Origin of the sequence: Nostoc sp. (genome assembly GCF_036916975.1) — a bacterium.
Classification (GTDB): domain Bacteria; phylum Cyanobacteriota; class Cyanobacteriia; order Cyanobacteriales; family Nostocaceae; genus Nostoc.
Genome location: NZ_JBALFF010000121.1, coordinates 1 through 57,671, shown reverse-complemented (window position 1 = coordinate 57,671; position 57,671 = coordinate 1). Strand labels below are relative to the sequence as shown.

The window sequence follows — 57,671 nt, the reverse complement described above, 5'->3', positions numbered from 1 at the left end:
TTGAAATATTCCAACCAACGGGGTAGCAGTCAACCAGAAGGCACAGAAAAATTATTCCACTACAATCTGCTGATGATAGCAGCCTCTAGAGGACGGGCAACAGCCGGAACCATCGGCGCAAATTATGAACATTATGTTGATTGGAAAACTGATCTAACCCCCCTAACTCCCTTTCCCGACAACGGAATGGGGGAAAATGACTCCCCTCCCCTGGCTGGGGAGGGGTTGGGGGAGAGGTCAAATTCTCGCCAAACTCTGATTGTCGGAATGTTGAAACCAGCTAATTTGATCGACATTCTACATAATTTCACTCTATTTAAAACCAGTGGCGATCGCACTATCAAAATTGTCCCCCGTTACCAGCAATATCGGGCAGTTTATAAAGCACTGCACCGACTGCAACATAATCAAACCCGCGCCCAACATGGCACAGATGATCAACGCGGTGGGATTATCTGGCATACTCAAGGCTCAGGTAAAAGCCTGACAATGGTTTACCTAATTCGGAAAATTCGCACTATCCCAGAATTACGCAGTTTCAAAATTGTGGTTGTCACCGATCGCCGCGACTTAGAAAAACAACTCGCAGATACCGCCTTCCTCACCGGGGAACCATTACAAAAGGCTAAAAACGTCAAAAAGCTAGAAAAATACTTGCAACAACCAGGCGCTGGCTTAGTCTTCGGAATGATTCAGAAATTTAAAGGCGGCGAAGATTCTGATGAAGAAGCAGAAATTGAACCGATTCCGAAAAACCTCAAACCTTCCGAAAATATCTTAGTGCTAATTGATGAAGCACACCGTTCTCACGCCAAAACCCTGCACACCAATTTATTAGAAGCCTTACCTAACTGTGTCCGTATCGGCTTTACTGGTACACCGATTGTTAAAGCTGCGAAAAAAACCACGCTGCAAATTTTTGGTTCATTTATCGACGAATACAATATCCGCCAATGCCAAGAGGATAAAGTCACTTTGCCGATTGTTTACGAAGGATTAGAAGCTAGAGGTACTGTAACTCAAGGTGATGACCTCGACAAACTTTTTGAAATTATCTTTGCTGATAAAACCCCAGAAGAACGGGCGCAAATTAAAGCTAAATACGCGACTAAAACTCAAGTTGGCGAAGCACGGGAATTAATTAAAGCCAAAGCTAAAAGTATGCTGCATCATTATATTGAGCGCATTTTAGCAGGAGGCTTTAAAGCGCAAGTTGTCGCCTCTACTCGTCTCGCCGCCGTCCGTTATCAAGAAGCATTTGTGGAAGCGCAACGAGAAATAGTACAGCAGCTAGAACAACGCGCACCCCTTCTGCAAAGTCTCAATATGGAGGCTTTAGAATCGCTTGATGCGGAAACTCGTTTTTTTGCTCAAGCACTCCCACATCTTGAAACCATACGCAAACTAGAATTTGCTACAATCATCTCTGGTGATAAAGGAGATGACGGTAGTTGGAAAAAATGGACAGATAAAAGTCAACAAGAAATTAATATTGAGAAATTTAAAAAGTCTTTAGACCAAGATAGTTTAGGGATTTTAATTGTAAAAAATATGCTGCTAACGGGTTTTGATGCTCCGTTAGAACAAGTTTTATATTTAGACAGGTCACTAAAAGAATACGAATTATTGCAAGCGATCGCTCGTGTTAACCGAGTGTATAATGATAAAAAAACAGAAGGCTTAGTGGTCGATTATTACGGCGTTGATATCGCTGCTGCCCTCTCGGTTTACGAGAATCTTGATACAGAATCTGCCTGGTTTGATATTCGTGCAGAATTGCCAAAGTTGTGCGAAAAACACCAGCAAGTTATTACTCTATTTAGTAAAAATGGCTGCACAATTGATGATGTAGATGCTTGTGTAGACTTGCTCAGAGATGAACGCCTCAGAGTTGAATTTAACGACTATTTCCAAGACTTTCTCAACACTCTCGATACAATACTACCGCGTTCAGAAGCACGTCAGCCCTATAATTTTGTTCGAGATGCCAAAAAACTAGGTTTGATTAAAAAAGCTGTTGCTGACCTCTACAGAGATGAAAAACTTAATCTAGTTAGTGCCAAAGAGAAAGTTAGGGCATTAATAGATCAATATATTCAATCCCAAGGTATTGACCCAAAAGTGCCACCGATTGATATCATGTCACTGGATTTTAAAACCCATGTCCAGCGCCATCGCTCGATTAAAGCCCAAGCCGCAGAAATGGAATTTGCTGCTCGTCACCATATCAGCGTAAATTATGAAGAAGACCCAGTTTACTACAAAAATTTAAGTGAAAAACTAACAGAAATTCTGGAATCTTTAGCTGATAACTGGGAACAAAAAATTGAGGCTTTGCGGAAATATATAGAAATAATCCAAACTGGTCGTACTACAGATGAGACTGGATTAGATCCCAAAACTCAAATGCCATTTCTCAACATTTTAGGTGAATATTCCCAAAAACAACTCCCCGAACTTGCTCAAGCAACTGTGCAAATTGTCGAACATATCCGCCAAGAAGTACGACGGGTAAATTGGGGTAGCCAAATAGTCCAAGAGGATTTAAGAAGGTGGATAGCCGGCTACTTGGATAATCGTGATTTAGTGAGTTACAACCAACTCGAAGAAGTCGCGGATAAATTAGTCCAACTAGCTAGGAGAAATCGTGATAATTTAATGGTATGACAACCATCACCTTTGGCGACTTGAGTTTTGAAATTCGCCACAGTTCCAAACGCCGCACTGTAGGTATTACCGTCGAACGTGACGGTAAATTAGTCTTAGCTTCTCCCCCAGAAGTACCAATAGAAACATTAGAAAAAATTGTCAGCGAGAAACGTTACTGGATTTATAGTAAACTTTTAAAAAAAGAGTCATTGAATCCACCAGTTAGCGTTAAAGAATATGTATCAGGTGAAGGTTTTTATTATCTAGGACGCAGCTATAGGCTTAAAATAGTAGAGCTTGAACAACAGCCATGTTTAAGACTATATCAAAGCCGCTTTGAATTACAACGCCCAGCCCAAGCTCAAGGTAGAGAACACTTTATTAAGTGGTATCGGGAACACCTTCAGCTAATTGTAGAACAACAAATTACTGCACTGATTAAACGAGTTACTACTTCACCTCGTTCAGTACAAGTACGTGAGTTAGGGAATCGTTGGGGTTCTTGCGGACACAAAGGGGATTTATATTTTCACTGGCGAGTAGCAATGCTACCACGAGAGATGATTGAGTATTTGGCAGTTCATGAATTAGTGCATCTAATAGAACCGGATCACAGCACTGCATTTTGGCATAGGGTGGAGCGTATTGTACCAGATTATCTGGAGCGAAAGCAGTGGTTAGCTCAGAATGGGGCAATTTATAACCTTTAGAAAAATAATTAAGAGCGATCGCATTTAGAGGATGTTTGAAAAGTATTTTTCGTAACACCAAAGCCTCGGAAACCTAACACACTGGGACCCCCTTACCTACAAGGCAATGAGGGTTTCAAAGCCTCTCTCGGCTTGTCTAACGACAGGCTGACGCCAACGGGGAGACGAATGGAAGTGAGGTTTTTAGTATACTTTCGGTTAAACTATTCCTAAAGCAATCTAAAGTTTTTTATGACTCAATCACCAGTAAAAACTCTCTATGTAACAGACTTTGCATTATGGATTGAGCAGACTGTCAATAGCTTAAAATCCCAAGATTATAGCAATGTAGACTGGGAAAACTTAATTGAGGAGATAGAAGGATTGGGGAGGAGGGATAGACGAGAATTAGAAAGTCGTTTGACAACTTTATTTGAACACGCCTTAAAACGGAATTATGTAAATTTACCAGAATGTTATGGCGGTTGGGAAGCAACAATAAGCCGTACACAACAGGAATTAAGTCGTATTCTTCGAGATTGCCCTAGTTTACGTAATTATTTTTTAACTATATCTAATGAATGTTATCAGAATGCACAGAAAAACATGAGTAAGGAATATGAAACAAAATTTCCTGACGATTGTCCTTTTGCTAATGATGTAGAAACATTATTGAATGATAGTTTTTGGTGTTGTTAAAAACCTCTAGTCATTAGTTTTCAGTCATACCTGCATATATTTTGGCTGAGAGATTGTCTCACCTAAAGGCACAAAAGCGCAGAGAGGATTTGGTGATTTTATAATATTGGTATAAACTACCGATGTATAACGCTCCAAAAAGGTGCGATCGCTATCGTTTAGTAGTTGTCTTAATTATATTAATTATTATGTCATATATTTTTAGTAACAAGGAACGGGAGAGTTTTATCCAGACTTAGGCACCTTGTTCAAATTCGTCAATGGCTTGAATTTCATCTACAATCTGGATGCATTGTTCTAATAAAGCAATATTTAGTTCCGCCAATAATTCACTTAAGGTAATCTGTTCGTAGCCGTAAGTAGCTAAATCAGATGGTGTTTCTTCTCGTAAGTGATAAGTCTAAAAGTTCTTTCAGGCTGATGACCATTGTTTTCTCTAAAAATTAGGGTTTAAGTAAACACTAAGCAGCGTTCACCATAGAAAAATTTCTCCGTTAAACTGACTCCACTGAGGAAGCTCCGAAACGATAGCCTTTGCCGTAGACTGTGTGAATCAGTGTAGTTTCTCTACCTATCTCAATCTTACGGCGCAGCAAACGAATTAATGCTGCGATTACATTACTACTGGGTTGTTCCTCCTCTTGCCACAAATTTTCCATAATTTGGGCATGAGTCATTAATTGCCCAGTGTGTTCCATAAAATATTGCAGTAACTGGCTTTCTTTTTGCGAAAGTTCAATTATTATTCCTTGGCGATAGGCTACTTGATTTTCATAATCAAGTTCTAAATCAGCGACGGTTAAACGTCCGCTAGTAGTTTCATAGCTTTGGGAACCGGAACGACGCAACAAAGCCCGGACTCTGGCTAGTAACTCCCGCAGTTCAAAAGGTTTAACTAAATAGTCATCCGCACCAGCATCTAAACCTTGTACGCGGTCATCTAGAGTATCTTTAGCTGTGAGAAACAGCACGGGAGTGGTTTTACCTTGTCGCCGCAATTGCTGACAAATTTCTAACCCCGTTTTTCCTGGCAGCATCCAATCTAAAATTAGTAGGTCATAACTACCAGCTTGTGCATATTCGTTGCCACTTGTGCCATCGTAAGCGGCATCCACAATGTAACCCTCACGAGTTAATAAGCGACTCAAGGGTTCAGTTAGTTCAACTTCATCATCAACTAATAAAATTCTCATGCTGCTTGTGGTAAGCATATAGAGATATTCTCAATATTATTAAACTGCCAGAACGCTAAGGATATTAAGAAAAATAATGCTGACTGTTGCATTGCCAAAAGGGGAACTCCTTAAAAATAGCATCCGCCTGCTACAATCTGTGGGATTAGATTTTAGTGCTTTTTTAGATTCAGGAACTCGCCAACTTCAAATTCTTGACACTAAGGGAGTTGCAAAAGCTTTGTTGGTGCGGGCGCAGGATGTGCCTGTTTATGTGGAATATGGTCAGGCACAACTGGGTGTTGTTGGTTATGATGTGCTGCGGGAGAAGCAGCCGCAAGTTGCCCACTTGGTGGATTTGCAGTTTGGGCATTGTCGGATGTCGGTGGCGGTAAAAGCATCCAGTTCTTACCGATCGCCTTTAGATTTACCAGCGCATGGTAGAGTTGCTTCAAAATATGTAAATTGCGCTCGTGAATATTTCCACAGTCTAGATTTACCTGTGGAAATAGTACCGTTGTATGGTTCAGTGGAACTAGGGCCAATTACTGGAATGTCAGAAGCGATCGTGGATTTGGTTTCTACAGGGCGGACTTTGCGCGAAAATGGTTTGATTGAAATTGCGACTCTCTATGAAAGCACGGCGCGGTTGATTGCCCATCCTCTAAGTTACCGTTTGAATACGGGTAATTTAAGTGATGTGATTGCCAAGCTGCGAGAAACCGTTTTGGTAGAGGTTTAATAGTAGTGCTGGCAAGGTGATGCAATTCACGGTTTATCGAATAGCCCAAAGAAACCTCACCCTGCTTTTAGCTTGTGCAAAACCTGTCCCTCTCCTTACTAAGGAGAGGGATGTCCGTCATACCATTTCTTTGTCAGGCTCCGCCAAACCTTTTAACTAGGACTTACGCACTGTACAAAATAACTATCTTGTGTATCAACGTAAATACGTTGTTTCAGGCTTTTATCAATCTCCCTTGATTGGGTGCGATCGCCAAAATATCATTGAAAAATCTCGCTATAAGCCTTGGAAACTATACTTGCTATTTTGGCTTTTCTGTCAATGCGTAAGTCCTATTAACTTCTTTCTTTGTGTCCTTTGCGTCTTTGCGGTTCGTTTTTATTTCTTCTACTCAAAATTTAAACAGACTTCCCTGAATGGCCAGAGGCGGAGAAAAAACTAAGAATTGTTAAAAAGATTAAGCTATTCTTAAGATTAGGACTTACGCATCAAGTACGAAATGTAGGGGCAATTCATGAATTGCCCCTACGAGAAATCAACGCTTTCAGTGCCTTGAAAGCGTAAGTCCTAAAGATATCCGCGCTAATGACTGAATATTACATTGAAATTAATTAAGAAAAGTTAATGAAAGCTGGACAAATTGATACAGAAATGGCAAGGCTAGAAGCTCTCCGCCAGTATCAAATTCTTGACACCGAACCGGAAGAACCTTACGACAATCTTGCTCAGTTAGCGGCATTTATTTGTGGTACGCCCATAGCCTTGGTAAATTTCATTGATGAAAATCGTCAATGGTTTAAGGCAAAAGTAGGTTTAAATGTATCAGAAATGCCCCGGAGTGTTGGCTTATCTTACATTTGCCAAGAACGGCGTAATGTTGTAGTGATTCCTGATGCTCTAGCTGATGAAAAATTCGCAAAGAATCCGGTAGTCACTGGCTATCCATATATGCGATTTTATGCAGGTGTACCCCTAATTACCCCACAGGGAGATATGCTGGGAACTTTGTGTGTAATTGACCAAGTTCCACGGGAATTGAACCAAGAACAAGTAGAGGCGCTTGTGGCTTTGAGCCGCTTGGTAATCGACCAATTAGAACTCAGGCGTCATGTAACTGAAGTATCTCAAGTTACCGAGAAACTAATAGCCCAGAAACAAGCAGCACACGCCGAGTCTGAAGCTGCGAGAATCCGCATTGCTAATTTGCTCGAAAGCATCACTGATGCGTTTTTTGCTTTAGATAAAAAGTGGCGATTCACTTACATTAATGGTCAAGCAGAATTGCTGTTGCAAAAAAACCAAAAAGAATTATTAAATCAAAGCATCTGGGAGGTATTTCCAGAACTTATAGACACAACATTTCATCGTGAGTATCACAGGGCAATGTCAGAACAGGTGAGTGTGGAATTTGAGGAATTTTATCAGCCCCTAAAGTGCTGGTTTCAAGTTCACGCTTATCCTGCAAAAGATGGTTTGTCTGTTTATTTCCAAGACATTACTGAACGACGGCGAACAGCAGAAGCACTACAAGAGAGTGAAGAACGCTGGCAGTTAGCATTACATGGTAATAATGATGGTATTTGGGATTGGAACCTCAAGACTAATGAAGTGTTCTTCTCAACTCGATGGAAAGAAATGCTCGGTTATAAAGACCACGAAGTTTCCAACGGTTGGGATGAATGGACAAAACTAATCCACCCCGATGAGCGAGATTGGGTACTTCAAGCTTGGAAAGACCATTTTGCCCAGAAAACACCGTTTTATGTCTGTGAATATCGAGTCCAGTGCCAAGACGGCAGCTATAAATGGATTCTAGATCGAGGACAGGCACTTTGGGACGCATCGGGTGATATAGTTCGCATGGTGGGTTCTTATACTGATATCACAGATCGCAAGCAGGCTGATGAAGAATTAAAGCGGCAGAATTTGCGATCGCAATTATTTGCCCAAATCACTCTGAAAATTCGAGAATCTTTACAAATAAACGAAATTCTTAAAACCACGGTTACTGAAGTACAAAAACTACTACAAGCTGACCGAGTTTTAATTTTTCAACTAGAGTCTGATGGTTCGGGAACAGTAGTACAAGAGGCGGTGCTACCTGGTTGGCCGGTAATTCTAGGAAGAAATTTGCTCGACTCCTGCTTTAAAGAAGAATACATAGAAAGATATCGCCAAGGAAGAGTCAGTGCGATGGAAGACATCCAAGCTGCTCACATTCAACCATGTCATCGAGAATTTCTTGAGCAGTTTGCTGTCAGGGCTAACCTCGTAGTGCCAATTCTCGTCAGGGAAAGCATTTGGGGCTTGTTGCTGGCTCATCAGTGTGCTGCACCTCGACGGTGGAATAACTTTGAGACGGAGTTGTTAAAGCAACTAGGTAATCAAATTGGCATTGCTTTATCTCAAGCGCAACTATTAGAAAAAGAAACCCAGCAAAGTCAGGAACTGGCTCGTTCTAATGCGGAATTGGAACAGTTTGCTTATGTCGCTTCTCATGACTTGCAAGAGCCATTGCGGATGGTAACAAGTTATTTACAACTATTAGAGCGAAGATACAAAAGTCAACTAGATGCCAATGCCGATCAGTTTATCAACTACGCAGTAGATGGAGCGCGGCGGATGCAGACGCTGATAAATGATTTATTGAATTATTCTCGCGTCAGCAGCCGTGGACAGCCCTTTATACCAGTAAGTTGTAGTGTTGCCTTAGAAGAAGCGATCGCTAATTTAGAAATTGCGATCGCAGATACTAAAGCAATTGTCACTCACGATCCTTTACCGGAAGTAATGGCTGATGCTACCCAATTGATACAAGTATTTCAAAACCTGATTGGCAATGCGATCAAATTTTGTCAGAATCAGCAGCCACGAATTCACATCGGCGTTGCGAAGCCAGATGCAAATCCAGATGGGGAAAGTTTAAATGTTATGCCGTCGGTAGATGAATGGTTGTTCTCAGTATGCGATAATGGCATTGGTTTAGAATCCCAGTATGCAGAACGTATTTTTATAATTTTTCAACGATTGCACGGTAGAGAGAAGTATCCGGGTACTGGAATTGGTCTGGCAATTTGTAAGAAAATTATAGAACGCCACGGCGGCCGGATCTGGGTTGAGTCAAAACTGGGTGAAGGCTCGACTTTCTACTTCACAATTCCAGATAGAGCAGGTAAGCAATTGTGGACACCATAAAAGCGATTATGCCTATTGAGGTTTTGTTAGTAGAGGACAATCCTGGCGATGCCCAACTCACACGCATCGCCCTGGAAGATAGCAAAATCTCCATTCACCTGAATGTGGTAGAAGATGGTGTAGAGGCAATGGCATTCTTGCGAAAGCAGGACAAATACCTTAAAGCAGCCCATCCAGATATTGTCCTGCTCGATTTAAATCTCCCCAGAAAAGATGGACGGGAAGTACTGGCAGAAATTAAAGGAGATGAAAACCTCAGACGAATTCCTGTAGTAATTTTGACGACTTCCCAAGCAGAAGAAGACATCCTCAAAGCCTATAATTTATGTGCAAATTGTTATATAACTAAACCAGTAGATTTCGATCAATTCGTTAAAATTGTCCAATCAATAGAAAATTTTTGGTTTGCGATCGTAAAACTGCCACCGGAGTAATTGAAATGGCAGGTAAAAATATTAAAGTCTTATTAGTAGAAGATAACCCTGGTGATGTATTTTTATTACAAGAGTTTTTAAAAGAAGTTACCACAGTTGTAGTTGATTTGTCGCCCGTTGAGCGGCTTTCCGAAGCACTCAACTACTTAGCTAAGGAACTTTTTGATGTAATTTTGTTAGACCTCTCGCTGCCAGATAGCCAGGGACTAGAAACCTTTCTTATCGCTCACCATCAAGCAAAAGGCACTCCGATAATTGTGCTGACGGGTATAAACGATGAAACCCTAGCAATTAGAGCAATGCAAGAAGGAGCGCAAGATTATTTGGTGAAAGGGCAAGTAACTGGCGACTTGCTGGTGCGCTCAATGCGTTATGCCATCGAACGGCAACGGGCAGACAACGCCCTGCGACAGAGTGAGGAGCGATTTCGGGTAGCCCTGAAAAACTCTCCCATCTTCGTCTACAACCAAGATTGCGATTTACGGTACACCTGGGTTTATAATCCCTCATTTGGATTGACGGTTGAGGGAATATTGGGCAAACAAGACTTGGATATTATTCCAGTTGAAGATGCTCAACATCTCACCACAATTAAACGTGAAGTGTTAACCAGTGGCATAGGAAGGCGAGAGGAAGTATCAATAACAATCAAAGATACAACTCGATATTACGATTTGACAGTTGAGCCATTGCGGAACGAGTCACAAGAAATTGTCGGCGTGACATGCGCCAGTATTGATATTAGCGAACGACAAGCCGCACTACGCGAACGCAAATTGGCAGAAGAAAAAATCCGCGAACAAGCAGCATTACTTGATGTCACCACAGATGCCATTTGTCTGCGAGATTTAAACAATCAAATTATCTTCTGGAACAAAGGCGCAGAAACACTTTACGGCTGGAAAGCGACAGAAGCTTGGGGCAAAAATGCTAGTGAGCTTTTGTATGACGAACCTTCGCCAGAAATCGAAGCCGCTTTATTCCAAGTTATAAGTAAAGGAAAGTGGCAGGGCGAGTTAACTAAACTTACTAAAATGGACAAAGAAATCCTTGTTGCTAGTCGCTGGAGTTTGGTGTGCGATGAACAAGGGAAACCCAAATCAATTCTCAGCGTTGACACAGATATTACCGACAAAAAACACCTAGAAGCCCAATTGTTTCGCGCCCAACGCCTGGAAAGTATAGGCACTTTGGCTAGTGGCATTGCTCACGACCTCAACAATATCCTGACACCGATTTTGGCAGGAGCGCAACTGCTACCGCTCAAATTTCCCGATGTAGATGAGCGAACTCGCCATCTACTAGAAATTTTAGAAATCAACGCTAGACGCGGTGCTGATTTAGTTAAACAGGTGTTGTCTTTTGCGCGGGGTGTAGAAGGGAAGCGCATCACTTTGCAACTCAGACATCTGATTGTGGAACTAGGCAAGATTCTCAAAGAGACATTTCCCAAATACATAGAAATCAGCACTGATGTACTACAAGATTTGTGGATGGTTTCTGGAGATAGCACCCAACTGCATCAAGTGCTGATGAACCTCTGCGTTAACGCCCGTGATGCTATGGCCAATGGCGGTAGTTTGAGTATCTCTGCTGAGAATGTGTTAATTGACGAAAATTATGCCAGGATGAACCTAGAAGCCAAAGAGGGTCCTTACACAGTGATAACTGTCTCCGATACTGGGACTGGAATTCCTAGAGAAATCTTAGATAGAATTTTCGAGCCATTCTTTACCACAAAAGATGTGAGACAAGGCACTGGTTTAGGACTTTCCACCGTGCTGGGGATAGTTAAAAGCCACGGAGGTTTTGTGGATGTGTATAGCGAAGTGGGAAGTGGGACTAGCTTTAAGGTTTACTTACCAGCAGTAGAAGGAATGGAAACACTCACTCCAGAAGAATTGCCACCACAGACAGGACATGGAGAATTGATTTTGGTTGTAGATGATGAAGTTGCAATTCTTGAGATTACCAGAACATCACTAGAAGCTTACAACTATAAAATCTTAATTGCCAGTGATGGCATTGAAGCGATCGCGCTGTACGCTAAAAATAGGGACAAAATTAGTGCTGTACTAATGGATATTATGCTGCCCTTGCTGGATGGTTTAATTGCCATCCGTACCCTGCGAAAAATCAACCCCCAAGTCAGAATTATTGCCAGCAGTGGACTTATATCTGACAATAAGCTCAGTGCATTAGCTGCTATTGGTGTCAATACATTTTTGTCGAAGCCCTATACTGTCAACGAATTATTGCTTTCTTTACAGAAAGTACTATCGTGAGCCAAACAATTTTGGATTTTAGATTTTGGATTTTAGATTTGTTTCCTCTTACTTACGTTTGTATAAATAGTTATGCTAACCATAGTCATATCCAAAATCTAAAATTAGATGAATTAATTGCGTAATTTTACTAATGGCTAAGAGTACAAAAGGCTGCTTTATTGATGTGAGTGCAAATTGCTTTGATTTGATATGATTGAGCATCCGTTAACACACTCCTTTTAGCGATATTCACAGCTTGGCTAAATGAATATGCCTCGGTTTCTTAAGTTAATCATCAATATAGTAGTCTTAGGTGCATTATTACTGATATCCCAGCAAGTTTGGGCGCAAGATTGGCGTCCGGTTCGCGGTGGTATCCCTTTCGGTATCAGTGGTATGGCTTTGATAGAGCAACAAACCAATAAGCTCGATTTTCTGATTGTCCATGACAACAAACAAAAAAACCAAGGTCGTTTAGCAATTATCAGCATTAAGGGTAAAAACCAACCTGAATATTTTCCCTTGAACTGGCCGAGCAACATAGAATTACCCATTGATTTAGAAGCTTTAACATCTGTTCCAGAAAAAACAAAGTTCTCATTTATCGCTTTAAGCAGTTCTGGAAAAGCTTATTACCTCCGTTTAGAGCCTATTAAGAAGACCATCTCTATTATCAAAGAATTCGATTTACCAGGAATTATTCCAGGAAATAATTTTGAAGCATTTGGATTACAAAATATAGACGGTAAATTAGTTGCTATTTGGGGAGATAGAGGCGAAAAAGAAGAACCAGCAACTATTTTTTGGGGAACCTTTGATTTAGCTAAATATCAAATTACTCTTGCAGGTTCTGCCAATCTGAAAGTACCGTTTCCATCTGGCAATGTTCGCCATATTTCAGATATTAAAATAGATCCCGTAGGAATTGTATACATTACCTCAGCAAGTGATGGCGGAGATGATGGCCCATTTGAGTCAGCTGTGTATGTCGCTGGCTACTTGGGATTTCGTGGTAACAAAATTGCATGGCGGCAAAATCCTCAACTTGTTCCTCTTTACCGCTCTAATTACCACAAAATCGAAGGTATAGAACTTGTTCCCGGTGCAGAAGGCGGTGTGATGGTTGGTACAGATGATGAGAACTTGGGTTCTTATGTATACATTGTAGGTGGAAATAGCTGAACGATAGGAGTTCTAAATCATAGCTTGTTGAGGGTGCGATCGCACTTCTAATTTTATTTAAAATTAGTTTTAAAAAATTAATGTTTCGAGCTTTGCCTGTACTTCTTCTATTAAATCTTGTGAAACACTTTCAACAAATTTTACCTTTCTAGCTTTCCAATCGAGTGTTTTAATTTGGTCAGATAACACAACTCCTTTTGTTTGCATTCCCTCAACAAGTGGAACTTCAAAACTAAGCCCTTTTGCCTTGCTAGTTATCGTACACGCTAAAACTAAAGAAGCGATTCGATTGTATTTAATTGGAGATATAACCAGAACAGGGCGGTAGCCCATTTGCTCCCGCCCTTGCTGTTGTAATTCATTGTTCATTGTCCTAGCAATGTCATCAAATGACATTCCTGATGTGTAGAGGGCAAATGCACGCTGAATCGAATCAACCGTAAACTGCTGTGTAGCTCCAAATTCTAATTTGATAATATCTCCTCTTTTGGGAAAGTATGGATTAACTACCAATCTTCATTCCCCACAGCGTTTCCAGTTTCAAATTCCGAATGGAATTTATCAGGAGTCATACCTTCAAGCAACTCATCAAGGGTATACTTTTTTCGTTTTTGTGGTGTAATTATAATATTATTACCTTCCACACTAAGGTCTATAGCTGTCCCTTCGGTTACATGTGCTTGTTCAGCTACCGCTCTTGGAATCCGAATAGCTAAACTATTTCCCCATTTAGCAACAACTGCGGTCATAGCTATCTCCAAAAATTTTCTTAGCGATCTACACGCCCGAATTTTAGATTTTCGGAGTGAAAATTTTTCTAACGTATATACATTGAAGATACATCTTTTATTAGCGGGTGTCAACGTTCTCTTGCAGGTTTATTTGCGATCGCATAGCAACTTCCTTAAAACTAGACGCATACATTGAGCCTTTTGTCAAGGATTACAGTGCGATGCCTACGGGGGGCAAAGCCTACGCAACTTGGTGTAGGTTGACCATTATCTTATCGATAACGGCCACTCATTAATTACATCTACACATTAAATCGGAACAACATTACATCCCCTTCCTGCACAACATACTCTTTACCTTCACTGCGAACCAACCCTTTTTCCTTCGCAGCATTCATCGAACCAGTTGTTACCAAATCTTTATAAGCGACAGTTTCAGCGCGAATAAATCCCCGTTCAAAATCACTGTGAATTACACCAGCAGCTTGAGGTGCAGACATTCCAGCATTAATTGTCCAAGCGTGGGTTTCTTTAGGGCCACAAGTGAAATATGTCCGTAAGCCTAAAAGCATGTAAGTTGCCCGAATCAATGATTTCAAACCGCCTTCTTCCACACCTAAAGAAGCGAGAAAATCAGCTTTATCTGACTCTGGTAATTCCACTAATTCAGCTTCAACTTGAGCCGAAACTATCACAACTTGAGCATTTTCTGTCGCTGCAATTTGCCGCACTGTTTCCACAAAATGATTACCAGTTGCCAACTCATCCTCAGATACATTCGCGGCGTAGATAATCGGCTTATAAGTGAGTAGTTCTAATCCTTTAATAATTTCTGTTTCTTCTTCATTCAAGCTTACCTGACGCACCGATTTACCTTCATTTAAAGCCGCAGCTAATTTTTCTAAAACTGAGACTTCAAACTGTGCATCTTTGCTAGTACGAGCTTGTTTGCGAGTCCGGTCAATTCGCCGCTCAATTTGTGCTAAATCTGATAAACCCAGTTCTATATTAATGATTTCAATATCTCGTGCTGGGTCAACAGAACCAGCAACGTGGATAATATCATCATTTTCAAAACAACGTACCACATGGACGATCGCATCAACTTCCCGGATGTGGGAGAGGAATTGATTCCCCAATCCCTCACCCTGACTTGCACCTTTAACTAAACCAGCGATATCAACAAATTCAACCCGCGCCGGGATAATTTGTACCGAACTGCCAATCTTAGCAAGAACATTTAACCGTTCATCCGGTACTGCGACAACGCCGACATTCGGTTCAATCGTGCAAAAAGGGAAGTTAGCTGCTTCAGCTTTGGCATTAGCAACTACAGCATTAAATAAAGTAGATTTTCCGACGTTGGGAAGTCCGACAATTCCGGCTCTTAGCATTTTGGATTTTAGATTTTGGATTTTGGATTACATTACCAAGTTAATCTAAACAGGTTCCGGTATGGTTTGGGGAATTGGCCCTGGAACCGTCTGAGGAATGGGAGCAGGTACTGGTTCTGGTAAAGGTTGAGGAATCGCTGGCCCCGGTACAGGTTCGGGATTGGGACTAGGTAGCGGATTCGGCCCAGGAGTAGGAATTTGTGGTTCTGGTATAGAAATCGCAGTAGGATTAATCATCGTAAGCCTAAATTAAATTATTCAACCTTCCCACGCTAGATGACAACCTCATGCGTTGACATCTCCCCAAATAGCTATACCCACAAACATTTCCTTTAATAACTTACCCCTCTTCTCATTCTCTGCGTCCCTCTGCGCTTCCCTTTGCGCGACGGCAGTCGCTACAAACTCCTCCACCCCCGCAACGCGCTGCCTCCCCTCTGCGTTTAAATTCCACCCTCAATTCCCCACCATTTCCACAAAACTACTCCCCCTCCACCTTTTCTACCACCTCTGGCACTGGATCGTAACCACCTGGATGAAACGGATGACACCGCAAAATCCGTCGAGTTGCCATCCACCCACCACGCAACACCCCAAATCGTTCAATAGCTTCAATAGCATACATCGAACAAGTTGGTTGAAAGCGACAAGTCGGGAGAAACAACGGCGAGATAAACATTCGGTAGCCCCGAATCAGCCAAATAAATAATAATTTCATTGCAGTTACCCAAATCTTATAAATTAGTAGCAGGGGTAAAAATTTTCATTTTGTCGCATCTTTGTTAATTACATTTTCTGACTTCACCTCAATTCCGCTTTTCTGGCTGCAAATTGCGTCGGCTGCAATTTGGGTGTTACTCATCCTTTTGATTGCATGGGTGGTAAACCGCTTTGCCGACAAGCCAGAAATCGTGCGGAAGATAGTTCATATTGGCACTGGTAATGTAATTTTAATCGCTTGGTGGCTAGATATTCCCGCTAGCGTAGGGATTACAGCTTCTATTTTAGCGAGTGCAATCACCTTATTATCCTACCGATTACCCATTCTTCCTGGTATTAATAGCGTTGGCCGCCAAAGTTTAGGGACATTTTTTTACTCCGTCAGTTTTGGTATTTTAGTTGCTTGGTTCTGGTATTTACAACAACCTCAGTACGCAGCACTCGGAATTTTAGTAATGACTTGGGGAGATGGATTAGCAGCCTTAATTGGGCAACGCTTTGGTAAACACAAGTATAAAGTTTTTGGGACAGAAAAAAGTTGGGAAGGCTCCCTAACTATGATGCTCGTTAGCTATGTCGTCTGTAGTTTGATTTTAGTTGGAACTCAAGGAAACAGTTGGCAAACTTGGGCAGTATCACTGTTAGTTGCATTTATCGCTACTGCTTTAGAGGCTGTTTCTTTTTTGGGTATTGACAATTTGACAGTTCCCTTGGGCAGTGCAGCACTTGCCTTCTTTTTAAGTCAGTTAGTTTTGAATTTGTAATTGCTTTGAGTACTATTCCTAATTGAGCAAACACTTTCAAAATTAAAGGTTTTAAACCATTAAGGAGATGCCAAAAGTTTCATGCCTCAATTCACATTAGACGTAATTCAGTAATCAAATAGAAGCAAAGGTAAGCTCAGTAGTGGTGGTAAAAATCAAGGATAACTGTGCTGGTGGTACTGGGGGATGCCTGCTCAACAGACGAATCACTAACCATCGGGTGTGTTTTTTACGTCTCTACAACGATGGTAGCTTGGGTTAATTCTGCGTAATGAAGGTTAAGGTGAAGAATGATTTTAATCCGAGTACGAGGCATAGCTGTACAGTGATTTTATTTATGCCAAATAATACTATTTATTGCGACTTGGTATCAGGCTGAAATTTTTCACCTTCCTATTCGTGCAATAACGCCATTTTGGGTTTCATTATCAGATTAATTAAACATTAACAAAACCTTAACTTTACTAATAATTTAAAAACCTCGACAGAAAATTACTCTCTAAATTTGAAATTCCATAACTCTGAAAGCCTTATAAAAAGAGAGATTAACAATTATTGATAATCTGAATGATTGCTAAAACTGGGTAAAATCGTTCTGAATTTATTTTTGCTACATCAAAAGTGATTATAAAGATTTGATGAAGCAAGATTCAGTCTACTTGCGTTGCTTACCTTGTTATTGATTTAATCAAATTTGTGCTTCTTAATAAGCAGCAAAATCACGTAAAACCCACTGCAAGCATTTAATACCCACGCATATTTGTAATCAATATCTGTGAATATATTTCGCTTCTGTATCTTGAATGCTCTCACTGGGTTGATTCTTGGAGTCTTTGATAAATGCTAGGCGAGAGCCATTGCCAAAAGAAGTAGCCCTTGAATTCAGAATTTTTGCAGATTGTTGAAATTATAAGCCATTTTTCCAATTTAGTTACACACAATGAAGAAAACACTTCTTGGGGTATTGACGACGGCGATTGTGAGCAACACCCTGATTCCTGGTGTCCAAGCAATCGGTTTCGGAAATACAACTGCCCGCTTTAGTCATGTTCTGATTATTTCGATTGATGGATTGCACAACTCCGATCTATCAGTTGCTAATCTGCAATCTTCTTTGAAAAATATCAAGCGGTTGCAGAGAGAAGGTGTGACATACACCAATGCTTTCACTTCTGCACCATCAGACTCTTACCCTGGGGAGCTAAACTATATCACTGGTGCTAACCCAGGCACAACTGGTGTATTTTATGATGTATCCTACAGTCGCGCTTTATATGCCCCAGGCACCACTGCTGCCCAAATCGCCGCAGGAACCGCCAAACGAGGTACTGTAGTAACATTTGATGAAACCGTTGACGCTTCTTGGAATAATGGTAAGGGTGGTACCTTAGATGGCGGTCAGGGATTTGATAAAACCCAATTGCCTGTCGGGAGCAATGGCAACCCTGTTTACCCCAACCAGTACCTGAAGGTAAACACTATTTTTGACATAGCTAGCGCGGCAGGACTGCGTACTGCTTGGTCTGACAAGCATCCCGCAGCTTATACCATCCTCGCTGGAAATACACAAGACCCAACGAAGTTTAATTTGGCAACGGGTCAGGTTGGAAGCATTAGCGATTACTCTTCACTAGAAATTAACGCAGCAGTGGCGATTGATCCAACTAAGCCAGGACTTCTCCCAAACACCCTTGGGGCTTTAGTTGATCAATCAACAGGTACTCCTTACTCCAACACCAACTCTAAAATCACGTCCACTTTCTTTAATGACGCGACAAAGGGTAATCCGGCTCTGTTTAAGGCTCCACCTGCTGGTTTTAGCGCCAGCCAGTTTACGAGTGTAGCAACAACCTCAACCTACGACGATATCAAGGTTAAGCAGATATTAAACGAGATTGATGGATTGAACGATTCCGGTACGATAAAAGCAGACACTCCGGCAATTTTTGGCTTGAATTTCCAAGCTGTGAGCGTCGGCGAGAAAGAGACTGCCTCTCAATTTTATGGTGGCGGAATTGACAAAGATGGAAATGCCCGTCCTGACCTGATAAGTGCAGTAGCCCATACTGATGCCAGCATCGGTCTGATTTTAGATGAACTGAAAAAGAAAGGATTAGACAGTTCAACTTTGGTGATTTTGACTGCCAAGCACGGGCAAAATCCCGTCCAAGATCCAACTGTTGGTTTGAGCAGTACATTTGATAGTGTTACTGGGAAAGCTGGTGGCGATGGAAACCTGACTGCTGTTGCCGCTCTCTTAGTAAAAAACGGCATCCAGGTTGCTTCTGAGCGAGGTCAGGATACTTCCTCACTGATCTTCTTGAAAAATCCGTCTGATGTCCGAAAAGCAGTAGCCCTGCTGAATTCCAAAAATTACTCATTTGATAATACGATTGATCCAAATACTGGAGTGGCGTTTTCAACTGAGGATGCTGCTGCTCAGGGTCAGGTATTATATGGTCAGAGCATCATCAATGCCGGATTGGGAGATCCAAAGACAAGCGATCGCACCCCTGACATTATTGTTCCACTCAAAACTGGCTACTTTTTTGGTAATGCTACCAAGAAGCGTGCAGAGCATGGTGGATTTACTGATGCTGACACCCACGTAGCCCTGATTGTAGGTAGCAGTGGATTTTCCCGCAATCTGCAAGGTAAAACTATCAGTCAAAACGTTTCTACCACCCAAATTGCTCCAACTACATTACAGGTTCTAGGTTTAAATCCTCAACGACTGCAAGGTGTTCAGATTGATAAAACCCAGACATTACCACTTAACGGTAGGTAGGGATTTGCAAATCGAAAAATACCGAATAGATCAAGAGCGCAGGTAGTACGAGGAATAAAAAACCACTAAATGAAGAAATTGATGTGGTATTTAACATATCAATTTATATTCAGGAGGCAGGAGGAACCCATGTTTAAAAACATGGGATTGTAGCAACGAGCGGAGGAGGAGTGTCTCCACCTCCGCACTTTGTATCTCGTAGCACTTCACCCTCAAGCCAATTCTTTTTTTGATTGGGCAATGACCCAGAAAAGACAGTTTTCTTCCAACTGAGGCTCCTGCCTTTCTTTGTAATTCCCGCAGTTAGAGCGAATCGGTGTACCGCAAAGATCACAAAACTTGTAAGCTAATCGGCATTTAAGTTGCATAAAAGCAGGGCTGAAGCCCTTACTACGAGCGAATCATTCTGGAAAAATGAATGACGATTAGCTTATCTCCTCAATACTTCGGGATAAGCAATTATTGTGGTCGCCACGATCTACCGAAGGGTTGAAGAGAAGATTTGTCGCGGATACATAGTTGCAAAAAAAGGATGATTCGAGTCTCAGAAAATCTGTTTACACAGCATATACAAACATCATGATACCAATTCAATACTTACAGCCTCCAGCAATTACATCTGACTACTCCTCGGCCATATTCAAAATAGCTGATGATTCAAACAAGGATGATAAATGTTCTAATGCAGATCGCCTGATTGTCTCTGGCAGTACTTATGCGGGTACAGCTAGTACCGTAACTGTTGGTCAGACACTTCCGGGTGGGGGTACAGCGATCGCAAACGGCACTTATCCAGACGTTTTCAACAATGATAAAGTTGATGGCAGCTTTGGCATCACTTCGCCAATTTTCCTCCAGGAAATTACTACTTGTGGCACAGATATCCGTACAATGTACGTTGATCCTAGTGTCATTACTACCAGTTTTCCGTCCAAATCGGAATTAGCCTTAAATCTCACACCCGACGGCAAAGGGCTGACTTTCATGGGTTATGTCAGCGCAATCAACCAGCTCGACGTGTCAAACTCTAACACGCCGGGAATTATCGAACCGGGCAACCCCGTAACAACTACTCCCACCTATAGGGCAGTAGCGCAAATCAACTTTGATGATGCACACTTTATCTCTCACGGTTTTCTCACCCCCAAGGTAACTACAACCAATGCATATCCTGGGAACAATGGTCGTGCAGGGATACTAGGTTCAAACGGCTTGTACTACACTGTAGGTAATGCTGGTAATGGCAACGGCTCGCCAGCAGTTACAGCTGCGGCGGGTGTGCAGATTGTCATTCCTGGTCAGAATGCGACTCCATCACCTCCTGGCACTAATCACGTAGGATCGTTCAACATTACTCAATATGGCTACCCAGCCGACAAGACTGCCAAAGACAATAATTTCCGAGGCGAGACTATTTTCAATAACACTTTGTATGTAACCAAAGGTAGTGGTGGCAACGGAATTAATACTGTATACCAGGTCGGTAACGCAGGTAGCTTACCAACCCTCACCAATGCAGCTGCTGCACCAATTACCATTTTGCCTGGCTTCCCCACGAACCTCGCTAAGACCGGCAAGAACGTGAATGGAACTGTCCAACCTATCTACTATCCCTTTGGTATTTGGTTTGCCAACGCAACCACCCTGTATGTTGCCGATGAGGGCGACGGTATTGCTGCTGATGCCGCAACCAGCACTACCGCAGGTCTTCAGAAGTGGAGTTTGGTAAACGGCACTTGGCAATTGGACTACGTTTTGCAAAAAGGCTTGAATCTTGGTCAGCAATACCCCGTAGCTGGTTTACCTGCTGCTTATAATCCCGCAACAGATGGTCTTCGCAATCTTACAGGTCATGTCAATCCTGATGGCACTGTCACATTGTATGCAGTAACTTCGACCATTAGCGGTAGCGGCGATCAAGGAGCAGATCCCAACGAAGTGGTTGCCATAACTGATAGACTTTCCTACACAACACCCGTGCAGTCCGCATCTGAGCAGTTCCGCGCCATCCGTTCCCCTATCTCTGGTCAAGTCCTACGAGGTGTATCTTTCGCCCCAACTAACAAGGAAAAATAAGGGTCTGGGGAGGGCTTTTAACGAGAACATTGACCTAACGCTCTTTTATTACTCTCGTCATTAGCTGTGTCCAAATATAACTTTCCCAGCATCTTTAGAGTTACTAAAATTTACTAAAATTTAGTAACCACCATAAAAGTACCAGAAGAACCCATATCGGCTCAATCAAAAAAAATCTTTTTGAATATATTCAATACCACCCATTACGTGAAAATTGAGCCGAGTCTATTACCGCGATCGCTCCAAAATCCAATCGAGTAAAATCGGGTTGACTAAATCCGGCGCTTCATCCTGCGGACAATGCCCCACTCCCTCTAAAGGGATAAACTTTTGTACTTGGGGAAAGTTAGCTAATTCTCTCCCTAATTTAATTGGTTCCCACGGATCAGCCGTTCCCCACAAGATAATCGCAGGACACGCTAACAGTGGCAAAAGGTCTTCTGGTAATGGCCCTGTAGAATAAGAAGTAAAGGCGAGAAAAACAGCACCAGCCCCCGGATCGCTTGCTGGCGAAGTGAGAATATCTACCAACTCATCTGTGACCATATCAGCATTCGCATAAGCTTGCAGCAGAATTTTTCGTACTGTTTTCGGTTTAGCGAGTTGATTGAAAAAGAAATCACCAACTGGTTTAATAGATAATAGGCGTTGCAGTAGAGGCGCTCCGTAACGACGAGACAAAGGTAAAGTTACCCGTTTGCGATCGTGCAACAGCCTTAAAGAACAGTTGAGCAAAGCAACTCCCAAGGCAATATCTGGGTTGCTTACTGCTGCTTGCATAGCTACAATACAGCCAATAGAATTTCCCACTAAAAAAGCTGGCTCACCGACAACTTCGCGGCAAAAATCTGCTACTTGCTGTCCCCAAGTTTCTAGGGTATAGGCAATTTGTTCACCAGGTTGAGGTTTTGCGGAAGCGCCAAAACCAATCAAATCTATAGCATAAACACGGCAACTTTGTGCTAATACGGGAATATTCTTTTGCCAATGCCACCAAGAAGCGCCAAATCCATGCACGAGGACAACAGCTGGGCCTGTGGTTCCTTGGGTTTGATAGCAGATCGGGAAATCTTGCCAAATCCAGGTTTTTGTAGAGTTAAGTGCTGTTTTTGAACTTGAGGTTGTCATAAAAATTTGATGAATACAGGGGTAAAAGCCTTTCAGCAGCAAGACGCAAGTAACATTGTTTTGAATTTGAATAAAATTTATCAGATTTTCAAAGTAAATCCTTTGCTTTAGTGATAGCTTAGACTACAGCACAAAAGCTTCTAGCCTTATATAGCGTTTCCTAATAAGAGTGAGATTAAGCTTTACCTCACCCCGATAAAGCTGTGCTTTATCTCCCCTCTCCTTATTAAGGAGAGGGGTTGTCACCACGATAAAACTATACTTTATCTCCCTTCTCCTTAGTAAAGAGAGAGGTTGTCACCCCGATAAAGCTGTGCTTTATCTCCCCTCTCCTTATTAAGGAGAGGGGCTGGGGGTGAGGTTTTGATATAGTTTTATTCACAACTTAGATTATGTCAGTATTAAAAATCATAAGTTTTCTAATCTGAGTAATATTTTCGCTATTTTTAGATGTAAGGGACTTCCAAGAAATAAATTACTCAAATAAACGAACCACAGAGCCACAGAGGCACAGAGAACACAGAGGAATGAGGAGAAGAAAGTTTTTTCGCCAGTTTTTTGGGTATTTTTTTATTTGGAAGTCCCTAAGCGAATTATCATCAATGCTAGATTCAGTAGTTTCACAATTACGATCGCTAATGCGAGTCTATAACATTGTCAAATATGAGGCATCGGCTAAGGGGTGGTTTGCAACTGGAAACTGACGCTGAATTTAACAATATTTTTCTTGTTCCTAGTTCTGCGAGCCAGAAATCATGAATCTACTAGAAACAATCGATACTCCCATTGGGAGCTATGCACCCGATTTTGAATTGCCAGGAATTGACGATCAAGTACACCATCTCAGGCGTTATCTTGAGAAATTCCGAGCAGTGGGCGTTATTTCTCTATGTAACCATTGTCCTTATGTAGAGTGGTATATAGACAGGTTAAAAAACATTCAAGCCGAATTTGCACCGATTGGGTTCACACTAATTGCTATGAATGGTAGTGATGGTAATCACGAAACTAGGCCAAGCTTTGAAAATATGAAAGCTTTTGCCTTGCGTCACGATTTAAACTTTCCTTACCTGTGGGACTCTACGCAAGATGTAACCCGCAGTTTTGGTGCGACAAAAACACCAACGGCCTTTCTAATAGATAGTAATGGTATAGTCCGCTACAAAGGTCAAATTGACGATCATCCCCACGATCCATTATCGGCGGGACAGGATTATTTAAGAACTGCGATCGCTTCTCTGTTTCTTGGTCAAGAAATAGAGATACCAGAAACAGAACCAATAGGTACTACATTGATTTGGCGTAACTAGACATAGATAGTCCCTGTAACTGTTATCTTAAATTGGAGGCAATTGCAACTTTTTTGATAAAGCAGAACTTCATGGGAACGAATTACCGACGGGTTTTACTTAAACTGAGCGGTGAAGCCTTAATGGGCAACATGGGCTATGGCATTGATCCCGAAGTGGTGAAAGGCATAGCAGAAGAATTAGCAGAGGTGATGGCCACTGGCACTCAAATCGCCATAGTTGTTGGCGGCGGCAATATTTTTCGTGGCGTCAAAGCAGCGTCGGCGGGGATGGACAGGGCAACCGCTGACTATATTGGCATGATTGCCACGGTAATGAATGCCATGACGTTGCAAGATTCACTAGAACGCATAGGAGTACAGACGCGGGTGCAAACTGCGATCGCTATGCAAGAATTAGCAGAACCCTATATCCGTCGTCGTGCCATCCGCCATCTTGAAAAAGGACGGGTGGTAATTTTTGGTGCTGGTTCTGGAAATCCCTTCTTTACTACAGATACTACTGCGGCATTAAGAGCCGCAGAAATTGATGCAGAAGTGATTTTTAAAGCCACCAAAGTAGACGGAGTATATGATGCCGATCCTCATATTTATCCTGACGCCAAGCGTTACAATAGCCTTACCTACGCACACGTTTTAGCGAAAGATTTGCGGGTGATGGATAGTACTGCGATCGCCTTGTGTAAAGAAAATAATATCCCAATTCTGGTATTTGACCTAACGGTGCGAGGTAACATCCACCGAGCCGTCTTGGGAGAATCCATCGGTACCCTTGTGGGAGGTTCTTGTGATATTAGCTGACGCGAAAAGTAAAATGCAAAGTTCTGTTGATTCAACTCAACGAGCTTTTAACACGATTCGCACTGGTCGCGCCAATGCGAGTCTATTAGATAAGGTATTAGTGGACTATTACGGTTCGCCCACGCCCATAAAATCACTGGCAAATATTAGCACGCCAGATGCCTCGACAATTCTGATTCAGCCCTACGAGCGTAATACCCTAAACATCATTGAGAAGGCGATTTCCCTCTCAGATGTGGGTTTAACTCCCAGCAACGATGGTTCTGTAATTCGGCTGAATATTCCGCCTTTAACTAGCGATCGCCGGAAAGAATTCGTCAAAATGGCTACAAAGTATGCTGAAGAGGGTCGTGTTGCTATTCGCAACATCCGCCGCGATGCCATAGACGCGATTCGCAAACAAGAGAAAGCCTCTGAAATCTCCAAAGATGAATCAAAAGACCAACAAGATAGCTTGCAAAAACTCACAAACGAGTATACTGCCAAAATAGACTCACTCTTGGCAGAAAAAGAAAGAGACATTACGACTGTTTAAAGTCTAAAGTCTGAAGCATAAAGGCTGAAGGATGATAAATAAATTCTTCAGCCTTTATCATTTTTTGGGTATTTAACAAAAATTAATCAAGTAGGGGCAATTTATGAATTACCCCTACTCAATAGAAAATAAACTAATTCAGGAGCAAAAATTCAGCCTTATGTACGATTGCATCATCGTCGGCGCTGGGCCAGCTGGTGGAACAGCTGCATATCATTTAGCCAAACAGGGTCGCTCAGTATTAGTATTAGAAAAAGAATCCCTACCAAGATATAAACCTTGTGGCGGTGGAGTATCTCCAGCGATCGCTCAATGGTTTGACTTTGATTTTAGCCCAGCAATTTCTGTCAAAGCCGACTCCTTTCGCTTTACCTGGAAATTGGGCGATCCGGTGGAAGCAAAAATCGCCACAGAAGAACCAGTCTGGATGGTGCGACGAGATATTTTTGACCATTTCCTAGTGCAGCAGGCACAGAAACAAGGAGCTGAACTCCGAGATAATACTGAAGTAACGAGTATTGAATTTAAAAGTGACTATTGGCAAGTTAACACAGCCAATGGGCTAGTTACAGGTCGCTACTTAATCGCGGCTGATGGTGCTAAAGGGCCAATGGCAAAATGGCTAGGCTTTAAAGACCGTAAACGCAGTTTAGCAGCAGCTTTAGAAGCAGAAGTTTCTGCAACTGTAAAAGACAAAACCACAATTCACCTTGAGTTAGGCTTGGTGAAAAATGGCTACATTTGGAACTTCCCAAAGGCGGATGGTTATTCTATTGGTATCGGTACATTTGTCGGTGGTCAACCCCAAGATTTTAAAAAGATTTTAGATGAGTACGCGCGATCGTTTGATTTAGATATCAAAACTAGCAAGCAGTATGGTTATCCCCTTTGCTTGTGGAATGGAAAGCAAAAGTTGCATACCCAAAATGCAGTTTTGGCTGGGGAAGCTGCTTGTGTAGTTTATCCCATGACAGCAGAAGGTATTCGTCCGTCAATTTTTAGCGGTTTGATTGCAGCAGGAGCGATTAATGATGCCCTTTCTGGTGATACCAACGCTTTAGAAAAATATACCGAAGCTATTAATGAAGAATGGGGTACTGAGATGGCTTGGGCGCAAAAATTAGCTGGAGCATTCTATCGCTTTCCTGCTATTGGCTACAAAGTTGGTGTTAAACATCCCTCCGGTGCCAAAATCATGGGTAAGATTCTCTGTGGAGAACTCCGCTATAGCGACGTTACCGATCGCGCCCTCAAGCGTTTAATTCCTGGCTTTGGAGGTTAAGTATTAGCGATTAGGGACTTCCAAGAAATAAATTACTCAAATGAAACGAACCACAGAGACAAGGCAGCGCGGTCTTGGGGGTTTCCCCCATGAGCGACTGCCGCGCAGAGAACACAGAGGAATGAGGAAGAGAGAGTTTTTTCATCAGTTTTTTGGGTATTTTTTTATTTGGAAGTCCCTTAGGTAACGAATCTTTAGCAAAGAGACGCCCTATTTTCACTTTATTTATGCCTATCTACTTAGGAATGTGAATTAAATAAAATCCAAATATGGTTTTTAACCTCACCCCGCCTTTGAATTTCGTCAAAGTCTCCCCTCTCCTTAATAAGGAGAGGGGTTGGGGGTGAGGTTCTATTGCACCTTGACGCGAAGTTAAAAATACCTAGAGAAAAGCCAGATAATCACTCCAGTTCCCAATACACAAATAATTCCTGCCAAACCAGCTAGGGGTTTTTTATTCTTACCTGTGAACCAATCAGAGACTTTACCTGTGTAAGTAATTAGTTCTGCTGTATCTATAGTAGCGATCGCCCATATCCATCCCGCGTGCAGTCCCCAAGCTAAACCTAAATTGTTGTGATCGGCAAAGCGTGCTAACACCAGCACCATTCCCATCAGCCACAATCCAGGAAGTTGAGGTGCAGTTTCGCGTTGCTCCCAAACTAGGTGTAGCAAGGCAAAAATCAAACTAGAAATTGCTGCTGCTACCCAAACTGGATAATCTTGCGCTAATTCAGTAAACAGGAAACCGCGAAAAACTAACTCTTCTATCCCAGCGACTAATAACGCTATCAAGAAAATCGGTAGCAATATGGGTAGTATTAACTTTAAATTCGTCTTTTCAAAAGAACACCACCCTAACCCAAATTGCCCACTAAATACAATAGCTAGGCTAACCACTCCCAAAGCAAAACCTAGTCCTAAAGAACCAAGAGTTGAAAGATTCCCAACAAAGCCGTAATCCGAAAAAGATTTATTGGTAAGCCAACTAACTCCCCACAGAATTAGGGGAGCTAATAGGTAGAGTGACACCAATAACGGCATCTTTTGCTCTGGCTGTAAAGGTTTAAGGGGTTGCCAATTGAGCAATATTGCTGATACTGTTGCCACTGGCAACCAGCAAACTATCCAGAAAATAAAAAATGCCATCACTACAACTAGTGCTGGTGCATTTTCCATAAACGCCAATAAAGCGTTGACAGAAGACTCAAAAAAAGTTATCAAACTAAACAAAAAAAACACGATAGACTTCTTGCACTATAGATTTCTTGCTGATTAATCAAGACTCTACTAAAATTGGTGACTTCTGCAAGGGGTCTAATCGTATTCTTTACTTGTGACAAATTTTTTTAACTAAATAGAGCTACTAGTTTACTGTCGGGGTAAGGATAAGTTATCATCACCTGAAACTTATCCTTACCATCAGCAAATTTACTCTTCGTCTTCCAAATCTTCGTCCGATTCGTCAGAGTCTATATCTTGTGAGGTTAGTTTTTTGTCACTTTCACCGAGTTGAATCAGATGAATATGTTTGTATCCCAACCTAATTTCAAACTCATCTCCAGCCTTTAAGCCCATTGCTTTGGTATATGTGGCACCAATGACAATCTGACCATTTTGATGGACACTAACCCGATATGTCGGTTCACGACCACGACCATCTTTAGGTGCTTCTGGACTTAGAGGAATTCCTCTAGCCGATAGCAAAGCGTCATAAAAATCAGTGAGATTGACACGAACCTGGTTATTCTTAGTAACAGTGTAATAGCCGCACTGTTTAGCTCTTTCTCGGCGTGGTAAAGTGGAAAGTTCTTTTACTTTAGCAAGTAGTGCTTTTCCGGTTAATGGCGCGGTTGCAGTTTCAGTCATTATGCTCAAATTTTCCTTACTCTCTCCAAACTGAAAAACGTGTAGTCAAATGCTGGCATTTGGCTTTTTAGCATTTGCATAGAGCTACTTAGCACTCTAGTGTAACGGGTCAATTCCTGCCGATAGGAGCCAAAAGCACTTCTATATATGGTTGTCTATAACCAATTCAAGGTCATAGTTGCCATAGAAATTAATTTTGCTGATTTCACGGCACTTTTAACCATTATTCGCCATCAGAAATTAAGTTATTTTCTCTTTTGGCGCTACTGTAGCGATGTAACTTTCAGCAACCTTTACAAATTGGGTTAATTCTACTCCAAATAAGTCGTAGATCCCAAAAATGCAGGTTTTCCACTTCTAGTGCTTGCCCTTCTGGGCAATGAACAGGTAGAGTTTTTTCTACTCATCCTCTCAAGCTTAGGACAGCATAGTATTTCAATAGAGTACTAAGGGCTTATGCCCTTTTGTACTGCCAGTAGAGACGTGAATTTTCTTGTCTCTACATTACGATTCAACAAAGCAGTAGTAGCCGCGCTGATCCGGCTATTGACTCTGTTTTGTGTCTTCCTAATTTTATATTAAATACTAGCATGGACTAATAATAGCAAAATAGTTGTTTAATTTTGAATTAAAGTTGCTGGTAAATTTTTATTTAAATTTCTGGACTGAAAGCTTGCAAAAAGCAGTGAGGATTTTCCTCACCCTTTATTGCAAGGGTGAGTATTGCCCTATGCCTTTTATAAAAATTTATCTAATTTAGACGAGCCGTTTTGACCAATGTGTTAAATTCAAGATTTTCTCAATCAAGAAAATCTTGAATCTAAAAGTCTCGCGCATCCGGGATTCCCGGTACAATAACTTTTATTTTAAAGTGGTGACGATTTATCCTCGGTTTATTATCTTTTGCTCAAAAGCAGTCAGAGAATTTTGTACGTCTGTCTATGGGAAGAATAAATCTCTTAACATCTGCCTAGCGCTTGATTGCCACTACTATATATTGAACATACCCAAGTTACACTTCTATATAATCAAAAAATTCCGTCAAGCGGTAGCAACTAACTAAATTTTTTAGTTAGTTGCTGTGGCTGAAGTTGACATCAAGACGTGTTGCTAACCTGACATGCATTTAATTGGGATACGATCGCCTTGTCAGAGATGAAGCTAAAATGCTCTTTCCTTTACATTCCTAAATAAGTAAATTCAATCCCAAGCTATAATTACATTTTTGGCGTTTTATCTGAGAATTTGACACAAATCTTGCCTACAGCGCTGCTACAAGTAAAGTTTGAATGGTTATCGTTAAACTAGAATCAGTCGCTCTTTGATGGTCAGCCTATTAACACCAGGCTTTGAATGAAGATCAAAAAAGTATAGCTCACTTTTCGCAACTACCTGCCTTGAATCATGATTGTTGAGGCTGGTGAAGCAATTTTAAAATATTGGTTAGTGGTCATGGAAGTTATTTTTAAGGTCATTCGACAGCAACAAAATTCCTCCCCAGTGGTGCAAACCTACCTTGTAGAGGCTCAAGCAGGTAATACAATTTTGGATTGCCTCAATCATATTAAGTGGGAGCAAGATGGAACTTTGGCGTTTCGCAAAAATTGCCGTAATACAATTTGTGGTAGCTGTGCTATGCGAATTAATGGGCGTTCGGCTTTAGCTTGTAAGGAAAATGTTGGCAGTGAACTTGCCAGATTACAACAAATAGCATCATCCCAAAGTAAAGTAAATCCCATTCTTGAAATCACGATCGCACCTCTAGGGAATATGCCCGTGATTAAAGATTTGGTTGTAGATATGAGCAGCTTCTGGAATAATCTAGAAGCAGTTGCTCCTTATGTGAGTACAGCAGCACGACAAGTACCAGAAAGAGAGTTTTTGCAAACACCACAAGAGCGATCGCGCCTCGATCAAACTGGTAACTGTATTATGTGTGGTGCATGTTACTCTGAATGTAACGCCCGTGAAGTTGATCCAAACTTTGTTGGCCCCCATGCCCTTGCCAAAGCTTACCGGATGGTAGCAGACTCCCGCGATAGCGACACCGAAAATCGTTTAGCAAGCTACAACGAAGGTACTAAAGGCGTATGGGGTTGCACCCGTTGTTTATATTGCGATTCAGTTTGTCCAATGGAAGTTGCACCATTAGAACAAATCACCAAAATTAAACAAGAAATTCTCACCCACAAACAAGCAAGTGATAGTCGCTCAATTCGTCACCGAAAAGTATTGGTGGATTTAGTTAAAGAAGGTGGTTGGATTGATGAACGTCAATTTGGTTTACAAGTTGTCGGTAACTACTTTAAAGATTTAAGAGGATTACTCAGTCTTGCACCCCTCGGTTTACGGATGATTCTTCGGGGTAAGTTTCCCCTATCCTTTGAACCTTCAGAAGGGACTCAACAAGTGCGATCGCTCATTGAATCTGTGCAACAGGTAGAAAACAAAAGTTAGGAGTGAGGAGTTAGGAGTGAGGAATTTTAACTCATAACTCCTAACTCCTAACTCCTAACTCTAGTTCAACGTGGTTCTTGAGGTATATTTAACGGCTGTCCATAACGGTCGTATACTAAAATATCCCACTGACCGTTGTTACTCGATTCAAAAGCAATCCTACTACCATCAGCGCTAATTGTAGGGTTGCGGACTTCAGATTGCAGGTTATTAGTCAAATTTCGTGATTGGCGTGTTTCCCGGTCGTAGAGAAAAATAGCCGATCGCCCCTGACGGCTAGCACCAAATACAACATAACGACCATCTTGGGAAACGCTAGGATGAGTTGCGATCGCATCAAATGAGTTTAAACCTGGCAAATCAACCAAATCACGACTCACCGTATCAAACATATAAACATCTTGGCTACCGCGTCGGTCAGTAATAAAAACAATATATCTCCCAGAAATTTGCGGGTTTAATTCCGATGCTAAACTATTGAGACTCCGACCCCCCGGATCAAAGGGATAACTCAAAATGCGAGGGTAGCCAAAACATCCAGTCAATAAACTTAAACATAAAAATACAGGTATAAAAAAAACACGTTTCATATAATTAGTCATTAGTCTCACTGAAGATTAGCTGTATCTCTTGCTGAGTAAGAACCTTGGCGCGTCCATGCCGATTTATTTTCATTGGCAGACTGTAGACCCTGTGATCTACAGCCTATAATGTTTTGACACATGATTTGCATAACTGTTTGACCTTTAGGTGAAACTAGAAGTGGTAGTACAAAAAATAAAAATTCTGAGGAGGTTTGAATCCAACCACTGCATCCTACAATAGAACACCTAAAAACCTTCTACCGCGTATGTGTACGAGCAAGCAATCTATTAAGAACAATTGAATTAACTCGCTACGATACACGCTCTCAAAGAATGGTAGTGTTAATCGGCGAAACAATTCAAGTAGAAATTTTAAGTAACGGCGAGGAATTAATTCAATGAGTAACTATCAACAATTAAGCGAAGCCGAACTGAGAACTTATGTAAAAACACATCCAGATGATGAGGAGGCTTTTCAACACTATTTAACAATTATGAGGGCAAAACCTAACCGGGTTGTAGTTAGTACAGAGGAACAAGCCCTAATTGAATTTAGGAAAAGAATACAAGCAGAATCAACACCCTAACCCGCCCTAACCCCGTAGCGCATCATATGATATAGCGTTTCCTAATCACATAAGGTACATCAGAGCAAGCTCCTCGCTTGCGGGGAGGGGGTTGGGGGTGGGGTTCTTGTACCTCACAAGGGCCGAGAACCGCTATAAACTACATCGATTAAGCGAGTTGATAAAGGTAATTTTTTACAGATTCTCTCGTGTCCGTTTTGCTTCTATTAGTTTTTCCAATTCACCAATTTCATCTATGGTATAAAACTTGGGGTTGGGTTCAGCGTTAATTTTATCCATTAGAGCGTGAAAAGCTTCTGTATCATTCCGATTCTCTAATAAATAACGTTTTAACTCTATTTTACTCATAGCTGCAAACTTAGGCTTAGTCATTCGTCGTATCTCCATTTATCGCTCTACATCGTCTATTTAATTTTTATTCGTGTGCATAAATCAAAAAATACATCGTAATGAGGGTTAGTAACAGACTTTTGTCACAATCATTCGCTGTTATTTATTCTTAATGGAAGAATAAAAACTGGGATGCTCCCTGTGATATACCTACTTATGCTTTCTCTTATCCAAGGAAAAATCATGGATTTTCGGAAATTTTACATTCCTACTGTTATGGCAGGATTAGCACTACTAACTTCAGCTAATCAAGCACTAGCTATTGGTATAGGTCAATATTCAGGATATCAAAATAATATACAAGGTAAAGTAGACAATGCGACACTGAGTATCCAAAATACTTATAACTGTAGTGAGGGAACTTGCTTTAAAGGTACAATAACGTTTCCAAATGCAGGTTTCTCAGATTTGGTTGTTGGTTACTTGTCAGGCAATAAATTTACCATGCGACGTTATGTCGGTAATGGTTTTAATTACGTACAAACTTTCAACGGACTTACAACTGCTACAAGCGTTAACGGCAGTTGGTTCACCGACTCAGAACCGAATAATAAGGGAAGTTTCAGTCTAAACCAATGACACTCTCTGACCTCCTATACGATTAACTGAAACAGTGGGAACGACCGGATTTAGTAGAAAAAGTTAGGCAATTGGAAAATGTCGGAAGTTTAGAAGAATTTAAAGCATTGAAACATCAAATGAATGCCAAGTCTAACTAACTCCCACACATCCCTAAAACCCGCCCTAACCACGTCACACCCAATCAATCGCCCCATTCCCACAATCCCAATTCTGACCCCGTAGCGCGTCTCTAGCTGTGGGATTTTGTTTTTGGGGGGTGAGTGCGATCGCTGTTTGTTTGGATGCGTCTCTCCAAACTCTTAACTCTTAACTCCTAACTCCTAACTCCTAACTTTTTCCCCTACGGAGGTGAACCTACAGTTGCACCATTCGGAATATCTAACTCAATATTTGGCCCCCGGTCTAAGACTTCAATATCCCACTGACCACGGCTGGCGGTTTCAAAGACAACATAACGTCCATCGGGGCTGATATTTGGTTTTCTGACCCAGCCGCGATAGGTTGGTGTGACGATTTGCGACTGTTGTGTAGCGCGATCGTAAAGCGCCACCACTGGTCTACCTTGGTCGCTAGTAAGATAAGCAATATAACGCCCGGTATAGCTCAAGCTAGGACTTTCAGCAATTGTCTCCGCTCGGTTTATCCCCGGTGTGCTAATAAACAGTTGCCTCTCCAAATCGAAAACCAGTAGCTGCTGATTACCATTACGATTAGATACAAACGCTAAAAAGCGCCCGTTTCCACTCAAAGCCGGTTGTTCCTCTGTGTAGCGACTGTTGAGCGAAGTGGAACCTATGGGAATATTGTTAGAACCACAAGATACAAGCAAACTTGTTAAACCAAAAACCAGGCTCCAATGAATTGGTCTTTGGAGCCAAAATGTAGGCGTAAATTTTTCCACCTCAACTGTTTTCCGTCGCCTTTAAACCTACTGTCACCCCAACTGTTTTAAACATCGTCATCAAAATCCGTCGAATTATCTGGGCGCTCATTTGGCATTTCAACCGGGTTATATGGCACATAATCAGTTGGGATCGCCTCATCATCTTCGCGCGGTCTTCGAGGAGTTGAGTCAGTGGGTGGACGACGCCTTCTTGGTTTGGGAGCAACATCATCTTCCCGGCTTTCTGGACGCCCAGACCCATTATTACTACGGCGAGAAGGTTTTCTGACTTCCCCTTCCGAACTTTCCCAATCATCAACTTGCCTAGATGAAGAACCCCAATTCTCATCTTCAGAGCTTTCAGAAGGGCGATTCACAGGACGACCAGAAGTCCGTCGCCGCGTTCTATCTGCTGGAGCCTGTCTTTCGCTACTGCTACTGTTGCGGCGTTCTGAACGACGGGGGGGTTGTTCCTCGTAGTAGTCATCACGAGTGGAAATCTCATCCCTGCTACCCTGAATCCGGCGACGCGAGGGGCGTTCTTCCTCGTCTTCATAAGGCAGTGGATCTAAGTCTGCCTCCATCTGGGCCCCATAATTCTTCCGATTGCGGTTCATTGAATAATTTCCGCTTACCTCTCGCTCATCATCCACAATCGGAGTGTTGCGCTTTGCTTGCTGGGTAGCTATACTCCGCAGACGAATACTTTCAACTGCAAAAAACACAGTTGTACCAACTAATAGTAGTTGACCAAATTGTAGAATCGGGTCTAAGCGCCATCCTTGAAACACGAGAATGAAGCCGCAGAGCAAACCAACTGCTGCAAAAAAGATATCTTGATCCCGTGACAATTCTGGACGCACAGTGCGGAGAAAATACAGTGATGCCCCAGCCACAGCCAGGAAAATTCCTAGAATACTGGCTGAGTTTGCCCCAAAATTTACCTGAGCCAGAAAACTGGCTGAGTTCAGCCCAAAATTTATCATTGCTGTTTTCCCAATATCAAATCTATGTTAGCGAGTCACAATTAAAATCACTACTGTAATTATTCACGATATATTGAAGCTTCAAAGCCTCTAGCAAAGAAGCTCTGAAGCTGTTCACCGAAAAATAAAAAAAACCTATGTCTGTTAGCTACAACTGCTTCTAGTGGCAAACACTGCTGCTTTTAGTGCAATTATAAATAGCTGACAGACAGTCGGTTGTGAGAGTCAGTTTGACTCTCATAAGCATTATGAACGCTGGATTTTATCTTTTTGGCTAATGAAAATTAGACCAACTATAACGGGTATCACAACAATTGCAGTACCCCATAACAGGCTCCAAAGAAAATTTGCTAAAGAAGGCGTCATACTTCTAAACCTTTTTTTACACACTTCATCCTAATTTTAATAGTGTATTACTTTCTTGAGAAGCCTATAACTCTGAACTGGCAAACTTGGTAACGGCTGTGAGGGAGTTTGCTTTTCTATTGCAGAAGAAAGTTGCAGCATTTGGTTAAAATGATGATGAGAGTGCTTTACAAAGCTTCAAATTTTGTGGCGATGTCTACGACGGGCTTCGCCTAAGTTTTTCTTTCTTTACGATAGATAGTACCTTAAACCGATGACTGGTGTTGACCTGACCGCTTGGATTCTTGGCCTTGTATTAGGGCTGATGACATTTTTATTTATATTTCGGATCATTCTTACTTGGTATCCGCAAGTGAATCTGAATCGTTTGCCCTTTAATTTAATAGCTTGGCCCACCGAACCATTTTTAATCCCGTTGCGAAAACTTGTACAACCTATAGGCGGAGTAGACATTACACCTATTATTTGGGTTGGTATCTTCAGCCTGGTGCGAGAAATATTATTAGGTCAACAAGGATTGCTGACCATGCTATCTCGCGTGAATTAAGGATTGGGCATTAAGAGTGCTGAGTGAGGAGTTAAGAGTTAAGAGTTAAGAATTATCTCCTTGTCCTCTACTCTCCATCATCTCCCCACTCCCCTAGCCGTTCATCTCCTGCACAAAATTTGTATAGACATTACCCTGCAAAAATTGTGGAGTTTCCATAATTCTTTGATGAAAGCCAATGGTGGTGGGTAGTCCAGTGATGGCACATTCCCGGAGTGCGCGTTTCATGCGGTTAATAGCAGTGGGTCGGTCTGGGGCCCAAACAATTAACTTCCCAATCAAAGAATCGTAGTAAGGCGGGATTTGGTAATCTGTGTAAACGTGGGAATCAATGCGAACACCAGGACCTCCAGGGGGAAGATAGCTACTAATCCGTCCAGGAGAAGGGCGAAAGTCATGATCTGGGTCTTCAGCGTTGATCCGGCACTCAATCGAATGACCTCGTAATACTACTTGCTCTTGCGTAAGTTTAAGTCTTTCCCCTTGAGCAATCCGAATTTGTTCGGCAACCAAGTCTATTCCAGTAATCATCTCTGTTACAGGATGTTCTACTTGAATCCGGGTGTTCATTTCCATAAAGTAGAATTTACCCGATCTATCCAAGAGAAACTCGATAGTACCCGCCCCACTGTAATTGATGAATTGGGCAGCTTTGACAGCAGCTTGTCCCATTTTCTCACGCAGGTCTTGGTCGAGAGCCGGACTTGGTGCTTCTTCTAGTAGCTTTTGATTGCGGCGCTGAATTGAGCAATCCCGTTCGCCTAAATGGATGACATTACCGTAGTTATCCGCCAAAATTTGAAATTCGATGTGGCGGGGACGTTCAATAAATTTTTCGATGTAAACGCCAGAATTCCCAAATGCTGCTCCTGCTTCCCCTTGGGCTGCTAAGAAAAGTTTGACAAATTCATCTTCAGAACGCACCAGACGCATACCCCGTCCGCCACCACCGGCTGTGGCTTTGATCATCACTGGATAGCCGATTTCCTTGGCGAATTTTAATCCGTCTTCCTCGGATTCTACCAACCCCTCAGTACCTGGTACTGTCGGGACTCCAGCTTTTTGCATGGTTTCTTTGGCAGTGGATTTATCCCCCATCAGCTTTATAGCTTCTGGAGTTGGGCCGATAAAAGCAATATGATGGTCGGCACAGATTTCGGCAAACCGGGCATTTTCTGCCAAAAAGCCATAACCTGGGTGAATAGCAGTCGCATTGCGGGTCAATGCGGCAGCAATAATATTGGGAATATTCAAATAACTTTTACTGCTAGCAGGTTCGCCAATGCAAACCGCTTCATCAGCAAGCTGGACGTGGAGAGCATTCCGGTCAACAGTGGAATGAACGGCGACTGTCGCAATTCCCATTTCTTCACAGGCGCGGAGAATGCGAAGGGCGATTTCTCCCCGATTGGCAATTAATATTTTGTCAAACTTCATTTTTTAGTTTCGATATCATTACCAGTAGATTGACATTTTCTCGCTATCCAATTTGAAACGAGGCGATCGCATTATTTCAAATTATCACAGGAGATTCGCCACCCTGATTACTAAGCAAACTCGCATATTGCAGGCTTGCTGCCTCTACGAGTCTTACTAGACTAACAGCATTGCTGCTGTAAGTCTTAGCTAGCTTACTAAACTGGGCTTTTGCGCCGCCCAATAGCCAGTCGTAGACAAGGCGGTACGCGATCGCACCACACCTCCCACAGTCGCTCTACCCTTTTTAATATCACTTGTGCAGACGCTAGATTTCTGTCAGTCTGATACAGAGAAAGAGGAAATTTATATTTTTGAGGAATATAACTTTAGATATCACCTTACTATAATTAGTTTCTTATGCTATAGTCTATGTTTAGAGATTCCGTGCGGATGTGGCGGAATTGGTATACGCGCACGCTTGAGGTGCGTGTGGGCAATGCCCTTGCGAGTTCGAGTCTCGCCATCCGCATATTTTCGCATATATTAATTAATCAAGGGTCAATAGTCAAGGGTGAATATACCTTAGACTGTTGACCCTTAAATCTTGGTAGAGCTAAGGTTTTTTATGCTTTTATAGAGATACGTGAAGTTTTATAAAAAGCATTGAGTATTACTTTTACGCCGACAAACAACTTAACACTGCCAGCAGCTTGGCATCGCCTCACTCCAATTTGGCAAGGAGGGGAGGAAGTGATTCAAAAAAGTTTACCTCATAGTCAGCTAGCACCGGCTTGGCAGCTAATGCTTTTGGGTGACGGCTCTCCAACACGTCATCTAGAATTGCTTACAGGTGAGCCTGTAGAAGTAGATGTGATTGATATGTCATTGATTGGCATGGACTTAGATGCTGCACCTGACTTAATCCAAGCTGTCCCAGGGCCGCGACTACGGCGACAAGTGTGGCTGCGGACTGCTTCTGGTCAACGATTAGCCTATGCTACCTCGTGGTGGGAAGCTAGTCATGTAGATGAGTATTTGCAAAATCGTTCATTACCAATTTGGGCAAGTTTAGCTCGTCTCCGCACAGAGTTGTATCGGGATGTTCGAGGAATTTACTATGGTGACTCATCGGCGCTAGAGTCTGGTTTTGATGTAGCTGGCCCTTTTTGGGGTCGCCATTACTTGTTTTGGCATCATGGACAGCCATTAACGTTAATTTATGAAGTTTTTTCGCCTTATTTAACTAAATATTTGGGAGCTATGCAATTAAAATAATTCGTAATTCGTAATTCGTAATTCGTAATTCGTAATTCGTAATTCGTAATTCGTAATTCGTAAATTTTGTTTTGCAAGAGGGACTTAAACCCCCAGAATTTATTACAATAATGAGTTTTCGGTGATGGTTTGCCGTTGTTAGGCGCTGATGTTAGCAAGAAAGACACAAGGAAAGGTTTAATGAATAATGTTGTGCTAAATCTAGAACCGATTGCTCATTTAACTGATGAGGAATTTTATCAATTGTGTATTGCCAATCGTGATTTAAACCTCGAAATGAATGCAGCCGGAGAATTAATAATTGTGCCACCAGTAGGAGGAGAAAGCGGAAATCAAGAAGCTGGATTGATCGCTGATTTAGAAATTTGGAATCGTCAAGCGAAATTAGGGAAAGTTTTTAGTTCTTCAACTATCTTTATACTTCCTAACGGTGCAAAACGTTCACCTGATGCTGCTTGGGTAAAATTGGAGCGGTGGCAAGCTTTAACACCAGAACAACGAAAAAAATTTCCGCCACTTGTACCCGACTTTTTGATTGAACTGCGATCGGAGACAGATAGGCTTGCACCGATTCAAGAGAAAATGCAGGAATACATTAATAATGGTTTGCGCTTGGGTTGGCTGATTAATCCTCAAGATCGTCAAGTTGAAATTTACCGACTTTGGAAAGCTGTAGAAGTTATACAAATGCCAGCAATTATTTCTGGAGAAGATATATTACCTGGATTTGAGTTGCAAGTATAGGTAAATGATAAGCCTGACGGTATCGTAAAGTTATACCAAATTGTCCCAAAAATACTGCACTGATGATGTGGCGCGATCGCGTACCTGCCCTTTCCGGTGGCGATCGCGTATCGCAACCGAACAAAGCCAAGTGTTAAAATTGAGTTGCAGTTTTGTCCAGTTAGTTATATTCTCAAATTGCTTAAAATAACAGATTTACTTGCGAAAACTTTCCGACAGAAGAATTAATCTCAGGGAAACGTCCTACGAAATTCAAGAAAGCGTGTTAAAAATGGTAACTGAACTAAAAACACAGCTTTTGAAAGAGTAGGGAAGGTTGATTACCGAAGTATCATCAACATCTAGTGTGGAAAAATTTAATATAATTAGCTGTTCTAAAGAATGGTTAAATCTGTTGGTGTACTTGACTAATCAAGCAAGTAATAAGTTTGCAAGTATAAGGTATAGGTTTCAATGGCACCGCCTCTTGTGTCTGTTCCGATGAAAAAAAATAAGAAACCGTCTCTGGTGCTGACGCTCTCGGCTGCTGGGCTATTGATTGGTGCGGGGAGTGTAGCATACTGGTTGTTAAGCCAGAGACAACTATCTTCTAGCGATTTGCTAGTAGGTGCAAATATTATTCCTAGTGATGCCCTGTTTGCGGTTTCTCTGACAACAGATCCCCAGCAGTGGCAGAAATTGCGGGAGTTTGGCACAAAAGAAACTCAAGCAGAACTGGACAGAAATTTAGTAGAATTGCGCGATCGCTTTCTCACTAATAATGGTTACGACTTCCAGAAAGATATCGCTCCTTGGGTAGGGAATGAGGTTACAATCGCAATTCTTGCCCCAGCAATAGCAAGTAAAGCTGCACCCAAACCAGTTACCACCAATGAAGATGCTGCAAGCGATCAGCAGTCGATGGTAATGGTATTACCAGTGAAAAACCCAGAAATCGCCAAAAACATTTTTGCACAACCCAAAACCCTTAAACAAGGCAAATGGATTGACCGTATTTATCAAGGTATCGCCATTAAACAAAGTCAGGGACAAGCAGGAGAAAACTTTTCAGCAGCATTACTAGATAAACGTTTTTTAGTTATAACTGATAATCCTAAAGCCACAGAACGAGCGATCGATGCTTACAAAAATCAAACATCTCTAGCCACAACAGGGGGTTTTGCTGAGAATTTGCCAAAAATTGCCAACTACCAAAGCTTTGGCCAGTTTTACATAAATGTGCCAACAGCAGCCAAAATAGCCGCAGCTTCTCCAAATCGCCCAATACCAGCTCAAGTTTTGGCTCAACTGCAAAATAACCAAGGTTTAGCGGGGACAATGATCTTAGAGGCAGAAGGAATCCGCTTCAAGGGCGTTTCTTGGTTAAACCCTAATAGTCAACGGGTGCTGGCGGTAGAAAACAAAGCTGGACAAATGCAAAGCCGCGTACCAGCAGAAACCTTAATGATGCTTTCGGGGGGAAACTTACAGAGGTTGTGGGGAGATTACGTTTTAACATCTCAGAGAAATCCCCTCTCACCGATCGCACCAGAACAACTTAGAGGTGGTATAAAATCTCTTACCACTCTCGATTTAGATAAGGATTTGCTTAGTTGGATGAAAGGCGAGTTTTCGTTATCAGTGATTCCTACTACTCCAAAAGAAGGTTCACCAAACGATTTTCGTGCGGGTTTAGTGTTTATGATACAGACAAGCGATGCCTATGGCGGGCAAAGCCTACGCCAATCGGCTGAAACATCAATAAAACAACTGGATGATGTGATGAGAAATCAATACCAGTTCCAAGTTGAACCGGCGAAAGTCGCAGGACAACCCGTTGTTAACTGGGTTTCACCCTATGGTACCTTAACTGCCACGCACGGTTGGTTAGATGGAGATGTCGCCTTTCTAGTAGTGGGCGCTCCTGTTACTGATAAAATTCTTCCCAAACCCAACAACACACTAGCAAGCACGATCCCCTTCCAACAAACAGTTCCTACAGAACCAAATCCGACAAATGGTCAATTTTTCATAGATGTGGAACGAACTGTGAAAAATTTCCCTTTACCAACTCTAATTCCCAATCAACAAACTTTACTTGATGCAACGCGCTCAATTGGGATCACATCCGCCGTCAGCGACAGTCGCAGTAACATCTACGACATTTTTATAGCACTCAAAAAACTTAGGAACACGACTCCCTTGCCTAGTCCAGAAAGTAATAAGAGCAACTCCTCACTCCTAACTCCTAACTCCTAACTCCTAACTCCTAACTCCTAACTCCTAACTTTTAACTTTCCCCTGTCCCATTCCCCTCTAAGCATATAGGATCAGAACAGTTAGAATCGATATTTTAAATTATCCACGGAGAGAAGACTTTATGAATTTGGTTGTACTCCAGAACTGGCTGGACAATGCCTCCTTTGCCATATTATTCCTAACAATGCTGGTGTATTGGGGAGGAGCGGCTTTTCCGAATCTGCCTTATCTAGCCGCTTTGGGGACAGCTGGGATGGCGATCGCTAATTTGTGCATGGCAACTCTACTAGGGGCGCGATGGATCGAAGCTGGTTACTTTCCCTTAAGTAATCTCTATGAATCGTTGTTTTTCTTAACTTGGGGAATTACCACCGTCCATCTGATTGCTGAAAGTAGTAGCCGTAGCCGCTTAGTAGGAGTTGTTACATCTCCTGTGGCAATGTTGATCGCTGCTTTTGCTACCCTGACACTACCATCCCAAATGCAAGCGTCAGAACCCTTAGTACCTGCCTTGAAGTCAAATTGGCTGATGATGCATGTCAGCGTCATGATGTTGAGTTATTCTGCTTTAATGGTGGGTGCGTTATTAGCGATCGCCTTTTTAATTGTGACTCGCGGTCAAAACATCCAATTACAAGGTAGTTCAGTAGGTACTGGTGGCTATCGCAGCAACGGCTACCGCTTAAACAAAGCATCTGAACTAATTTCTCAACCGTCAGCCCCTTCTGGCGAAAATAACGGCTTTGCTCGTTTTGAAACAACTAGCAACGGCAACGGTAACGGTAATACAGCTGTTATGGGTTTAGTTACAACAACCCCAATTCCAAATCCAAAATCCGAAATCCAAAATTCCGAACCTCTTTCACCCCAGCGCCTTAGCCTTGCCGAAACTCTCGATAACATCAGCTATCGCATCATCGGACTCGGATTTCCCTTATTGACAATTGGCATTATAGCTGGTGGCGTTTGGGCTAACGAAGCCTGGGGTTCCTACTGGAGTTGGGACCCCAAAGAAACTTGGGCATTAATCACCTGGTTAGTGTTCGCCGCCTATCTCCACGCCCGAATCACTCGCGGTTGGCAGGGGCGTAGTCCAGCAATTTTAGCCGCCACCGGCTTTGTTGTGGTTTGGGTTTGCTATCTCGGTGTGAATCTTTTGGGTAAAGGTTTGCATTCTTACGGTTGGTTCTTTTAATAACCTCACTAAGACAGTACTGAGTATTGAGTATTATTCTTTTACTCATAACTCAGGACTTAATAAAATCTCGCGTAAAACTATAGTGAGTGGAGTGTTTAAGTTGAAACGCACAGGAGTGCAGAGTTTTTCTTTGCTCCTACTCTTACGAGATCGCTAAGAGCGATTACGCAAGAAAAAAATTATTACTCATAATGACTAATGACTAATGACTAAATCTATAAAATCATCGTTTTATTTCGGATGAACTGTTATATCCCTGGAAAATATAGATTTATTGACAGGAGATTTTTATGGAAGATGGATTCGAGATACTAAACCATGATGAAGTTGTGTCTATAGAACCAGACACTTTTAATAAGTTAAATATTGCTAAAACTTTTAAAGTTCGTGATTTGATTACAGCAATTAAGGAATATATTGGAGCAGAAGAAACAGATGAAGTAAATTTGTATACGCAAGGATTAAATTGTGAAGTTTTGCAATTTAGTACTCAGGGATGGAAAAAAGGAAAAGTTAGACTTGCTTTAGAATTTTGTCCTGATGAATCTGAGTCACCACTTGATGAACTTTTTCAAAGACTCAAACAAGTAGAAAACTAATACCCAATTACTAAAAAATCCCCGATTTCTTAAATAAGTCGGGGATTTGATTCTCTTGATATTTGCAAATAAAATAGGATGGCTGAATTGCTATCAAAATTCATTAATAAAAGAAAGATGCCCTAATAACTGAAAAACGGTAACCCTATCATGCTAAATTACGATCCATTAGCTTGTTTGCCTTCATCTGAGGAACTGCCTGACTCTGACGATACGCCAGTGGATAATGAATTACAAGATTTAATTCCCGGTTTACTTAAAGCGCTTCTGGCGATCGCTTGGCCAGAACGCATGGATTGGTTTTTTGGCGTAGATATGGGTATTTATTATGACCCAGATTTACCGCCAATAGTACCAGATGGGTTTTTGAGTCTGGGCGTAGAGCGATTTTATGATGAAAACCTCCGTCCCAGTTATGTGCTTTGGGAAGAAAGGAGAGTACCACTATTAGCGCTAGAAGTAGTATCTCAAAAGTATCGTGGTGAGTACTCTACTAAAAAAGCAGAGTATGCGAAATTAGGGATTTTATATTATGTAGTCTATAATCCGAATCGTCGCCGAAAGCCACGGTTGGAAATATACAAATTAATTAATGGTGGTTACACTGCATTAGAAGATAGTAATCCCGTTTGGCTACCAGAGATTGGTTTAGGAATTGGCATGGAACGGGGAACTTATCTAGGCATTCCTCGCCAGTGGTTGTATTGGTATAACCAGCAAGGGGAAAAGCTTTTAACACCAGAAGAAGACGCAAAACTCGCTAAACAAGAAGCGCAGCAAGCTAAACAAGAAGCGCAGCAAGCTAAACAAGAAGCACAGCAAGCACGACGACGTGCTGAATTATTAGCAGAACAGTTGCGATCGCTCGGCATAGATCCAGATTCTCTGTCCTGAATTGCTATCAAAATTGATTAATGAAATAAAGCATAACAATTGCGATCGCCCGACATAGATCCAGATTCTCTGTCAAAGACTCATTACAGCAATTTTAATTTATTTAAAAAACACTCTCGCGTTCTTTTTTAGGCAACAGACACAAACCTGGAAACCCAGATTGAATCTGACTTTCAAAAATTCCGAATTACGTTAGCAATGTAGGAGCGTCATTATCAATTACAAATTACTTTAAGTCCTTTTTTAGCAGGCGAACAATATGGTTCAGACTCCAGTTAAAAAACTAAGTTTTGAAGAATTTCTAGAGCAATACCCTGATGGTGGCATTTACGAACTGATCGACGGAGAGATTATACCAGTGGAGGTAACTAGAGCGCATAAAAATGTGGCAAGGTTTTTAATGCTTGCCTTCAATGATGAAATTAGACGCTTGGGACTTGAATATATTGCTGACAAAGATATCATCATCAGGACGTTTACTGATGCTGGGCAAGAACAAGGCAGAAATCCAGATGTGAGCGTAGTTAGTGCATCACAGTGGAACAGCAATGTTCTTGCTTATGGGGCGCTGATTGAGCCGATTCAACTTGCTGTAGAAGTTACCTCAACAAACTGGGATGATGATTATGTTGACAAGGTAGATGAGTATCAGCGACTCGGTATCTCTGAGTATTGGATTGTAGATTATCTGGCGATCGCTTCTCGTGCTTATCTTGGTAATCCCAAACTCCCCACGGTTTTTGTTTACCAGTTGGTTGAGGGCCACTACCAAGTCGAAAAGTTTACCGGCAATGACCGCATTCTTTCTAGTACTTTCCCCCAACTAGCGTTAACTGTTAAACAAGTTATAGCTGCAAGTCAAATCCAAAAACTATGAGAAGTTCCCAAAATGGTATGGACTCCCATACACGCAAAAATCCATCGCACAATCCGATCGCGCCATTTATTTGAACGCAACCAGCGTCTATTAATCGCTGTCTCCGGCGGACAGGATTCTCTGTGTTTAATAAAATTACTTTTAGATTTACAATCCAAATGGGGATGGGATTTAGGTATTGCCCACTGCGATCATCGCTGGCGTTCTGACTCCCAAGCTAATGCTCATCACGTCGAAAATTTAGCTAAAACTTGGGGTACATGCTTTTATTTAGAAACAGCGATCGCTCCTATAAATAGTGAAGCTGCTGCACGCGATTGGCGCTATCAAGCTTTAAGTGCGATCGCTCAAGCAAATAATTATCAGTATATAGTTACCGGACACACCGCCAGCGATCGCGCCGAAACTCTCCTCTACAATTTAATTCGCGGTACTGGTGCTGATGGCTTACAAGCCCTAACTTGGCAACGCCCTCTAACTACAAGCATTATGCTAGTGCGTCCCCTTTTAGAAATTACTCGCACCCAAACAGAGCAATTTTGTCAAGAATTTAAATTACCAATTTGGGAAGATTCCACCAATCAAGATTTGCAATACGCCCGTAACCGCATTCGCCAACACTTAATACCATATTTGCGCGAAAATTTCAACCCCCAAGTAGAATCAGCCTTAGCCCAAACAGCAGAACTTCTTCAAGCAGAAGTGGAATATCTCGAAAAAGCCGCCCAGGAGTTGCGGTATGGGGCGATGAGTGAGGGAGATAGGGGAGAAATATCTTTTTCATCGTCCTCATCCCCCTTTGCTTTTCCCTTACGCTTAAATCGTCGAGTATTGCAGAAGGCACCATTGGCACTGCAACGTCGGGTGATGCGTCAGGTATTGCAGCAAATATTGACTGATGCACCCAGTTTTGAACACATCGAAAAATTAACGGCTTTAATTATAGCGCCCAACCGATCGCAAACCGATCCATTTCCTGGTGGTGCGATCGCTCAAGTACAAGGCGATTGGATTTGTTTTAAATAGTTAAGAGCTAATAAGTAAGTGGGTCAAATTAAATATAAAACCTCACCCTGCCTCCAGCTTCCCTCTCCAAAATATCGGAGAGGGATTGAGGGTGAGGTTTGATCTTATGTTTAATTACGCCTACCTACTTAGGGCTGAAGCCTAACTACAAATATTTTAGTGAAAAACTTTCTTAATAAAAAGACAAAATATTTAAAATAAGAGCTAAAGGGTTGATAGATATAGTTTTGAGAAAAAATATAGTTGCGGGTAATGGCATCTCAGTTAAAACACTGATTTTTTATGTCTAGACAGCAAACACATAAAATAACATAATCTTAACTGTCAGTTTGCTATCACGCTCATAAATACAAAAGAAGTTTTATGAAATTTAAAAAACTCGGTTTTGGATTATCAACACTTGCAACCCTCTCAGTGATTCCAATTTCAGTTGTAACGATGCCCTTAATGCTGAATCAGCCAGTGTACGCAGTAGCAATCTACGGAGCTATTTTTGATAAATGGGTAAGCCTGGGTGCTTATTCAAGCCCAGCTGGTTCTCCTACAACCGATGAACTGCCTGCTGCCAGAGGAGGACGGTACAATGAGTTCCAATATGGTTATATTTATTGGCTTCCCAGCTTGGGCGCACACGCTGTCTACGGAAACATTGGTGTAAAGTGGAACCAACTTGGGCGGGAAAATGGCTTGGGCTATCCCATTACCGATGAGCTTCCTGCTGATAATGGAGGACGATACAATGATTTTGAGAATAACGCATCAATAACTCCAAACTCCTAACTTGCTAAGACGCTAGTAATTGTGGCTGAGGCATCAAACTTTGGAGAGTATGACGCAACTGAGCGATCGCTTGGATTTGATAATCACCAGTTTCCTGGAATTGATCCAAAGATTCTCCAATTAAGAGCAGCTTTTGCCGTAATCCATCTAAAGAATCCTGAATTGGTTGTAGCGTTTCTTGATAAAGATTCACTCGACCACAGTATTCAGCAGTTGTTCTTCTTAGGGATAGCAAGTTTTCCTCCACCGCTTTCAGTTCTTGGCGCTTTTCATCCAAATCGTGAGTTTGATTGTCAATCATTCCCTGATTTAGCTCAATACCAGAACCAATCCGATCAATTTCACGTTCCAGCTTTTGAACTTCCTGTGAATATTGTTGTCGCTGGGTTTCAATTTGTAATAAAATCGGTTCTAAATTAACTTTATTACCCTCTTTTTCATCAACAACAGTATGTCCTTGTCGCCGCAGCAATACAGCTTGGTGTTGCTTGAGAAACTTTTGATGCTGTAACATATTGCGGCGTTGTCCCACCAAACTGGAGTTTAGCATCTGATACATGTCTTTTTCATCTGTTAATTCCAGTTCCAAATTGATATGGTCATGGTCAGATGCGTGATTTAATTTAGTTTGGAGTTCTTCTATAGCTTCTTCTTTATATTTCAATTCTTGTTCTTGATCGTGAACAAAGCTAGCGTCTATTTCTAACTTGTATTGCAAATCTTGGACTATCTTTTGCAGTTCTTCTAAAGGCATTTTCTCTAAAGCTTCTACATCAGCTTGCTGGCCGAGAACTACACCAGACGTTGCCGACAAAGAGTGAATCTGTTGATATAACTCTTCGGCGTTTCGTAGCTGCTCTTTGATTATCCGAGCATACTCTTGCTTGCTGTTAAAGTCTGCCGTGTTTATCTGCAATTGGGCTGTTTGCTGGACTAGAGAATTTTGTGCTTGTTGCAGTGCATTTTGGCGATCGCTAAAGGTTTGTGACAAACGCTCGACTTCTTGTTGCTGTTGTGCGATCGCACTTTTTTGCTCCTCCAGTTTTTGCCAGTGCGGGGTAAGAGTCGCTTGCTGCTTTTCGACCAATTCCAAGGCCAGATGCAGGTGTTCTCTGACTGTTTCCGTGGGAGCCACACGACTAGACAACCTATCGAGTAACTCACTCATTACCCGACCTTGCTCCTCATCTAAAACCGTCCCCTGTTGGAAATCTGTAAGACGTTCCTCCAAGCGGCGCTGCTCACCCCGCAAATGCTCCCAAGCGCCTTCCAATTCTAGGCGATTGCGCTCAACTTCTGTTTGTAACCGTTCAATTTCCTGGCGGGATGTGTCAACTTCTTGTTTTTGCTGCTCTTGTTGTTGCAACTCTTCCTCCAATAGTTGCAACTGTTCTGAGCGTACTTCCATGTCCATCTCACGGCGATTCAACTCTTGCGCCTGAAACGTCAGTGATTGCTTCCACTGATCAATTTCATCTTCCTTGAGCTTAAATTTCTCCAATTGGCGGGAAAAATTCTGCAAAATATTGACTAGTGGCCGCGCTGCTTCTTGAATGCGTTGCACTTGACGATTTGGATTCAGTTCAACCAGTACCAAAGCACCATCATTTAATTTGCTTGCGTCCTCAGCCGCAATCACTTCTTCTGACACAGGACTCCAATTCTGGTCAGTTCGCTGACAAGCTAGTAGTTTTAGTTCAGTTTTGCCACCGCCACTGAGTAAACCACCTTTCTGTTTTTGTAATTCTGCTAAATACAGCACACCGTTAGTCCTTTATTGATGCACTTAAAGTTTATGTTTTGGGATATACCTTAAATAATTCTGTTAACTTGTCTCACTGAACCAAAGTTTAGGAGAACAAGACCGACAAAACTATAGACGCGAGATATTACGTCTTGATACTTATAAAAGTGAGTTGGTCGCGCCTTTATATTTTGTACTGATGACAGTGATGATGACTTCCGTGTTAACACTAGCTTTGTCAAAGTGGATTACGAAAGATTAAACTTTATAGCTGAATCTATAGCAATTCTTCTTTGGATGCAACAGATTGTAGGGAACATTGGTTGTATGTGTCAATTTAAGCCCAAACCCATTTAAAAATAATATTAACGGCATTACAAGGAGTATTTTTTAGGTAAATGCAGGGAAATTTAAATGAAATTGATATTTGTAGTATCCTCCAATTGATTGAGTTGGGACAACGAACTGGACAACTATGGGTAAGAGCTACTAGCTCTCACCACAACAACAAACTGGGTGGAGAGGGAGCAAGCATTTATCGCCTCAAACAACAGTCTTGGTTCGTCTTTTTTCTCAATGGTCAAATTATCTATTGCCAAGAAGGTGAGAGTAATTTGTCCAGAATTAGCGATTATTTACCTCATTATCGAGTCGAGATGCGACTTAGCGACAAACAAATTGCCTCTTTACCATCAACCGACGCGCCAGAGTACGCCTATCTGTGGGCGCTCTTGGAGCGGAATATTATCAACCCCAAGATCGCTGGTAGTATTATTCACGGCTTGGTACATGAAACTCTCTTTGACCTGCTAAGTTTACACCAAGGGAACTTTATTTTCCATCAGAGTGCCGCACTTGCCCCGCAATTAAACACTTTCGAGATTGCGCCATTTGTTACAAAAATTACCAAGCAGGTGCAAGAGTGGAAGCAGCTGTATCCTCATATTCAGTCTCCAGAACAATTGCCAGTGCTATCTGACAAAGTTCATTTACAATCCTCGCTTCCAGAAGCAACCGTAAGTAAGCTACAACATTGGGCTGATGGTAAAACATCCTTGCGTCAACTAGCTCGGTATCTTAACCGAGACATTTTGACAGTTGCTAAGGCAATATATCCTTATGTGCAACAGAGTTGGCTACAACTGGTATATCCAGACAGTACTAAACCAGATGCCCACACTGATAACGAGGAATTGAAGGGAAAACACAGGGGGCGAATAGTATGTATTGACGATGCGATCGCCATCGGTGAGACTATAAATTCCATCTTACAAGCACAAGGTTATGAAGCGATCGCTCTCACCAATCCCTTAGAGGCACTGAGTCTGGTTTTTCAACTCAAGCCGGATTTAATTCTATGCGACATTGCTATGTCGCAATTGGAGGGGTACGAAGTTTGCGCCATGCTGCGACATTCAAGAGCATTTCGGGTCACACCGATTATCATGCTCACTGGTAAAGATGGATTTATTGATCGAGTCAAAGCTAGTATGGTCGGGGCAACAGATTATTTAACAAAACCATTTACAGACACTGAGTTACTTATGCTCGTAGAAAAATATATCAACAACCAATGAAAGTACGGCATTGAGAAATGGGCAGAATAATTTTAGAATCTTGATTTTGGATTTTAGATTGAAAAATCTAAAATCTAAAAGACGCTCAATGATTCGCTATCCAAAATTGAGGGGCATGGGCATATAAACAGATCGAAGATTTGTTGATCTATTAAAAGATCAGTTAAAAGATGTTATCACAGAGTCAGCCAACTTAGTAAAACGTCAATATCCAGGAAAATAGTGAGAACATACAATTAATTTATACAGTTAATACTTGCGGGGGAATCAAAGAATGTTCCAAATAGGAACGTCTACATCAGGGGGTAAATAGACACTTATGAGCACAGTTCTGATTGTGGAAGACAGTATCGCGCAAAGGGAGATGATTACAGACCTCCTGAAAGCAACTGGCCTAACAGTAACTCATGCCAGTGATGGATTAGAAGCATTGGAGGCAATTCAAGTAGCACCTCCCGATTTAGTGGTATTGGATATTGTCATGCCTCGAATGAACGGCTACGAAGTTTGTCGGCGCTTAAAATCCGATCCAAAAACCCAAAATGTCCCTGTGGTTATGTGTTCTTCCAAAGGCGAAGAATTTGATCGCTATTGGGGCATGAAGCAGGGTGCAGACGCCTACATAGCCAAACCATTTCAACCAACCGAGTTGGTAGGAACAGTCAAACAACTGCTGCGAGGATAAGGACAAAAACAATATGGTCAGCAAACCGGACTTTTTAAGTGGCAGTGGTCAAGACCATTTCCGACCAGAATTACAAGTAGAAAGTCCTGAAGGTGAGTTACATTTGAGGTTTTACATTCCCTCGCATCAGGAGTTTGCACTACAAGCAACTGGCATTCGGGAGGTAATTGAACTAAGTCCTGATAGAATCACCCCGATTCCTAATGCTTCTCCTTTACTTTTGGGTACTCTAAATTTACGAGGTCGAGTTATTTGGGTGGCTGATTTGGGTCAATTTCTTGGGGAAACAAGCGCATTAAACACGGATAGAGCTGAAATTCCGGTGATTGCCGTTGAAGAGCAAGACACAATAGTGGGTTTAGCAGTAGAGGAAATTGGTGGCATGGACTGGTTGGATGTCCAGAATCTCATGCCACCAACTAGTGTTCCAGATACTATGGCTCCCTTTTTACGTGGAGAGTGGTTATTAGATGCTAAAAACAATAAGTGTCTGCGACTGCTCGATCAAATGGCAATTTTACGGAGTGCTAGGTGGGCAGGATGAAATTGGAGGAGGAAATGGCAGCAAGTATTGATAATTACGAGCCAACATATCAACAGGCAATGACCGCCTATGTTCAAAGGAATTATGAGGTTGCCGCCACTTTAGTTGACCAAGTGGTGCAAAATTTACCAAATGACCCTAATTCCCATTTGTTAAGGGGTCACATCTACTATGTTTTACAGCAGTATGATGTCGCCAAAGAAGAATATCAACAGGTATTACACTTGACTGACGATCAAGAAATTATTGGTTTTGCCAATAATGGAATTGAGAATATCAATCAATATTTACAATCATTCGGTGGGGAGATTGATACATCAGATAGTCAAGAGCAAATCAATTCCCCAGAGATTTCTGATCCACTGGCATATAACGAACAAGAATTAGAACATTTAGGATATACTGAGGAGTTTGACAGCAATAATCTTGATTTGAACTTTTTTGGAGAGCATCAAGAAACTGTAAATCACAGTAAAGAAGTATCTTCCAAAAGCCCATTTAATATACCAACAGAAGATACTCTTGGAACAAGAAAAATATCAGATTCTTCTACAGCTTTTGGTGACGATCCTTTTGCCTTCAATGAAGAATTACACGAAGAAGAGTTAAATAGCAGCAATTTTGAGGAAAAAACAGAATTAGAGTTGCCTACTTTTTGGCAGGAAGATGTATCAGAAGAAAGTCACGAAGAATCATTAGAAAATACTCATTTTTCAGATACTGGGATAAATTCTGATTACGGAAATTCAGCTATTGACAATAATAACTCTTCATATTCTAATTCCAAAACTGGGAATCACGAGAATAATTTACCTGATTTGTTGAGTGAACCAAATTCTCCAGAGCCTAATTTTGGTAACTTAGAATATACAAACTCTACTTTAGGAGACGAAACTTTAATTCTTGTTCAAGAAGTTAAAAAAAGTGCGTCAAAAAATAACAATAGTCAATATAATTTCCCGGAAAACAAAGCACCGGATCGGTTGAAGTCAAAAAGTTTTGCAGCAGAAGAAGGCTTTGTGCCAGATTTATCTGATGAGGCTTCATCTTTTAGCAGCAATCTACCTAAAAAAGAAAAGGAGCTTAAATCAGGCGAAGTTATCGGTAAAAATAGCTTTGATGACGATGATAATTTTGATATGGAAGCATTTGAGTCTGCCTTTGGCTCAGAGGGGTTAAGCCCTTATGAAGACTCAAACAATATACTGAATGGAGAAAATTCTAAGAGCAATATAGAATTTTTAGATGACTTTGAAGAATTTGATGATTTAGGTAATATTCCAGGATTTGACCTGCTCGAAGGAGATTCTCACTTCGGCGAGGGAGCAATGCATTCTGCTTCATCAGAAATCACCAGTGGCAGTGGACGCTCTCCAGTCGTGGAGGCTTCTGCAAGTAGTGCAGCCGATCGCGAAGAGGAATTATTCACCATGACTGGTTCTCATGAAGGAGTTCCAGTCTTTAGCCAAACAGATGTCTCAAAACTAGAACCCAGCGTCAGCGTTGAGCAAGGATGGTTAGCACCATTAGAAAATGCCTCCATAGAAAGGAAACAATGGTTAATTGCTGGAAGTGTGGGCATTGTCTCGGCGCTGGTTGTAGCCACAGTTAGCTTTGTCGCTACCACATTTTCGCCAGCCCAACAACGAGAATCAGTACGAAACACAGGTTGGGCAATGTCACTTGCAGCTGGGATTGCAGGTTTTGCTACCGCAGGCGTTATGGGGAATCTTGCACTCAAACAAATTCGGCGCACAACGAACGATCTCCAAGCTCAGTTTGAGGCTGTACGTCAAGGAAATTTGAATGCTCAAGCCACAGTATTTTCCGAAGATGAATTGGGACATTTAGCTACTGGCTTTAATGAAATGGCGCGGGTAATTTTCACGACTACAAGTGAAGCCCAACGGAAAGCCGATGAACAAGAGGAAGCCAAAGAAAACCTGCAACGCCAGGTAATTCGCCTCTTGGATGATGTGGAAGGTGCTGCTAGAGGGGATTTAACAGTCCAAGCTGAAGTTACAGCCGATGTATTGGGAGCGGTGGCTGACGCTTTTAACCTGACAATTCAAAACCTGCGGGATATTGTACAACAGGTAAAAGTGGCGGCGAAGGATGTAACAAAAGGTGCAACCAACTCTGAAACTTTTGCTAGAGCCTTATCTAGTGATGCTTTGCGCCAAGCAGAAGAATTGGCGGTGACGCTAAATTCTGTACAGGTAATGACTGACTCGATTCAACGGGTAGCAGAGGCGGCGCGGGAAGCTGAAACCGTTGCTCGTGATGCTAGCACGATCGCTCTTAAAGGTGGCGAAGCAGTAGAAAATACTGTGGCGGGGATTTTAGAAATTCGAGAAACCGTTGCCGAAACCACTCGAAAAGTGAAACGGTTAGCGGAATCTTCTCAAGAAATTTCTAAAATTGTGGCGTTGATTTCTCAAATTGCTTCCAGAACAAACTTACTGGCACTCAATGCTAGTATTGAGGCGGCAAGGGCAGGAGAAGCTGGACGCGGGTTTGCGATCGTCGCAGACGAAGTGCGCCAGTTAGCAGACAAATCTGCTAAATCCTTAAAGGAAATTGAACAAATTGTGATGCAAATCCAAAGCGAAACAGGCTCTGTAATGACCGCGATGGAAGAAGGCACACAACAAGTAATTAAAGGTACAAAATTGGCAGAAGAAGCCAAGCGATCGCTCGAAAACATTATTCAAGTGGCGAATCGCATCGATATTCTTGTACGCTCGATTACCAGCGACACTGTAGAACAAACTGAAACCTCCCGCGCCGTCGCTCACGTAATGCAATCAGTAGAACTTACCGCCCAAGAAACTTCCCAGGAAGCACAGCGAGTTTCAGGTGCCCTACAACATTTAGTAGGTGTATCCCGTGACTTGATCGCCTCCGTTGAACGTTTCCGAGTGGAAACTACCGAAACCAGGTAACAAAGTTAGGAGTTAGGAGTGAGGAGTTAGAAATAAAAATCATAACTCACATCTCATAACTCATAACTGGGAAAGTTAGGAGTTAGGAGTGAGGAGTTAGAAATAAAAATCACAACTTACATCTCATAACTCATAACTGGGAAAGTTAGGAGTTAAGTGTGAGCAGTTAGAAATAAAAATCACAACTCACATCTCATAACTCATAACTCATGATTCATAACTCATAACTTATAACTCATAACTTTTGCTATGCTGCCGGAACAACAACAGCGGATTTTGGGTTACTTTATCGAAGAAGCCAGGGATCACCTGAATACCATTGAGCAGGGCTTGCTGAATTTAGAGAGTACCCTGAACGACCCGGAAATGATCAGTGAAGTCTTCCGGGCGGCTCACTCCATCAAAGGAGGAGCGGCGATGCTTGGATTGACTAGCATCCAGCATACCTCTCACCGTCTAGAAGATTGTTTTAAAGTTCTCAAAGATAATCCGGTTCAGATTGACCAAAAGTTAGAGTCTTTATTTCTCGGTGTATCTGATACCCTAAAAGCCCTATTAGAACATTTGAGCGGCCCTTATGGTCTTTCGGAAGATGCAGCTAATACTTTGATGTCAGAAACTGAGCCGGTCTTCCAATGGCTGTATCAGCATCTGGAACTACTTGTAGAACAAGGAAAAAATGGAGTAGCTAGCACAACAGAACTACAAAGAACCTCTCTAGAGAATGTCTCTACACTTACAGAACTTTTCCTACGGCGAGATATTCCCAGTTTGGCAGAAGACACCAATCAGGAATCTCCCGAAATATCGTTGTCGGTAGCACCCCAAGAGGTGCGAAACAACGCTGCGCTAACGCCAGTAACCGCCCAAGAAAATAATAATTGGGGCGAATTTCAAGCCCAGGTGCTGCAAAGACTGCGGGAAATGTTGCAATTGTTTAAGCAAACAACAACACCCTCAAATCGACAAAACCTTCAGGAATGCTGTTACCAGTTAGTCAGACTTGGGTTAACTTGGAACTTGTCCAAGTGGTGTGGTTTGTGTCAAGCAGCAGCCAGTGCGATCGGTAATCCTGAAAATACCTATCTGACGTTAGCTAAAATTGTCATTACCGAAATCAAGCAAGCTCAAGAATTAGTCCTGCAAGGTAGAGAACCCGAAATTGCAATTAGTCACCAACTAGAAGCGCTTTTGAACTTTGCAGAAATTGAGTTATTAGAAGTTACCACAGATTTGTTTAACGAACAGTCTGGGCCTTTGACAAAATCATCAACTGCCTCAGAGCCAATTCTATCGGGTAAGACTGAGCCGTTAGTCATAACTAACCTAGCCCAAACAACTGAAGAACTTAATCTAGACGAGAAAACTAGCGATCGCGCAGCCTCTTCTCTACCACAAGCTACGCCAACGAGTCCGCCAGCGTCCGGCTACGCCAACGTCAAGAGCGATCGCCCCTATGTTCAACAAGGGACACCACTAAACGCTGCTACTCACACTAGTCTTAGTTTCACCACACATGACGAAGTGCATCCAATCAGTAGCAATCTTGACCTCAATGGGCCAGAGGTAGGAATAGCTGAGTTAAATACTCTTGCCGATTTATTTGAGGGTGAAACTCCCGAACTAGATGAAAGCTGGCATCAAGAAGAAACCTTAGATATTGTTGCTACGGATGATTTTGGGATTGATTTTAGCAGTACTGACGCTAAAGATGCTCATAGCGATTTATCCGATTTCCTCTCTTTTGATCAAGGCACAAGCAACGAGCAGCACCCAACAACCGCAGCCACGACAGAAGATTTATCCCTGTTATTTGGCGAAAATTTCCTAGAAAAAGAGAACTCAGAACCGCAAAATCAACAAACATCTGCTACGACTTTAGAGTTAAGCGATATTAACCTACTTGATCTAAATTTAGACTCTTCTTCCCAGGATTTACAAGAATTTATTGATATTTCTAGCGATCCAAACCTGCCTGCTGATGTCAACAAAAACGATGTAGCTGAAGATTTATTGACACTGGCTCTAGATGATGATATACAACTTTTACCTACAGGCGAAGTAACTCAACCAGAAACAGAGGCGAACGCCTTTGTGGAACCATCTACCAACCAACAAAACACTTTTGATAACTTATTCTTAGAAACTAGAAATGCCAATTGGGTAGAAGAAATTACCCCTAGTGACTACATAGAATTAACCCAGGAAACAGGCTTGTCTTTAGACAACCTATTTGCTGAAATGGAAGAACAGTCACTACTGTCTACAAGTGAACCAGAACTCAGTGATTTATTTGATACATCTCCAGCAATAGCACCTGAGTTTTCTGAATCAGAAAATGATCTGAGCAACTTCTGGAACCAGGAAACCACAGAGGAACAGTATGAATTCGATTCCTTAATTGAGCAAAATGTGGAGAGGGCGTTAGAGGAGAGTTTGTTTGCTGCGACTAATGACATTTTTGGCGATAGTCAGCAGCTAATACCTTCTCCTATAAACAGTTTTGACATAGAAGAAGATTTTGATATCAATTTCCAGCAGCAAGAGGAGCTAGATTTGATATTATCATCAGATTCTGAAGATGATTTATTTGATGAGTTAGCAGCGAGTAACTCAACTATTTCCCCTGCAATCACCGATCGCATACAGCCTTCCCCGCCGGAAACGCCTAATTTAGCGCAGCATTTAGGGGAAGAAATTATCAAGCGATCGCAACAACCAGAAGCTTTAGATTTTGTTCCAGAATTTACTAATCAGCCCCCAGAGATATCTGCTGTTGATCTGGAACTTGATTCATTCAACCCTTTCGATGAAAATCCACAACTGCTGTTTGAGGATATAGCTACATCCACCTATATTCAGATGGAAACCACAGATAATCTGGATATATCGACTATAGAAACTTCTATAGATAGCAGTTTTGGGGAAACTTCAGATTTAGCATCACTTCAATCACAGCCAGATGATTTATTCGGCTATTTCGATGAAAATCCACAACTATTGTTTGAGGATGTCGCTACAGACTCCACAGATAATACTGTGGATATATCAGCTATAGAAAATTCTCTAGATAACAGTTTTGGAGAAACTTCAGATTTAGCATCACTTCAAGCAGAGCCAGATAATTTGCTCGGTTTCGATGAATATCCGCAACTGCTGTTTGAGGATGTCGCTACATCCACCTATATTCAGATGGAAACCCCAGATAATCTGGATATATCGACTATAGAAAATTCTCTAGATAACAGTTTTGGAGAAACTTCAGATTTAGCATCACTTCAAGCAGAGCCAGATAATTTGCTCGGTTTCGATGAATAT

51 protein-coding genes, 1 tRNA gene and 1 pseudogene (1 of these 53 running past the window's edge) are annotated in these 57,671 nt (G+C 41.8%); 35 read left to right on the top strand and 18 right to left on the bottom strand.

Translation table 11 applies throughout. From position 1 onward, the window contains the following. From V7K73_RS28090 to V7K73_RS28080, 3 genes are all read left to right on the top strand, one after another. Positions 1 to 2,667, top strand: partial view of a type I restriction endonuclease subunit R gene (locus V7K73_RS28090; RefSeq protein WP_334885110.1) — the 3' portion only. Its footprint begins 723 nt before the window's first position; only the last 2,667 of its 3,390 coding nucleotides appear in the window; its start codon lies beyond the left edge, outside the window; the stop codon is at positions 2,665 to 2,667. Further along, on the top strand, positions 2,664 to 3,359 hold the full coding sequence (locus tag V7K73_RS28085; protein ID WP_334885108.1) for a M48 family metallopeptidase: 696 nt from the start codon (positions 2,664 to 2,666) through the stop codon (positions 3,357 to 3,359). Before V7K73_RS28090 ends, V7K73_RS28085 begins: the two co-directional genes overlap by 4 nt. A 231-nt stretch (positions 3,360 to 3,590) precedes the next feature. Further along, positions 3,591 to 4,037: a DUF29 domain-containing protein gene (locus V7K73_RS28080; protein WP_334885106.1), complete on the top strand. Its 447-nt coding sequence runs from the start codon at positions 3,591 to 3,593 to the stop codon at positions 4,035 to 4,037. Between the two features lie 235 nt (positions 4,038 to 4,272). Here the strand turns inward: V7K73_RS28080 and V7K73_RS28075 are convergent. Both V7K73_RS28075 and rppA read right to left on the bottom strand, forming a co-directional pair. Beyond that, a pseudogene (locus V7K73_RS28075) lies at positions 4,273 to 4,434 on the bottom strand (Uma2 family endonuclease); the annotation flags it as partial. Positions 4,435 to 4,531: 97 nt separating this feature from the next. Further along, positions 4,532 to 5,230, bottom strand: coding sequence for a two-component system response regulator RppA (gene rppA, locus V7K73_RS28070; RefSeq protein ID WP_334885132.1), 699 nt, complete (start codon positions 5,228 to 5,230; stop codon positions 4,532 to 4,534). Positions 5,231 to 5,306: 76 nt separating this feature from the next. Here rppA and hisG point away from each other — a divergent pair, with 76 nt between their 5' ends. From hisG to V7K73_RS28045, 5 genes are all read left to right on the top strand, one after another. Then, positions 5,307 to 5,951: an ATP phosphoribosyltransferase gene (hisG, locus tag V7K73_RS28065; RefSeq protein ID WP_334885104.1), complete on the top strand. Its 645-nt coding sequence runs from the start codon at positions 5,307 to 5,309 to the stop codon at positions 5,949 to 5,951. Between the two features lie 624 nt (positions 5,952 to 6,575). Continuing rightward, positions 6,576 to 9,146: a GAF domain-containing protein gene (locus tag V7K73_RS28060; RefSeq protein WP_334885101.1), complete on the top strand. Its 2,571-nt coding sequence runs from the start codon at positions 6,576 to 6,578 to the stop codon at positions 9,144 to 9,146. Positions 9,147 to 9,154: 8 nt separating this feature from the next. Further along, on the top strand, positions 9,155 to 9,580 hold the full coding sequence (locus V7K73_RS28055) for a response regulator (RefSeq protein WP_442936800.1): 426 nt from the start codon (positions 9,155 to 9,157) through the stop codon (positions 9,578 to 9,580). 5 nt (positions 9,581 to 9,585) lie between these two features. Continuing rightward, the gene (locus V7K73_RS28050; protein ID WP_334885130.1) at positions 9,586 to 11,865 is read left to right on the top strand and encodes a hybrid sensor histidine kinase/response regulator; all 2,280 of its coding nucleotides are present in this window, start codon (positions 9,586 to 9,588) and stop codon (positions 11,863 to 11,865) included. A gap of 252 nt (positions 11,866 to 12,117) precedes the next feature. After that, positions 12,118 to 13,029: a hypothetical protein gene (locus tag V7K73_RS28045; RefSeq protein WP_334885097.1), complete on the top strand. Its 912-nt coding sequence runs from the start codon at positions 12,118 to 12,120 to the stop codon at positions 13,027 to 13,029. A 69-nt stretch (positions 13,030 to 13,098) separates the two neighbouring features. Here the strand turns inward: V7K73_RS28045 and V7K73_RS28040 are convergent, their stop codons facing one another. The 5 genes from V7K73_RS28040 to yidD form a co-directional block, all read right to left on the bottom strand. Next, entirely contained in the window at positions 13,099 to 13,542 is a 444-nt protein-coding gene (locus V7K73_RS28040) for a type II toxin-antitoxin system PemK/MazF family toxin (RefSeq protein ID WP_334885095.1), read from the bottom strand. Next, entirely contained in the window at positions 13,536 to 13,778 is a 243-nt protein-coding gene (locus V7K73_RS28035) for an AbrB/MazE/SpoVT family DNA-binding domain-containing protein (RefSeq protein ID WP_334885093.1), read from the bottom strand. Before V7K73_RS28035 ends, V7K73_RS28040 begins: the two co-directional genes overlap by 7 nt. A 284-nt stretch (positions 13,779 to 14,062) precedes the next feature. Next, entirely contained in the window at positions 14,063 to 15,154 is a 1,092-nt protein-coding gene (ychF, locus tag V7K73_RS28030; protein ID WP_334885091.1) for a redox-regulated ATPase YchF, read from the bottom strand. Between the two features lie 45 nt (positions 15,155 to 15,199). Beyond that, positions 15,200 to 15,391, bottom strand: coding sequence for a hypothetical protein (locus V7K73_RS28025; RefSeq protein ID WP_334885089.1), 192 nt, complete (start codon positions 15,389 to 15,391; stop codon positions 15,200 to 15,202). Between the two features lie 244 nt (positions 15,392 to 15,635). Further along, on the bottom strand, positions 15,636 to 15,872 hold the full coding sequence (gene yidD / locus V7K73_RS28020; protein ID WP_229486193.1) for a membrane protein insertion efficiency factor YidD: 237 nt from the start codon (positions 15,870 to 15,872) through the stop codon (positions 15,636 to 15,638). Positions 15,873 to 15,933: 61 nt separating this feature from the next. On the opposite strand from yidD, the gene V7K73_RS28015 reads away from it, so the two are divergent. From V7K73_RS28015 to V7K73_RS28005, 3 genes are all read left to right on the top strand, one after another. Then, positions 15,934 to 16,638 (top strand): diacylglycerol/polyprenol kinase family protein, encoded by a 705-nt coding sequence (locus tag V7K73_RS28015; RefSeq protein WP_334885086.1) that lies wholly within the window; start codon positions 15,934 to 15,936, stop codon positions 16,636 to 16,638. A gap of 940 nt (positions 16,639 to 17,578) precedes the next feature. Then, positions 17,579 to 19,426, top strand: a complete 1,848-nt coding sequence (locus V7K73_RS28010) for an alkaline phosphatase family protein (RefSeq protein ID WP_334885084.1) — start codon at positions 17,579 to 17,581, stop codon at positions 19,424 to 19,426. 579 nt (positions 19,427 to 20,005) lie between these two features. After that, positions 20,006 to 21,502, top strand: a complete 1,497-nt coding sequence (locus tag V7K73_RS28005) for a hypothetical protein (protein WP_334885082.1) — start codon at positions 20,006 to 20,008, stop codon at positions 21,500 to 21,502. 228 nt (positions 21,503 to 21,730) lie between these two features. On the opposite strand, the gene V7K73_RS28000 is transcribed toward V7K73_RS28005, so the two are convergent. Beyond that, complete coding sequence (locus V7K73_RS28000; RefSeq protein ID WP_334885080.1) at positions 21,731 to 22,630, bottom strand: alpha/beta fold hydrolase; 900 nt, start codon at positions 22,628 to 22,630, stop codon at positions 21,731 to 21,733. 755 nt (positions 22,631 to 23,385) lie between these two features. Between V7K73_RS28000 and V7K73_RS27995 the strand changes: the two genes are divergently transcribed. The 4 genes from V7K73_RS27995 (at position 23,386) to V7K73_RS27980 (ending at position 26,557) form a co-directional block, all read left to right on the top strand. After that, positions 23,386 to 23,940 (top strand): thioredoxin family protein, encoded by a 555-nt coding sequence (locus tag V7K73_RS27995; protein WP_334885079.1) that lies wholly within the window; start codon positions 23,386 to 23,388, stop codon positions 23,938 to 23,940. Positions 23,941 to 24,011: 71 nt separating this feature from the next. Beyond that, positions 24,012 to 24,740 carry a UMP kinase gene (gene pyrH, locus V7K73_RS27990; protein ID WP_334885077.1) on the top strand — a complete coding sequence of 243 codons (729 nt, stop codon included), beginning with the start codon at positions 24,012 to 24,014 and terminating at the stop codon, positions 24,738 to 24,740. Next, on the top strand, positions 24,727 to 25,275 hold the full coding sequence (gene frr, locus V7K73_RS27985) for a ribosome recycling factor (protein ID WP_334885075.1): 549 nt from the start codon (positions 24,727 to 24,729) through the stop codon (positions 25,273 to 25,275). Before pyrH ends, frr begins: the two co-directional genes overlap by 14 nt. Before the next feature lie 160 nt (positions 25,276 to 25,435). Beyond that, complete coding sequence (locus V7K73_RS27980) at positions 25,436 to 26,557, top strand: geranylgeranyl reductase family protein (protein WP_334885128.1); 1,122 nt, start codon at positions 25,436 to 25,438, stop codon at positions 26,555 to 26,557. Between the two features lie 372 nt (positions 26,558 to 26,929). Here V7K73_RS27980 and V7K73_RS27975 read toward each other — a convergent pair whose 3' ends face one another. Next, a complete protein-coding gene (locus V7K73_RS27975; RefSeq protein WP_334885073.1) occupies positions 26,930 to 27,799 on the bottom strand; it encodes a CPBP family intramembrane glutamic endopeptidase in 870 nt (289 codons plus the stop codon). Between the two features lie 189 nt (positions 27,800 to 27,988). Then, positions 27,989 to 28,426: an AbrB family transcriptional regulator gene (locus V7K73_RS27970; RefSeq protein ID WP_094350106.1), complete on the bottom strand. Its 438-nt coding sequence runs from the start codon at positions 28,424 to 28,426 to the stop codon at positions 27,989 to 27,991. A 1,452-nt stretch (positions 28,427 to 29,878) separates the two neighbouring features. Between V7K73_RS27970 and V7K73_RS27965 the strand changes: the two genes are divergently transcribed. After that, positions 29,879 to 30,883 carry a succinate dehydrogenase/fumarate reductase iron-sulfur subunit gene (locus V7K73_RS27965; RefSeq protein WP_334885126.1) on the top strand — a complete coding sequence of 335 codons (1,005 nt, stop codon included), beginning with the start codon at positions 29,879 to 29,881 and terminating at the stop codon, positions 30,881 to 30,883. Positions 30,884 to 30,948: 65 nt separating this feature from the next. Here the strand turns inward: V7K73_RS27965 and V7K73_RS27960 are convergent, their stop codons facing one another. Continuing rightward, a complete protein-coding gene (locus V7K73_RS27960; protein WP_334885071.1) occupies positions 30,949 to 31,473 on the bottom strand; it encodes a TolB family protein in 525 nt (174 codons plus the stop codon). A 210-nt stretch (positions 31,474 to 31,683) separates the two neighbouring features. Here V7K73_RS27960 and V7K73_RS29960 point away from each other — a divergent pair, with 210 nt between their 5' ends. After that, a complete protein-coding gene (locus V7K73_RS29960; protein WP_442936799.1) occupies positions 31,684 to 31,869 on the top strand; it encodes a DUF6888 family protein in 186 nt (61 codons plus the stop codon). After that, on the top strand, positions 31,866 to 32,054 hold the full coding sequence (locus V7K73_RS27955; protein WP_073641045.1) for a DUF6887 family protein: 189 nt from the start codon (positions 31,866 to 31,868) through the stop codon (positions 32,052 to 32,054). The genes V7K73_RS29960 and V7K73_RS27955 overlap by 4 nt, the downstream gene beginning before the upstream one ends. Positions 32,055 to 32,228: 174 nt before the next feature. On the opposite strand, the gene V7K73_RS27950 is transcribed toward V7K73_RS27955, so the two are convergent. Beyond that, positions 32,229 to 32,426 (bottom strand): DUF6887 family protein, encoded by a 198-nt coding sequence (locus V7K73_RS27950; RefSeq protein WP_094341389.1) that lies wholly within the window; start codon positions 32,424 to 32,426, stop codon positions 32,229 to 32,231. A gap of 201 nt (positions 32,427 to 32,627) precedes the next feature. Between V7K73_RS27950 and V7K73_RS27945 the strand changes: the two genes are divergently transcribed. Then, positions 32,628 to 33,023, top strand: coding sequence for a hypothetical protein (locus V7K73_RS27945; RefSeq protein WP_334885068.1), 396 nt, complete (start codon positions 32,628 to 32,630; stop codon positions 33,021 to 33,023). A 343-nt stretch (positions 33,024 to 33,366) separates the two neighbouring features. Here the strand turns inward: V7K73_RS27945 and V7K73_RS27940 are convergent, their stop codons facing one another. From V7K73_RS27940 to psbX, 3 genes are all read right to left on the bottom strand, one after another. Next, on the bottom strand, positions 33,367 to 33,927 hold the full coding sequence (locus tag V7K73_RS27940; RefSeq protein WP_334885066.1) for a TolB family protein: 561 nt from the start codon (positions 33,925 to 33,927) through the stop codon (positions 33,367 to 33,369). A gap of 47 nt (positions 33,928 to 33,974) precedes the next feature. Continuing rightward, positions 33,975 to 34,895, bottom strand: a complete 921-nt coding sequence (locus V7K73_RS27935) for a Ycf66 family protein (RefSeq protein ID WP_334885064.1) — start codon at positions 34,893 to 34,895, stop codon at positions 33,975 to 33,977. Between the two features lie 246 nt (positions 34,896 to 35,141). After that, positions 35,142 to 35,261, bottom strand: coding sequence for a photosystem II reaction center X protein (gene psbX, locus V7K73_RS27930; protein WP_334885062.1), 120 nt, complete (start codon positions 35,259 to 35,261; stop codon positions 35,142 to 35,144). Positions 35,262 to 35,514: 253 nt separating this feature from the next. Between psbX and V7K73_RS27925 the strand changes: the two genes are divergently transcribed. After that, positions 35,515 to 35,808: a YggT family protein gene (locus V7K73_RS27925; RefSeq protein WP_334885060.1), complete on the top strand. Its 294-nt coding sequence runs from the start codon at positions 35,515 to 35,517 to the stop codon at positions 35,806 to 35,808. Between the two features lie 93 nt (positions 35,809 to 35,901). On the opposite strand, the gene accC is transcribed toward V7K73_RS27925, so the two are convergent. Further along, complete coding sequence (accC, locus tag V7K73_RS27920; protein ID WP_334885058.1) at positions 35,902 to 37,245, bottom strand: acetyl-CoA carboxylase biotin carboxylase subunit; 1,344 nt, start codon at positions 37,243 to 37,245, stop codon at positions 35,902 to 35,904. Positions 37,246 to 37,673: 428 nt separating this feature from the next. On the opposite strand from accC, the gene V7K73_RS27915 reads away from it, so the two are divergent. The 3 genes from V7K73_RS27915 (at position 37,674) to V7K73_RS27905 (ending at position 39,246) form a co-directional block, all read left to right on the top strand. Then, a tRNA-Leu gene (locus V7K73_RS27915) sits at positions 37,674 to 37,756 on the top strand. Positions 37,757 to 37,890: 134 nt separating this feature from the next. Next, entirely contained in the window at positions 37,891 to 38,502 is a 612-nt protein-coding gene (locus V7K73_RS27910; protein WP_334885056.1) for a chorismate lyase, read from the top strand. Positions 38,503 to 38,682: 180 nt separating this feature from the next. Beyond that, positions 38,683 to 39,246, top strand: a complete 564-nt coding sequence (locus V7K73_RS27905; RefSeq protein ID WP_334885054.1) for a Uma2 family endonuclease — start codon at positions 38,683 to 38,685, stop codon at positions 39,244 to 39,246. On the opposite strand, the gene V7K73_RS27900 is transcribed toward V7K73_RS27905, so the two are convergent. After that, on the bottom strand, positions 39,200 to 39,376 hold the full coding sequence (locus V7K73_RS27900; protein WP_334885052.1) for a hypothetical protein: 177 nt from the start codon (positions 39,374 to 39,376) through the stop codon (positions 39,200 to 39,202). The two genes, V7K73_RS27905 and V7K73_RS27900, sit on opposite strands and share 47 nt — an antisense overlap. Before the next feature lie 323 nt (positions 39,377 to 39,699). On the opposite strand from V7K73_RS27900, the gene V7K73_RS27895 reads away from it, so the two are divergent. From V7K73_RS27895 to V7K73_RS27865, 7 genes are all read left to right on the top strand, one after another. Then, positions 39,700 to 41,484 carry a DUF3352 domain-containing protein gene (locus V7K73_RS27895; protein ID WP_334885050.1) on the top strand — a complete coding sequence of 595 codons (1,785 nt, stop codon included), beginning with the start codon at positions 39,700 to 39,702 and terminating at the stop codon, positions 41,482 to 41,484. A 121-nt stretch (positions 41,485 to 41,605) separates the two neighbouring features. Continuing rightward, entirely contained in the window at positions 41,606 to 42,679 is a 1,074-nt protein-coding gene (ccsB, locus tag V7K73_RS27890) for a c-type cytochrome biogenesis protein CcsB (RefSeq protein WP_334885048.1), read from the top strand. Between the two features lie 293 nt (positions 42,680 to 42,972). After that, positions 42,973 to 43,281 (top strand): KGK domain-containing protein, encoded by a 309-nt coding sequence (locus V7K73_RS27885; RefSeq protein ID WP_334885046.1) that lies wholly within the window; start codon positions 42,973 to 42,975, stop codon positions 43,279 to 43,281. Between the two features lie 150 nt (positions 43,282 to 43,431). Next, positions 43,432 to 44,175 (top strand): Uma2 family endonuclease, encoded by a 744-nt coding sequence (locus tag V7K73_RS27880; protein WP_334885044.1) that lies wholly within the window; start codon positions 43,432 to 43,434, stop codon positions 44,173 to 44,175. Between the two features lie 259 nt (positions 44,176 to 44,434). Continuing rightward, positions 44,435 to 45,052, top strand: coding sequence for a Uma2 family endonuclease (locus V7K73_RS27875; RefSeq protein WP_334885042.1), 618 nt, complete (start codon positions 44,435 to 44,437; stop codon positions 45,050 to 45,052). A gap of 12 nt (positions 45,053 to 45,064) precedes the next feature. Further along, a complete protein-coding gene (gene tilS, locus V7K73_RS27870) occupies positions 45,065 to 46,078 on the top strand; it encodes a tRNA lysidine(34) synthetase TilS (protein WP_334885040.1) in 1,014 nt (337 codons plus the stop codon). Positions 46,079 to 46,441: 363 nt separating this feature from the next. Then, positions 46,442 to 46,858 (top strand): LGFP repeat-containing protein, encoded by a 417-nt coding sequence (locus V7K73_RS27865; protein ID WP_334885038.1) that lies wholly within the window; start codon positions 46,442 to 46,444, stop codon positions 46,856 to 46,858. A gap of 4 nt (positions 46,859 to 46,862) precedes the next feature. Here V7K73_RS27865 and hmpF read toward each other — a convergent pair whose 3' ends face one another. Continuing rightward, positions 46,863 to 48,620 (bottom strand): pilus motility taxis protein HmpF, encoded by a 1,758-nt coding sequence (gene hmpF, locus V7K73_RS27860; RefSeq protein ID WP_334885036.1) that lies wholly within the window; start codon positions 48,618 to 48,620, stop codon positions 46,863 to 46,865. A 380-nt stretch (positions 48,621 to 49,000) separates the two neighbouring features. Here hmpF and V7K73_RS27855 point away from each other — a divergent pair, with 380 nt between their 5' ends. The 5 genes from V7K73_RS27855 to V7K73_RS27835 form a co-directional block, all read left to right on the top strand. Then, positions 49,001 to 50,179 (top strand): response regulator, encoded by a 1,179-nt coding sequence (locus tag V7K73_RS27855; protein WP_334885034.1) that lies wholly within the window; start codon positions 49,001 to 49,003, stop codon positions 50,177 to 50,179. Positions 50,180 to 50,498: 319 nt separating this feature from the next. Beyond that, complete coding sequence (locus V7K73_RS27850) at positions 50,499 to 50,864, top strand: response regulator transcription factor (RefSeq protein WP_012412195.1); 366 nt, start codon at positions 50,499 to 50,501, stop codon at positions 50,862 to 50,864. A 13-nt stretch (positions 50,865 to 50,877) separates the two neighbouring features. Further along, positions 50,878 to 51,408, top strand: coding sequence for a chemotaxis protein CheW (locus V7K73_RS27845; RefSeq protein ID WP_334885024.1), 531 nt, complete (start codon positions 50,878 to 50,880; stop codon positions 51,406 to 51,408). Further along, positions 51,405 to 54,353 (top strand): methyl-accepting chemotaxis protein, encoded by a 2,949-nt coding sequence (locus tag V7K73_RS27840; RefSeq protein ID WP_334885022.1) that lies wholly within the window; start codon positions 51,405 to 51,407, stop codon positions 54,351 to 54,353. Before V7K73_RS27845 ends, V7K73_RS27840 begins: the two co-directional genes overlap by 4 nt. Positions 54,354 to 54,602: 249 nt before the next feature. After that, positions 54,603 to 57,671, top strand: a 3,069-nt coding sequence (locus V7K73_RS27835; RefSeq protein WP_334885020.1) for an Hpt domain-containing protein, incomplete at its 3' end; no start/stop codon positions are given.

What these genes read in the sequence shown, in the direction of transcription:
- V7K73_RS27955 (WP_073641045.1), top strand. Translation starts at nt 31,866, where the DNA reads ATGAGTAACTATCAACAATTAAGCGAAGCCGAACTGAGAACTTATGTA.
- V7K73_RS27905 (WP_334885054.1), top strand. Translation starts at nt 38,683, where the DNA reads ATGAATAATGTTGTGCTAAATCTAGAACCGATTGCTCATTTAACTGAT.
- V7K73_RS27855 (WP_334885034.1), top strand. Translation starts at nt 49,001, where the DNA reads ATGCAGGGAAATTTAAATGAAATTGATATTTGTAGTATCCTCCAATTG.
- V7K73_RS28085 (WP_334885108.1), top strand. Translation starts at nt 2,664, where the DNA reads ATGACAACCATCACCTTTGGCGACTTGAGTTTTGAAATTCGCCACAGT.
- V7K73_RS27980 (WP_334885128.1), top strand. Translation starts at nt 25,436, where the DNA reads ATGTACGATTGCATCATCGTCGGCGCTGGGCCAGCTGGTGGAACAGCT.
- V7K73_RS27995 (WP_334885079.1), top strand. Translation starts at nt 23,386, where the DNA reads ATGAATCTACTAGAAACAATCGATACTCCCATTGGGAGCTATGCACCC.
- ccsB (WP_334885048.1), top strand. Translation starts at nt 41,606, where the DNA reads ATGAATTTGGTTGTACTCCAGAACTGGCTGGACAATGCCTCCTTTGCC.
- V7K73_RS28060 (WP_334885101.1), top strand. Translation starts at nt 6,576, where the DNA reads ATGAAAGCTGGACAAATTGATACAGAAATGGCAAGGCTAGAAGCTCTC.
- V7K73_RS27950 (WP_094341389.1), bottom strand. Translation starts at nt 32,426, where the DNA reads ATGACTAAGCCTAAGTTTGCAGCTATGAGTAAAATAGAGTTAAAACGT.
- V7K73_RS27965 (WP_334885126.1), top strand. Translation starts at nt 29,879, where the DNA reads ATGGAAGTTATTTTTAAGGTCATTCGACAGCAACAAAATTCCTCCCCA.
- V7K73_RS27935 (WP_334885064.1), bottom strand. Translation starts at nt 34,895, where the DNA reads ATGATAAATTTTGGGCTGAACTCAGCCAGTTTTCTGGCTCAGGTAAAT.
- V7K73_RS28005 (WP_334885082.1), top strand. Translation starts at nt 20,006, where the DNA reads ATGATACCAATTCAATACTTACAGCCTCCAGCAATTACATCTGACTAC.
- V7K73_RS27970 (WP_094350106.1), bottom strand. Translation starts at nt 28,426, where the DNA reads ATGACTGAAACTGCAACCGCGCCATTAACCGGAAAAGCACTACTTGCT.
- V7K73_RS27840 (WP_334885022.1), top strand. Translation starts at nt 51,405, where the DNA reads ATGAAATTGGAGGAGGAAATGGCAGCAAGTATTGATAATTACGAGCCA.
- V7K73_RS27925 (WP_334885060.1), top strand. Translation starts at nt 35,515, where the DNA reads ATGACTGGTGTTGACCTGACCGCTTGGATTCTTGGCCTTGTATTAGGG.
- V7K73_RS27850 (WP_012412195.1), top strand. Translation starts at nt 50,499, where the DNA reads ATGAGCACAGTTCTGATTGTGGAAGACAGTATCGCGCAAAGGGAGATG.
- yidD (WP_229486193.1), bottom strand. Translation starts at nt 15,872, where the DNA reads ATGAAATTATTATTTATTTGGCTGATTCGGGGCTACCGAATGTTTATC.
- V7K73_RS28025 (WP_334885089.1), bottom strand. Translation starts at nt 15,391, where the DNA reads ATGATTAATCCTACTGCGATTTCTATACCAGAACCACAAATTCCTACT.
- pyrH (WP_334885077.1), top strand. Translation starts at nt 24,012, where the DNA reads ATGGGAACGAATTACCGACGGGTTTTACTTAAACTGAGCGGTGAAGCC.
- rppA (WP_334885132.1), bottom strand. Translation starts at nt 5,230, where the DNA reads ATGAGAATTTTATTAGTTGATGATGAAGTTGAACTAACTGAACCCTTG.
- V7K73_RS28035 (WP_334885093.1), bottom strand. Translation starts at nt 13,778, where the DNA reads ATGACCGCAGTTGTTGCTAAATGGGGAAATAGTTTAGCTATTCGGATT.
- V7K73_RS27885 (WP_334885046.1), top strand. Translation starts at nt 42,973, where the DNA reads ATGGAAGATGGATTCGAGATACTAAACCATGATGAAGTTGTGTCTATA.
- V7K73_RS27845 (WP_334885024.1), top strand. Translation starts at nt 50,878, where the DNA reads ATGGTCAGCAAACCGGACTTTTTAAGTGGCAGTGGTCAAGACCATTTC.
- tilS (WP_334885040.1), top strand. Translation starts at nt 45,065, where the DNA reads ATGGTATGGACTCCCATACACGCAAAAATCCATCGCACAATCCGATCG.
- V7K73_RS28010 (WP_334885084.1), top strand. Translation starts at nt 17,579, where the DNA reads ATGAAGAAAACACTTCTTGGGGTATTGACGACGGCGATTGTGAGCAAC.
- V7K73_RS27865 (WP_334885038.1), top strand. Translation starts at nt 46,442, where the DNA reads ATGAAATTTAAAAAACTCGGTTTTGGATTATCAACACTTGCAACCCTC.
- V7K73_RS27895 (WP_334885050.1), top strand. Translation starts at nt 39,700, where the DNA reads ATGGCACCGCCTCTTGTGTCTGTTCCGATGAAAAAAAATAAGAAACCG.
- hisG (WP_334885104.1), top strand. Translation starts at nt 5,307, where the DNA reads ATGCTGACTGTTGCATTGCCAAAAGGGGAACTCCTTAAAAATAGCATC.
- V7K73_RS28055 (WP_442936800.1), top strand. Translation starts at nt 9,155, where the DNA reads ATGCCTATTGAGGTTTTGTTAGTAGAGGACAATCCTGGCGATGCCCAA.
- V7K73_RS27945 (WP_334885068.1), top strand. Translation starts at nt 32,628, where the DNA reads ATGGATTTTCGGAAATTTTACATTCCTACTGTTATGGCAGGATTAGCA.
- V7K73_RS28045 (WP_334885097.1), top strand. Translation starts at nt 12,118, where the DNA reads ATGCCTCGGTTTCTTAAGTTAATCATCAATATAGTAGTCTTAGGTGCA.
- V7K73_RS28050 (WP_334885130.1), top strand. Translation starts at nt 9,586, where the DNA reads ATGGCAGGTAAAAATATTAAAGTCTTATTAGTAGAAGATAACCCTGGT.
- V7K73_RS27875 (WP_334885042.1), top strand. Translation starts at nt 44,435, where the DNA reads ATGGTTCAGACTCCAGTTAAAAAACTAAGTTTTGAAGAATTTCTAGAG.
- ychF (WP_334885091.1), bottom strand. Translation starts at nt 15,154, where the DNA reads ATGCTAAGAGCCGGAATTGTCGGACTTCCCAACGTCGGAAAATCTACT.
- accC (WP_334885058.1), bottom strand. Translation starts at nt 37,245, where the DNA reads ATGAAGTTTGACAAAATATTAATTGCCAATCGGGGAGAAATCGCCCTT.
- V7K73_RS27960 (WP_334885071.1), bottom strand. Translation starts at nt 31,473, where the DNA reads ATGAAACGTGTTTTTTTTATACCTGTATTTTTATGTTTAAGTTTATTG.
- V7K73_RS27880 (WP_334885044.1), top strand. Translation starts at nt 43,432, where the DNA reads ATGCTAAATTACGATCCATTAGCTTGTTTGCCTTCATCTGAGGAACTG.
- V7K73_RS28000 (WP_334885080.1), bottom strand. Translation starts at nt 22,630, where the DNA reads ATGACAACCTCAAGTTCAAAAACAGCACTTAACTCTACAAAAACCTGG.
- psbX (WP_334885062.1), bottom strand. Translation starts at nt 35,261, where the DNA reads ATGACGCCTTCTTTAGCAAATTTTCTTTGGAGCCTGTTATGGGGTACT.
- V7K73_RS28080 (WP_334885106.1), top strand. Translation starts at nt 3,591, where the DNA reads ATGACTCAATCACCAGTAAAAACTCTCTATGTAACAGACTTTGCATTA.